The organism is Roseibium sp. QJM3NY_11 (genome assembly GCF_056173175.1).
In genome coordinates this window covers 1,469,961-1,527,631 of sequence record NZ_CM149660.1, presented here as the reverse complement: position 1 = coordinate 1,527,631, position 57,671 = coordinate 1,469,961, and the positions used below count along the sequence as shown (strand labels likewise).

Sequence of the window (57,671 nt, the reverse complement as noted above, 5' to 3'; positions counted from 1 at the left end):
GGAAACGGTCTGGGTGCTGGAAGGCCGGAAGCTCTGAGCGCACCGCGCTCGCACACCCCACGGCGCGGCGTTGCCGCAGCCACATGAAAGAGGACCGTCCATGTACGCGAATTTTCCGGATCTCAAAGACACGTCGGTCTTCATCACCGGCGGCGGTTCCGGCATCGGCGCCGCCCTCACTGACGGCTTTCTGGCCCAGGGGGCCAGAGTCGCCTTCGTTCAGCGCTCCGACGCGTCCGCCTTCTGCGACGACATGGAAGCAAAGCACGGCCGGCGACCGCTGTTCCTGCCCTGCGACATCACCGACATGACCGCGCTCAAGGCAGCCATCGACGCGGCGGCCGAGGCCCATGGAGCCGTTGCGGTGCTGGTCAACAACGCCGCCAACGACAAGCGCCACAAGACCGAGGAGGTCGATGAGGCTTTCTGGGACTGGTCCCAGGCCATCAACCTGAAGGCCTATTTCTTCGCCTGCCAGCACGTGATCGCCGGCATGCGCGCCGCAGGCGGCGGCTCGATCATCAACTTCTCTTCCATCTCCTACATGATGGGCAATGCCGGTTATCCGGCCTACACCACGGCCAATTCCGGCATCAACGGCATGACACGCAGCCTTGCGCGCGAATTCGGCCCCGACAACATCCGCGTCAACGCGCTCGCGCCGGGCTGGGTCCTGACCCAGAAGCAAAAGGACATGTGGGTGACGCCGGAAGGGCTCGCCGTCCATATCGACCGGCAGTGCCTGAAGAGCGAGCTGGCACCCGAGGACATGGTCGACCCGGTTCTGTTCCTTGCCTCCAGGGCCAGCAGGGCAATGACCGGTCAGGCGCTCGTGGTCGACGGCGGTGTCGTGGTGACGGGATGACCGACGCCGGCGGAACCGCCTGGATCGCGGCGGACTGGGGCACCACCAATCTGCGGGTCTGGGCCCTGGACAGCCAAGGCGGCACGCGCGCCCATCGGCACTCGGCCAAAGGCATGGGAACGCTTGAGCGGGAAGACTTTGAGGCGGCACTTCTGGAATTGATCGGCGATCTGCTGCCACAGGGGACACCCACCCCGGTGATCGTCTGCGGCATGGCCGGATCCCGTCAGGGCTGGGCGGAGGCCCCCTATGTGGCGGCCCCCTGCACGCCGCCGTCCCTGGAAAACTCGACCCCGGTCGCGACCGGCGACGCGAGGCTCGACGTGCATATCCTGCCTGGCATCAAGCAGCTTGACCCGGCGGATGTCATGCGCGGCGAAGAAACCCAGATAGCCGGTTTCCTGGCTGAAGAGCCGGACTTCAACGGCCTGCTGTGCCTGCCGGGCACCCATACCAAATGGGCTATCCTGGAGAAGGGCCGCCTCATCTCGTTTCGAACCTGCATCACCGGTGAGTTGTTCGCGCTCCTGTCCGAACGGTCCGTTCTGAGCCACGGTCTGTCGGACCGGGACATGGACATGACCGCCTTCCGGCAGGCGGTCGAAAGAGGTGCCCTGGAACCTGAACAGCTCCTGTCGGATCTCTTCGGCATACGGGCGGCGGGCCTCATTGCCGGGCTGAGCCCGGAGGCCGCCAGGGGACGCCTGTCCGGATTGCTGATTGGAGCGGACCTTGCCGCGGTGCGCGCGGACCTGACCGATCAGCCCGTTGCGATCCTTGGCAATGGCGGTCTCGCCGAAACCTATCGCGCCGCCCTGTCATGCCTCGGCCGCCAGGCCCGTCTGCTCGACGCGGATGCATTGACGCTGCGCGGGCTTGCGCTCGCCTATTCTTCCCATGCAAAGGTATCTTCATGAGCCGCAACCTGATTGCCATCCTGAGGGGCCTGACCCCGGACGAGGCGCTGCCCGTCACCGAATGCCTGATCGACGCCGGCATCACGCGCATCGAGGTCCCGCTCAATTCGCCGGACCCGTTCACGAGCATCGCGGCGATGTCCTCGGCCTTCTCGGATCGGGCACAAATTGGCGCGGGCACCGTTCTGGAACCCGGGCAGGTGGCAAGTGTCAAGAAAGCGGGCGGCACGCTGGTCGTGTCGCCCGACTGCAACCCGGAGGTCATCCGGGCCACCAAGACCGCCGGCATGGCGTCCTTTCCGGGTGTCATGACCCCGACCGAGAGTTTCGCCGCCCTGCGCGCCGGCGCGGACGGCCTCAAGTTCTTTCCCGCCTCCCTGATCGGACCGGCTGGCCTGAAAGCCATGCTCGCGGTCCTGCCGAATGGCACCGGGACCTATGCGGTCGGTGGTGCCGGTCCGGACAATTTCGCGGACTGGATCCAGGCCGGCGTCACCGGTTTCGGCATCGGCACCGCGCTCTACAAACCCGGTTTCACGGTCGCCGAAGTCAGCCGGCGGGCGCAGGACATCGTCGCCGCCTACGATGCGGCGGTTGCGAACAGCAGGTGAAGGTCATGAGCACAGTTTTCGACGACCGCACATGCCGGCTGGGAGAAGGTCCGTTGTGGCATCCCGAACGCCGGCAGCTCTTCTGGTTCGATATTCTGAACCGCCGTCTGCTCAGCCGGGCCAACGGCACGCCCCGCACCTGGCAATTCGGTGAATATGTCTCCGCCGCCGGCTGGGTGAGCCGGACCGAACTCCTGATCGCCAGCCAGAGCAGGCTGTTCCTGTTCGACCTGGAGACGGAAGTCTCCTCCAAGGTCTGCGATCTGGAGGCGGACGATGCGGTCACGCGGTCCAATGACGGCCGCGCCGATCCAAAAGGCGGCTTCTGGATCGGCACCATGGGCATCAACGCCGAAAAGGCCGCGGGCGCCATCTACCGCTTTCACAAGGGCGAGCTGCGCAGGCTTTTTGGCGGTGTGACCATCTCCAATGCCATCTGTTTTTCACCCGATGGCCGGACCGCCTATTTCGCCGACACGGCCACGCAGGTCATTCAAAAGGTGGCGCTCGACCCCGACGGCTGGCCCAGCGGCGCGCCGGAGACCTTCGTTGACCTCGCCGCCGGGGATCTCAATCCCGACGGCGCCGTGGTCGACAGCGACGGGTACCTCTGGAACGCCCAATGGGGCGCCGGCCGCGTCGCGCGCTACGCCCCGGACGGCCGTTTCGTCGAAGAGATCAAACTGCCGGCAAGCCAGATCACCTGCCCGGCCTTCGGCGGAGACGATCTGAAAACCCTGTTCGCGACCTCCGCCGCAGAGGGACTGTCGGGTGCGGTCGACGGCAAGACCTGGCTCAGTGAAGCAGCCGTGCGTGGACAAGTCGAACACCGGGTGGTTCTGTGATCCGCGCCCGGAAGGCCTGACACAGGAACGACCAACCACACCCGACCGGCTCCTGCATCCCTGCCGGCGCGGGCACACCATCAGAATTCATGGCGGCAGCTTTCGGCCCGGACAAGCCCGCCCGTGAACCAGCGAGCGGAACTCATGAAACGCACACTCGGCACCTGCTATTACCCGGAACACTGGCCGCAGGAAATCTGGGAGGCCGATGCCCGGCGCATGGTGGAAACGGGACTGACCTGGGTCCGCATCGGCGAATTCGCCTGGTCGCGGCTGGAACCCTCCCCGGAAGATCTGCAGTTCGACTGGCTCGACCGGGCGATCGAAACCCTCGGCCAGGCCGGCCTCAAGGTCGTGCTCTGCACCCCGACCGCCACGCCGCCGCGCTGGATGATCGACAGGCATCCGGACATGATCGCGGTGGAGTCCAGCGGCCAGCCGCGCAAGTTCGGATCCCGCCGGCATTACTGCTTTTCCCACCAGGGCTACCAGCGCGAGAGCGATCGCATCACATCGCTGATTGCCGAGCGGTACGGCGACAATCCGCATGTGGCCGCCTGGCAGACAGACAATGAATACGGCTGCCACGACACGACACTGTCCTATTCCCAAGCGGCCCGAAAGGCCTTCCGGACGTGGCTCGCCGACCGGTACCGCACCATCGACGCGCTCAACCGCGCCTGGGGCAACGTCTTCTGGTCGATGGACTACGCCTCCTTTGACCAGATCGACCTGCCCAACCTCACCGTGACGGAAGCAAACCCGTCGCACACACTGGCCTTCCGGCGTTTTTCCTCCGACCAGGTGGTGGCCTTCAACAGGCGGCAGGTCGATATCATCCGTGCACACTCGAATGCACCGGTCAGCCACAACTACATGGGCCGGGTCACCGATTTCGATCACTTCAGGGTCGGCGACGATCTCGACATCGCCACCTGGGACAGCTACCCGCTCGGATTTCTGGAAGACAGGGTCGGCGCAACCGACGCCCATAAGCGCGCCTTCACGCGACAGGGCGATCCGGATTTCCAGGCCTTCCACCACGATCTCTACCGGGCCGTCGGCAAAGGCCGCTGGTGGGTGATGGAACAGCAGCCCGGTCCGGTGAACTGGGCACCGTACAATCCCGCGCCTCTTCCCGGCATGATGCGGCTGTGGGCCTGGGAGGCCTATGCCCATGGCGCGGAGGCCGTGTGTTACTTCCGCTGGCGGCAGGCGCCGTTTGCCCAGGAGCAAATGCATGCCGGCATGCTGCGCCCCGACAATGCGGATGCACCTGCCCTGATCGAGGCGCGTCAGGTCGCGGACGAACTGCGCGATGCGCCGGATGTCTCGGCACCGCAAGCGCTTGTCGCCCTGATCTTCGACTATGACGCCGATTTTGCCTGGACCACCCAGCCGCACGGCAAGGACCTGAGCTACTTCCAGCTCGTCTTCGACACCTACAGGGCCCTGCGCAAACTTGGCCTGTCCGTCGACATCCTGCGCGGTGAGACACGGGACTTTTCCGGCTACAAGATCATTGCCGCACCAGGCCTCGTCTACATGCCACAGGACCTGAAAAACGAGCTGGCCGAAGCAGATGCGCATGTTGTTCTGGGACCGCGCACGGCAGCGCGCAACGCCGACATGGTGATCCCGGTGCCGCTGCCGCCGGACATGCCGGGGCTGGAAGTGACGGTTTCGCGCGTGGAAAGCCTGCGTCCCGACATGCCGATGCCGCTGAAGGGCGGCGGTGCCTTCACGGGGTACCGCGAGGAACTGGAGGGCGCCGCCGACATCGTGCTTGAGCTCGATGACGGCCAGCCCGCAGCCCTGCGCTCCGGCCACCTGACCTATGTCGGCGGATGTCCCGACGCCATTGCCCTGAAGCGGATGTATTCAGACCTCTGCCGCGCCGCCGGCATCGCAACGGTGGACCTTGAAGACGGCGTGCGCTGCCGGGACACGGGCGGGCTCAGGATCTGGACCAACTACGGCGCCGAAGCGGCGGACACGCCTGCCGGCCGGATCGAGGGAGCCGGGGTTCTGTTTGAGAAGACGTGAGCTGATTGCCAGCCAAGCCGTCCGGCCAACCGGCCTCGGCCCGACGCGGGACCGGTACGCCTCGAACGACGCACGGCTTGTCCGGATCCGGCTGCCCCATCGCCGGGACGGACGGATGAGACGCCTTGGGCGGGCAGCGCCCCTCAGGTGGCCTCGTTGTCGACCAGTTGCCGGATGATCGCCGCGTAGTTCTCGGCGCCCTGCGCGCCTGTGATCAGGTGGCGCCGCTCGAAGACGACGGCGGGAACGCCCTGGATACCGTTCTCGGTCCAGAAGCCCTGCTCCTCGCGCACGGCCTCGGCAAAACGGGCGTCCTGAAGAACCTGGATGGCTTCCTGCCGGTCCAGCCCGACGGCCCCCGCGATGTCGGCGAGAACCTCTATGTTGCTGACATCCCTGCCGTCTTTGAAATAGGCGTCGAACAGCGCCATTTTCAGCGGGTGCTCCAGGCCCTCCGGCCCGGCCCAGTGCAGCAGTTGATGCGCCTTGAAGGTGTTGACCATGCGCATGTCGTCGGTGAACCTGAAATCGATCCCGAGCCCGGCCCCCAGTCCGGTCAGACGCTCGCGCGCTTCCCGGGACTGCTCCGCAGTCGAGCCGTATTTGCGCATGATGTGCGCGCGCAGGTTCTCGCCGTCTTCCGGCATGTCCGGATTGAGTTCGAACGGATGCCACTTGATTGCGGCGGATACGCCCGTATCCGCGATCGCCTGTTCAAGCTGCTTGAACCCGACGATGCACCAGGGGCAGACAACATCGGAGACGATGTCGATTTGCAACACCTCGTCCATGTCGAGGTCGGTGATGTCCGTCATGGTTTTCCTTTCCGTTTCACAGGGACGCATCGCCTTTGGGCGGCGGGTTCCAGCCCCGGTCCGCGCCCGTGTGCCGGTTGTTGCCGCGGTCGACCCGCATGATTTCCTTCAGCGTTTCGGAGTGTGCCCGCATTGCGTCGATATAGGAATTGTCGACACCGCCGTCATTGAAATTTTCGCGCAGCGCGTCCAGCATCGCAACATCGTGATTGCGGAACTCCCGTGCCCTGACGCGTGCGTGGAAGGGATGGTGCCCCAATTCGACAAAGGCCCGCCGCCCGAGCGCCAGCGCCCCCTCGAAGATTTCCCGTTCCGCATGATGCGCCCCGACATTTTCCAGTTCGTAGACATGGTGGCGATCCCTGGCCCGGGCAAGGATCTTCACATTGGGATAGGTTCTGGCAACGTGCTCGACCATCTGCGTCTGCTTGTCCCGGTCATCGATCGCGGCGATGAACAGATCCGCCTCTTCCAGCCCGGTGGCGTGCAGAAGGTTCGGCCGGGTGGCATCGCCGAAGAAGGTGCGGATACCGATCCGGCTGAGATTTTCGATGGTCTGGGGCTCGTGGTCCAGAATGACCACTTCATAGCCGCTGGTCAAAAGCATGCGCGAGACGATCTGGCCGAACCGTCCCATGCCCGCGACCACCACCCGGCCCCGGCTGTCGATCGTGTCAGGCTGGCGGTCCGACTGTGCCACGACGCGCGGTGCCACAACCTTCTCATGGAAGATGAACAACGCAGGCGTCAGCAGCATCGAGATCGCAACGATCAGGGTCATGGTCTGCAGGAGGCCTTGTTCCAGGACACCGCTGCCGCTTGCGATGCCGAACAGCACGAAGGCGAATTCGCCGGCCTGGGCAAGGCCCAGCGCGAACAGCCAACGATCCGCGCCCTGCAGGCGGAACAGCGTCCCCAGCGCGAACAGCACCGCGAACTTGACCGTCATCAACCCGATGACCAGTCCCAAAATCATGAGCGGTGCGCCGAACAGAAGCTCGAAATCGATCCCGGCGCCAACCGTCAGGAAGAAGAGGCCGAGCAGCAATCCCTTGAAAGGCTCGATGTCGGCCTCCAGCTCATGACGGTATTCGCTGTCCGAGAGGACCACGCCGGCAAGAAATGTTCCCAGCGCCGGCGACAGCCCGACGAAATCCATCAACAGGGCGATGCCGATGACCAGCAGCAGCGCCGTCGCAGTAAAGATCTCCCGCAGGCGCGCTTCCGCGATGAAGCGGAAGACCGGGCGCAACAGGTGCCGCCCCGCAATGATGATGGCCGCGATAACCACCAGGATCACCAGCGCCTGGGCCCAACCCGGCAACGCTGCCAGGGCTTCGCCGCCATGACCGGCGCTCTCACCATTCCCCGCACTGGTCCCCGAACCGTCAATGCCGTCGTGACTGACCCCGATTGCAAGCAGCGGCAGCACCGCCAACATGGGAATGACCGCAATGTCCTGGGTCAGCAGGACGGAAAACGAACTTTGCCCGCCCCGCGTCTTGAGCCAGCTTTTTTCGTTGAGCGTCTGCAGGACGATCGCCGTCGACGACAGGGCCAGTATCATGCCGAGTGCCAGCGCGGACTGCCAGGCAAGTCCGAAGGCAATCCCGATCCCGGCAAACACCGCTGTGGTGACGGTGACCTGCAGGCCACCGAGCCCGATCAACTGTTGCCGCATTTTCCAGAGCATCGCGGGCTGCAGTTCAAGCCCGACCAGAAACAGCATCATGACCACACCGAATTCGGCGAAATGCTGAACCTCGGTCGTCTCCGAACCGACGATGCCGATGAGGGGACCGATCACCACGCCTGCAATAAGATATCCGAGCACCGACCCGAGGCCGAGACGATTGGCGACCGGAACCGCGATGACCGCGGCGCAGAGATAGACAAAGGCTTCGTTGAGCAGCCCCATCAGTGCATCTCCCCACTGGTGATACAGGCGTCCAGAACATCGTTCAGAACGGCGGCGGCGGCGGCCTTGTCCAGATCGAACCGGTCGGCGACCAGCGCCTTGAGCAGGTCGTCATAGGCCTTGCGGTGCTCCTGGAGCCGGTCTTCCTCCAGCGCGCGGCCGGCGCCGAAGAGAGCGAAGGGCGCCAGATAGCGCATGCCGCACAGGTCGGCGGTTTTTTCGAACGGTGCCAGCAGGCTGCGCAGCTCGGCCCGGTTCACGCCGGTCTGCGAATAGTCCGCCGGCCTGGCCCCTGTCGAGACCGCGTTCAGCAGGACCTTTCCCTGCAGGGCCGTCCCGTGAAGGCCATAGGCAAACCCGTGTTCCAGAACGAGATCCTGCCATTCCTTGAGGAGCGCAGGGGCGGAATACCAGTAAAGCGGATGCTGGAAGATGATCACGTCATGCGCCATCAGGCGCCCCTGCTCCCGGTCGATATTGATATCGAAATCCGGGTACTCGCCGTAGAGATCGACCGCGGTCACCCCCTCCACGTTTCGCGCGATTTCATACAGGGGCCGATTGACTTCCGACCGGTCGGGCCGTGGATGCGTGAAGAGAACAAGAACTTCGGCCAAGGGATCCCCCCCGTAGGCTGTGCAGGTCACGAACCGGATGTTCCTCTCAGGGTTTATAGAGATCAACAGGGCATCTTGAAAGCCATCGAAGGCAGCCGGCTTTCCTGCCGGCCGCGTCTTGTGGACGATCCAGGTTCCGGCTTTCAGGAGACGGTGACACGCCGATCGGTTTCACCGGCTTCGGCAATGGCGGTTGCCAGCGACACCAGATGACAGCCGAGATCGCCCTGCGCGCCCAGGCCGGCATCGGCCCTTGTCGCCGCCATGTCCAGATCAGGTCCGGGTCGGCCTGATAGTCCTCGTCGACCATGCCGCGGAAATGCACGATCCGGCCGATGGCGCCCTCCGCTATCAGCTTGCGCGCGTGGGCAATGGCCGGGTTGTGCAGGTAACTGTAGCCGACGATGGTTTTCGCCCGGTCTGTTCAGCCTCTTTCAGCATGTCGCGGGCATCGTCCAGTGTCAGCACCATCGGCTTTTCCAGATGCACATGCTTGCCGGCGGACAGCGCCGCCTTGCCGGCCGGCACATCGCACAGCACTTCCAGTCTCGGAGCCGGCACGTCGCCGAAGACAGCTTTCACCGGCCATAGGCAAGGGCATGGCACTTGCCGATGAAACCGGTGCCGATCAATCCAATGCCGGGACGTGTCATCTGGCTGGTCCTCCCAAGTCGTCCCGAACCTGCAATGACCACGACAACGGATCCGCCATCAGATTTCATCCATGCCGACGGCGCGGCGCTCGGCGACCGACTTCAGAGCGGCCTCGGCAAGCGCCAGCGCCTTCAGGCCGTCCTCCCCGGACGGCGAAGGCACCCTGCCGTTTTCGACAGCATCAATGAAGGCCGCGATCTCGGCTGCGTAGGCATCGAGGTAGCGGGTCATGAAGAAGTCGTGCAGCGGCGGGCGCGTATAGCCATCCTGTGTTGCCAGTTCGATCGATACCGGCCGCAGGTTTTCAGCGGCAACCGCACCGGTGGAACCATGCACTTCGACACGCTGGTCATAGCCGTAAGTCGCGCGGCGCGAGTTTGAAATGGAGCACTGCTTGCCCGATCCCGTGGTCAGCACAACAATGGCGCTGTCATAGTCGCCGAGCTTGCCGATCTCCGGATCGACCAGAACGGAGCCCGTGGCATAGACGGTCGTGATTTCTTCGCCGAGCAGAAACCGCGCCATGTCGAAGTCATGAATGGTCATGTCCCGGAAAATACCGCCGGACGTCTCAATGTAGGACGGCGGCGGCGCGCCCGGATCGCGGGACGTGATCTGCACCATCTCGACATCGCCGATCCGGCCCGCGTCGATGGCATCGCGCACCGCCTTGAAATGCGGATCAAACCGCCGGTTGAAGCCGATCATCAGGAGTGCGCCCAGATCCTCGATCGTCTTCAGGCAGCTCTTCACCCGGTCCAGGGACAGATCGATGGGCTTTTCGCAGAACACCGCCTTGCCGGCGCGCGCGCACTGCTCGATCAGATCCGCATGGGTCGTTGTCGGTGTGCAGATCACCACGGCGTCGACGTCCTCGGACACCGCGATCTCGTCGATCGACCTGACGCTGGCACCATAGCCTGCGGCGAGACTTTCGGCGGCCTCAGGAAAAGCGTCCGCTACCGCGACAAGGGTCGCCCCCTCCGAAGCGGAAACCGCCCTGGCATGTACCTTGCCGATACGTCCGGCGCCCAGCAGCGCAACCTTGATAGCCATGTTTTCCTCCCGGAGGGTGAAGCCACGCATCCTCGGGATCGCGGCTTGCAAAATTAGAATAAAAATTCCAAAATCACTTTAAACGGAATGTGTCAAGCTGAAAAAGAAGAAACGGATGACGGAGACAGATCAGGGCCCCGCAGTCGCAGCCTCACCGCCCGAGACGATCGATGCCTTTTTCGAGCGCCTGGGCAGCACGGCGGAGACCATGCCCAAGCGCCTGAAACAGTTCGCAGACTTCATTGCGACCAACCCGGATCGTATCCCCGTTTCGACCGTGGCGGAACTCGCCGAAGGTGCGGACGTGCAGCCCTCGGCGGTCATGCGGTTTTGCCAGGAGATGGGTTTCTCCGGCTACTCCCAGATGCAGAAACTGTTCCGGTCCGATTATTCCCAGAAATGGCCGGATTACGCCACCCGTCTGGCGAAACTTCGCGATCACGGAACGGAATCCCCCTCCGCGTTGCTTGCCGAGTTTGTCGAGGTCGGCCGGTCCTCGCTGGAAAATCTGCTGACAACGGTGGATCCGGCCGCGCTGCAACAGGCGGTCGATGTGCTCGCCCGGGCCGAGACCATTCACATGATCGGCTTCCGCCGCGCTTTTCCGGTCACCTCATATCTCGCCTATGCCTTTGAAAAGATGGATATTCCTGCAGTTCTTCATTCCGGGCTCGCCAACATCAACATGGAACATCTGATACGCCCGAACGATGCGGTGATCGCGGTGACCTTCGCGCCCTACTCGCAGAGAACCATCGCCATGGCCACCCAGGCGCGCATCAACGGGGCGGACATCGTCGCCATTACCGATGTGGTGACCAGTCCACTGGCCCGGCTGACAGCGATCCAGCTTCTGGTCTCCGAACTGGATGTCGGTGCCTTCCGGGCCCTGTCCGCAAGCCTGTCGCTCGCCATTGCCCTGGCCGTGTCCGTCGGCGCGCAGCGCAATCGAATTTGACGACTTTGAAAAAAATCTGTTGCACAAAAATAAAAATGGAATTTAAATTCCAAAAAATTGCTACGAGCGCTCAAAGCCACCGACGACTCACGAGTGAGCGGGCAGCAACAATGCGCCCGCGGCCCGTGGCGATATCAAGGCCGAAGAACTGCAGGACATGATGGCCGGTGGCCAGGATCTGGCCGCACTGGAAGGCTCCCTGGGCGGCACCGTCTGACCGGCTGTCTTGACTCTGGCTCGCCGGGCCGTGTCGCGCTCGCTTGAATTCAGGCAACCACCTGTTACGCATTTGCGCTGCAAATGCTGCCCCGGGCGACTTCCTGAAACCATGAAACCGCTTGAACGCGATACGCCCTAATACGGACGGAATGTGTACATGAAGAAACTCGATGTCATCACCATCGGCCGGTCTTCGGTCGATCTTTACGGCGCCCAGGTGGGCGGCCGCCTGGAGGACATGGCATCCTTCAACAAGTATATCGGCGGCTCGCCCACCAACATGGCCACCGGGACCGCCCGGCTCGGCCTGAAATCCGGCCTGATCACCCGTGTCGGCAACGAACACATGGGCCGCTTCATCCGGGAGGAACTGGAGCGGCACGGGGTCGACACCCGGGGCGTGGTCACCGACCCGGACAGGCTGACGGCGCTTGTGCTGCTCGGCATTCGTGATCAGGAACAGTTCCCGCTGATCTTCTACCGGGAAAACTGCGCCGACATGGCCCTGAGCGAAGACGACATCGACCCGGCCTTCATCGCCTCGGCGAAAGCCGTGGTTGCCACCGGCACGCATCTGAGCCATCCGCAGACCGAAGCCGCCGTTCTCAAGGCGCTCGACATCGCCCGTCAAAACGGGTCGAGAACCGCGCTCGACATCGACTACCGGCCCAATCTTTGGGGCCTGTCGGGCCATGGCGACGGCGAGAACCGGTTCATCGCCTCCGACAAGGTCACCGCGAAGCTGCAGGCGAGCCTGCATCTGTTCGACCTCATCGTCGGCACGGAAGAAGAATTCCATATTGCCGGCGGCACCACAGATACCCTTCAGGCGCTCCGGAACGTACGCGCTGTTTCGGATGCAACGCTGGTCTGCAAACGCGGCCCGATGGGCGCCGTCGCCTTCGAGGCCGGCATCCCGGACAGTCTCGACGCGGGCGTCTCGGGCCCCGGCTTTCCGATAGAGGTGTTCAACGTGCTTGGCGCCGGCGACGGTTTCATGTCTGGCCTCCTGAAAGGCTGGATCACCGGCGAAGACTGGGTGACCGCCCTGACCTACGCCAATGCCTGCGGCGCCTTCGCCGTGTCGCGCCACGGCTGCACGCCGGCCTATCCGAGCTGGGAGGAGCTGCAGTTCTTCCTGAAACGCGGCGTCCGGAACAGGGCGCTCCGCAAGGATCCGGAGCTGGAACAGATCCACTGGTCCACAAACCGGCACCGGACCCATGGAGGTGACTGGTCGACGATGCGGGTGTTCGCCTTCGATCATCGCATCCAGCTCGAGCAGATAGCCGACGAAGCCGGCGTCCCTCATGAGCGGGTCGGCGCGTTCAAGAACCTGTGTCTCGACGCGGCCCTGAGCGTTTCAGGGGGGCAGCCCGGTTACGGCATTCTGTGCGACAGCCGTCTTGGCCGCGAGGCCCTTTATCAGGCCGCCGGAACCGGCCTCTGGATCGGACATCCGGTTGAGTGGCCCGCCTCCCGGCCGCTCACCCTGGAGCCCGAGATCGGACCGGATTTCGGCGGCCTGGCCGAATGGCCCGCGGAGCATGTCGTCAAGGTGCTGTGCTTCTACCACCCCGATGACACCGCTGCGATGAAGGCGGAGCAGGAAGACGTTCTCAAGCGTCTGTTTGCCGTCTGCCGCCGCAACCGGCTGGAAATGCTGCTGGAGGTCATCCCCTCCAAGGTCGGCGCGGTCGACGACGACACGACCGCACACATCATCAGGCGCATGTATGATATCGGCATCTATCCGGACTGGTGGAAGCTGGAACCGTTGACCACGAGAGCAGCCTGGGCAAACGCCTGCGAAGCCATCACATCAAACGATCCGCACACACGCGGCATCGTCGTGCTCGGGCTGGATGCTCCGGAAGACCAGCTCGCCGAGAGTTTTGCGCAAGCCGCACATTTCAGCCTGGTCAAGGGGTTTGCGGTTGGCCGCACGATCTTCGCCGATGCCGCCCGCAACTGGCTTGCCGGGCGCATCTCGAACGAAGACGCCGTTGCAGACATGACCCGCCGCTTCGAACGGCTGTGCCGTATCTGGGACGATGCCCGCGCACAAACACGTCTCAACTCAGCTCAAGGACAGCAGCAATGAGCACGATCCGCCTCACGGCCGCCCAGGCCATGGTCCGCTATCTGGCCGCGCAGATGACAGAAGACGGCGACCGCTTCATTGACGGCGTCTGGGCCATTTTCGGCCACGGCAATGTCGCCGGTCTCGGCGAAGCGCTGGAACGGGCCGGCAACGCCCTGCCGACCTGGCGCGGCCAGAACGAACAGACCATGGCGCATACGGCCATCGCCTACGCCAAGGCGAAGAAACGGACCCGCGCCATGGCGGTGACCTCATCCATCGGCCCCGGCGCGACCAATATGGTCACCGCCGCCGCACTCGCCCATGTCAACCGCCTGCCGGTACTGCTCATTCCCGGCGATGCCTTTGCGGGCCGTGCGCCGGATCCCGTGCTTCAACAGGTCGAGGATTTCGGCGACGGCACCGTCACGGTCAACGACTGCTTCCGCCCGGTGAGCCGCTATTTTGACCGCATCAGCCGTCCGGAACACCTTCTGACCGCCCTTCCCCGAGCCTTCCAGGTGATGACCGACCCGGCCGATTGCGGCCCCGTCACCCTGTCTTTCTGCCAGGACACCCAGGCGGAAGCCTTCGATTATCCGGAAAGCTTCTTCGAACCGAAGGTCTGGCGCATCCGCCGTCCGGAACCCGACACCCGGGAAGTCGCCGATATCACGGCTCTGATCAGGGCGGCGCAATCGCCCGTGATCGTGTGCGGCGGCGGGGTGATCTATTCGCAGGCGGAACAGACCCTGGCCGATTTCGCTGTCCGCCACGGCGTTCCGGTGATCGAGACCCAGGCGGGCAAATCGGCGCTCGCCCAGTCCCATCCGATGAATTTCGGAGCAGCCGGCGTCGACGGCGCCGAAAGCGCCAACACACTTGCCGGGGCGGCGGATCTGGTGATCGGCGTCGGCACACGCTTCCAGGATTTCACCACCGGATCCTGGTCGCTCTTCAGTCACCCCGGCCGCAAGCTGGTGTCGATCAACGTCCAGAGCTACGACGCCGGCAAACACGGCGCCATCGGACTTGTCGGCGACGCGAAGGCCTCCCTGGAAAAGATCTCCGCGGCCCTTGGCGACCACAAGGCCCCGGCCTTCGATGCAAAGCTGCGGAGCGACTGGCTGGCAAAGGTCGATGCCCATTGCAGCGCGCGGACCGATGTTCCAGACGGTTATCTGCCGCTCGATGCCGAGGTCATCGGCGCGGTCCAGCGGACCGCGTCGGACAACACCATTGCCATGTGCGCGGCCGGCACGATGCCGGGTGCCCTGAAACTGCTGTGGCAGGCGCCCCAGGGCGGCTATCACATGGAATACGGCTTTTCCTGCATGGGCTACGAGATCGCCGGCGCCATCGGCCTGAAACTCGCCCGGCCGGAGCGGGATGTCGTCTGCTTCGTCGGCGACGGCTCTTACATGATGGCCAATTCCGAACTCGCGACCGCCGTCATGCGGCGGGTTCCGTTCACCGTCGTCCTGACAGACAATCGCGGCTTCGGCTGCATCAACCGGCTGCAGATGGGCACCGGAGGAGAGCAGTTCAACAATCTCTACAAGGACTGCAACGTCGAGGCCCAGCCCGAGATCGATTTCGTCGCTCATGCCGCGTCCATGGGCGCCCATGCGGTCAAGGCCAAGGACATCGCCGACCTTGAAGCCCGGATCAGCGCGGCGCGCGACCGGCCAATTCCCACCGTCATCGTTATCGACACCGACCCCATGCACGGGCCGGGCGAAGCCGGAGGCGGCAGCTGGTGGGATGTGGCGGTGCCGGAAGTCTCCGAACGCGCCGACGTCAACAAGGCCCGCAAGAAGTACGAGGCGGCGCTGAAACACCAGAACCTCGTGGATTGACCGTGCCGGGTTCAATGGACTTTATTGCTCCGGAATTTTCCCAGGGCCTCATCCCGTGAAAGGCCGTCCCGATGGACCGGCCGCGTAGTCCCTGACGCCCGGCCTCATCCCGGGACAGCGCGAACGCGCTTCCCCGGGATGAGGCCGGGTTCAGAATTCAATCAAACCAGACGTTCCCAAATACGTTGCAGGATACCAGCCATGATCCTTTACGGCACCAACCCGATTGCCTGGGCCAATGACGACGACCAGACGCTCGGCGCGCATATCCCCACGGAGCAGATCCTGACGGAGGCTTCGGAAATCGGCTTCGACGGCATCGAGAACGGCCACCGCTGGCCGAACGATCCCGAAGACCTGAAGCAGCTTCTCGGCAGCCATGGTCTGAAGTTCATTTCCGGCTGGTATTCCCTGAACCTGCTTGCACACTCCGTCGAGGCGGAAAAGCTGGCGATCCAGCCGCACCTGGACAAGCTGAAGCACAATGGCTGCAAGGTCTGCATTGCCTGCGAAACCTCCAACAGCATTCAGGGGTCGGCCGACGACATCAACACAAGCCCGGTGCTCACCGCCGAAGAGATGACTGCCTTTGGTGCGAAGGTCGAGGAGATCGCCGCCTTCTGCGCGGCGCAGGGCATCGATCTGGTCTATCACCACCACATGGGGACCGTGGTCGAAACGCCCCGGGACATTGATGCCTTCATGACCGCGACCGGACCGGCGACCAGTCTGTTGTTCGATGCGGGGCACTGCTATTTCGGCGCCAGGGGCGGCGACCCGGCCCCGGTTCTTCAAAGACATGCCGGCCGTGTTCGCCACTTCCACGCAAAAAACGTGCGCCCGGCGGTCATGAAGGAAATCCGGGACACCGGAAAGTCGTTCATGGACGGCGTGCGGGCCGGCGTCTTCACGGTGCCGGGGGACGAAGAAGGCGGTGTTGATTTCGGGCCCTTGCTGGAGATCCTCAGGGAAACGGGCTATCAGGGCTGGATCGTCATCGAAGCCGAACAGGACCCGGAAGTCCGCAATCCTTTCCAGTACCAGAGTCTGGGATTGAAAACCCTGAAAGAGATCGCAAGAAAGGTGACTTTGACATGAGCGACCTTCTCCGCAAACCGGCCGGAACCAGCGGCAAGGTTCACGATATCACCATCGACAGTGCGAAGGGGCCGAAGTCGCCCGGCTGGGGCTATGTCGGCTTCGGACTGTATCGGCTGAAGGCGGGTGAAACCGTTGGTGAGGACACGGGCGATCTCGAGGTCATTCTGGTGATGATCGAGGGCAAGGCGAAGATCTCGGCCGCCGGCGAGGATTTCGGCGAGCAGGGCGAACGCATGACCGTGTTTGAAAAACTGCCGCCGCACAGCGTCTATGTACCCAACGCCACCCGCTGGTCGGCAACGGCGACCACCGACTGCACCATCGGCGTCTGCACCGCCCCGGGCACCGGCGGCCACAAGGCCCGCGTCCTGCCGGTTCCCGAGCAGGTGACACGCGGCAAGGGCGCCAACACCCGCTACATCTATCCGATCGCCATGGAAGAAACGGATGTCGCCGACAGCCTGCTGGTCACCGAAGTGTTCACGCCATCGGGCAACTGGTCGTCCTATCCGCCGCACCGGCACGACGAGGACAACTATCCGCAGATGACCTACCTGGAAGAGACTTATTATCACCGTCTCGACCCGGATCAGGGCTATGGCCATCAGCGGGTGTTCACCGAGGATGGCACGCTGGATGAAACCGTTTCCTTCAGCAGCCACGACGTGGTGCTCGTGCCCAAGGGGCACCACCCCTGCGGCGTGCCCTACGGCTATGACATGTACTACATGAACGTCATGGCCGGTCCATTGCGCAAGTGGCGCTTCCAGAACCACCCGGACCACGACTGGATCGCCCAGCGCGATTCCTGACGAAAAAAAGGCGCCCGAAGCGCCTTTTTCCTGTCTTTGTCCTGCTGCCGGTCAGGCAGCGATCAGAATGTGGTTTTCCGCCAGATTCTCGGTGAACTTGATACCGCAGCCCTGGTCTGTCTGGCGCACCACGATGCCGGGCAGATTGGTGCCGTCGTACAGCCTGATCGTCAGCTGGTCTCCAGTGGCCAGGCCCGACATGTTCTGGATCTGCGCACCCGTCGTGCTCACATCCACCAGCATGGCCTTGTGCGGTCTGCCGTCCGGCGTCAGGATGGTGACATCTTCGGAGATGATTTTGCGCTGCGCACTCCGCCTGTCTTCCACGTCATGAGTGACTCCTTGCAGGAACTTCTCCACTTCCTCCGTAAGGGTCGCGCTGGCTGCAGAGACCAGGTCGGACGCGCTGTTCACCGATCCGACTTCCGCTGAAGTCTGCTGCACCGCGCCGGAAACCGTGGAGATGCTCGTCGCGGCATTCCCCGTGCTGTCGCTCGCCGATTTCGCGGACCGGGCGATCTCCTGGTTTGCGGAGCGCTGCTCCTCGATCGCGCCGGCGACGGAGCTTGTCAGTTCCTTGATCTCCGAGACCTTGTTCGCGATATGGTCGATCGATCCGGCCGCATCCTTCACCGAAGTCTGAATTCCGGAAATCCGGCCGGAAATCTCGTCGGTCGCCTTGGATGTCTGCTCGGCGAGCTGCTTGACTTCCGAGGCCACGACAGCAAACCCCTTGCCGGCATCGCCGGCCCGCGCCGCCTCGATGGTGGCGTTCAGAGCGAGAAGGTTGGTCTGTTCCGCGATATCGCGGATCAGATTGACGACACTGCCGATATGTTCGGCGGCATCAGACAGGGTCTTCACGTCCTGATTGGTGGTTTCCGCCGCCTGAACGGCCTCCGCGACGATCTTCGCTGTGGATTCGGTCTGGTTTGCGATTTCCTGAACGGTGGCCGTCATTTCCTCTGTTGCGGCAGCAACAGCGGCGACATTCTCCGAAGCGCTGACGGCCGCACTGCCGGCCTGCCCCGCTTCGATGCTGGCATTGCCGGCGATTTCTTCCAGCGTTGTCGCGGCCCCGCGCATCAGGTTCATCTGATCGGACACCGTCGAAAGCCGTTCGGACATGGTCATCTTGAAATCCGCGATCAGGGTTTCCATGTAGCCCTGCCGCTGACGCTCCTTGTCCCGCTCTATCCTGGCGCCTTCCTCCAGTTGGTTGCGCTGAATGGCGTTTTCCTTGAACACGGCGACGGTCTGGAACATATCGCCGATTTCATCCCCGCGCGCTCCGCCGTCGACATCGACATTGGTATCGCCCGTGGCAAGGCGCTTCATGGAGTCGACAAGTCCGTTGATCGGAACCGTGATGGTTCTGGCAACGAACACGCCGACGACGGCAGCGATTCCAAGCAGCACGAGCCCCGTGATCAGCATGCGGTTCCTGATGTCGACAACCGCCTGGAATGCTTCCGCATAGGACTGCGAGGCCACGATGGCGAACGTGCTGCCGTGATAGTCAAACTTGGCAGCCTCGACATCCAGTTTTTCGGTCCCGTTCAAAGTGTCGTACCCGAATGCCAACCCATCTTCGAAAGCCTTGTCGATCACCGGGCTGTCGAGTTTCGTTACCAGAATATCGGTCTGGCCGGCGATCTTCCCGGAATTGTTCCGCATCAGGCGGTCTTCGCCGATCAGTGCCAGCTCACCTGTTTCACCCAGGCCGCGCACATGGCTCATCATCTCGTTGATCACATCGACGGGCATCTGGAACGCCAGAACACCATAGGTCTTGTCTTTCATGCGTATCGGATGGGCGACGAAGCTCGCCGGGGCGTCGGCACTCGGGCCATAGGGGGCGAAATCCTCGAAGGCCACATCGTCATGAGAAGTGATCGCCATTGCCTTCCGGTACACTTCACCCAGGTCGGTATTGGCCCATTTCCCGCCGCCCGCACTGAAATTGGTGGCATAGTCCAGTTCCTTGAACACCGAATAGATCAGGTTGCCTTCCGTATCGAACAGAAAGACATCGTAGTAACCGCTGTCCTGCTGCATTTTCCGGAACCAGGGATGGTATAGGGCATGAACATCATCGTATGCCGAACCGGTTTCGCTGCGGTCAAGCAGGTGCTTTTCACCGATCGGATGTGGGTTGTCGGTGATATAGGCAGCCTGAAGCGCGGCCTCGGGTTCCTCCCCGGAGGAACCGATCGCGTCCCAGGCAGCCGAGAATTCCTTGACAGCCACGACTGTGCCCGGGCTTTCCGCGGCCAGGATCAGTTCGCTTTCAATCGTGTGCAGATAGAAAAGTGTCTCCTCGACGCTGGTCGTCGCGGCGGTCTTCAATCGATCCCGTGTGAGCTGCTCGACGCCATCCACGGTTGTCAGGTAGCTGGAAAAACCGATCCCCACTCCCACGACGGCGGCAGCGCCGATCACAAGAGTAGGTATTTTCTTTGACAGGCGCATTTTTGAGAACATCTGATTCCGTCTTTCACGAAAGGGAACGGCAGGAGCCGACTTCGCGCAAAACTAGGCATCAGACGAAAATAAAATCTTAATTCAGCCAATAAGATCAACCGCTTAGTTAGTATTGACCATGACTTTTGAATACAACCTATCGTATTTATTGTTATCTATTACAATGGCGCTGAAGAAAGACCTTGCGCCATCATGCATGCGAGCCCCGAACCGTCAGGCAGGTTCGAGGCAGTCCACCAGGGCTCCGCGATTGCAGATCACCCGGCCAGCCAGTCTTGCGCCGGCGCCCACGCTGGCGGCAATATCGCCTGATGTCAGATACTCTGCCAGAAAGCCGGCATTGAAACTGTCGCCGGCTGCGGTGGTGTCGACGATACCGGTCACCGGTTCGGGCTGGAAACTCTGCCGCCCTTCCCGGCCAGCGCAGATGACGTCCGCCGGACCGTTCTTGACGACCACCATGCCGGCTCCCGCCGCCAGATACCGGTCCACGCTGACGTTGGGGGTGCTGTCCCCGAAATGCGTCATCTCGTCATCAAACGACGGCATCACTAAATCACACAGGCCCGCGGCCTGGGTCACGCAGGCGCGCATGGTCTCCGCGTTTTCCCAAAGACGCGGCCTGAGGTTCGGATCGAAGGCAATCCTGGCGCCCCTGCCCCGTGCGGCGCGCAAGGCATCCAGAAAGACGACCCGCTCTGCGGCCGGCAGGATTGCCAGCGTGATCCCGCTGAAATAGACCAGCCCGGTTCCGGCCAGAGCCGCGTCCAGATGCGCCCTGTCGGACGCAAGGCAGCGGGCTGCCGAATGGGAGCGCCAATAGGCAAAGCTGCGCTCGCCGTCCTTCAACTGAATCATGTAAAGGCCGACGGTCCGGTCGTCGCGTTTGTGCACGGATGCGGTGTCTATGCCGGAGCCTTTCAGGAACCCGAGCATCTCCTCGGAGACCTGATCCCGGCCAACGGCCGTGTAGTAGCCGACGGACCAGTTCACCGGCAGGCACTTGCGTGCGTACCAGGCCGTGTTCAGCGTGTCGCCGGCGAATCCCATGGCATATGTGCCGTCCGCCGTCGGTGCCATTTCGACCATACACTCACCAACGGCTAGAAATTTCAAGGACACGGGGCACTCCTGCAGCGGTTGAAAACCGGAAAAATTATAGGCGAAAAATCCCGCGGAAAACCGGGATTTAAATCCATTAGCATAAATCCCGGATCTGAAGAAACCAGACAAAGGGACAACGCCCGGGTCAAAGCGCTTTGACCAGGTTCCGGCCGTCATCAAAAAGGCGGAATGCCGCGTCTCCCGGCAATTTAAATTATTTTGCTATTTGATTCCGGCGCGCATGAAACTCTGCACGAAATGGCGCTGGAACAGGAGAAAAGCGATCAGCAGCGGGCCGGAGGTCATCAGCGTCGCCGCGTTGATCACCGACCACTCGACACCGCTGTCGATCGCGGAAAAGATGCTGAGGCCCACCGTCACCGGCCGGGTCTCGACCGAATTGGTGACGATCAGCGGCCACAGGAAATTGTTCCAGTGGTGACTGACGGACACCAGCCCGTAGGCCAGATAGGTCGGCTTGGCCAGCGGGATATAGACCTTCCAGAGCACGCCCAGAAAGGAAGCTCCCTCGATGCGCGCGGCCTCGTCCAGTTCCCGCGGGATCGTCTTGAAGGTCTGGCGCAGCAGGAAGATCCCGAAGCCGGAGGCAATATACGGCAGTGCCATTGCCGGGATCGTGTCCACCAGATGGAAAAGGCGCATGGTCTGGTAGTTCTCGACCATCAGGATGTCCGGCATCACAAGGAGCTGGAGCAACACGAGCGTGAAGAAAATACCGCGGCCGGGAAACTCGAACCGGGCGAATGCATAGGCGGCCAGAGTGCACAGAAAGAACTGCCCGGCCAGGATCATCGTCACCAGAAGGAACGTGTTCAGGAAATAGCGCGCGAATGGTGCCGCCGCCCAGGCCTTCGCGAAATTGTCCAGCGTCAGGGGAGCCAGCAGCTCGAACCTTGCCTCATAGGCGGCTGGATGAAACGCGGTCCAGACGGCATAAGCGAGCGGCAGCACCCACAACAGCGCCAGCGCCCAGGCGGCAGCCGTGTTCAGCAGCCGGTCGAAATCAAACGGGGCGCGGGTCATTTGTAATGCACCTTGCGATCGAAGAAGAAAAACTGGCCAATGGCAAGGAGCGACAGGAGCACGAGCAGCGCCACGGTCAGCGTGGCGCCATAGGCGGTTTCCCAGAACCGGAAGGCGACTTCGAAAATATAGAAAAGCAGCAGCGCCGACGCATTGTCCGGCCCGCCGTCGGTCAGGATGAAAATATGATCGACCAGCCGGAAGGAATTGATCACCGCGTTGACGCAGACGAACAGCGTCGTCGGCATCAGCAGCGGAAAGGTGATGCGCCGGAAGATCGTCCAGCGGCCGGCCCCCTCGATCTGTGCGGCCTCTTTCAGCGACACCGGGATCGCCTGCAGGGCGGCGAGATAGAAGATCATGAAGAAGCCGGCCTCTTTCCAGACCGTCACGACGATGATCGCGTTCAGCGCGGTATCCGGATTGCCGAGATAATTGGACGCAGGCCAGCCAAACAGGGATCCGGTGATCTGGTCGAACAGACCGAAGCCGGGCGTATAGAAGAACATCCAGATATTGGCGACAGCGATCAGCGGCAGCACGGTCGGCGTGAAATAGGCCATGCGCACGAAGCTGCGCCCGGCCAGCCTGTCATTGACCCAAAGCGCCATCACGATGGCAAGCGCCACGGAAACGGGAATGGTGCCCAGCGCGTACCAGAGATTGTTCCAGAGCACCTTCCAGAACACGGGATCACCAAGCATGCGCTCGTAATTGTCCAGGCCGATGAATTTGGCCTCGCGGCGCCCGCGCGGGGTCGAGAAGAAGCTGTTCAGGAAGGTCGTGACCGCGGGGATATGCGTGAAGGCAAACAGGAACACCAGGGCCGGCAGCAGCAGCAGCCAGCCATGGATCCATTCGCGCTTGAGTGTCGAAGCCTTCATCGTGTCACGTGCCGAATTGCCTGAGAGTTGGAGCTTGTCAAAAGAAAGCAGGGGCGGAGCACCGAACCCGGCGCGCCGCCCCTACCGGAGCCTTAGCGGTATTCGGCCAGGATCTCGTCAGCCTGCGCCTGAGCTTCCTTCAGCGCCGTCGCGGCGTCCTTCTTGCCGGTGATGGCCGCGGCCAGGGCATCGTTGAAAAGGCCCGTGATACGCTGGTTCTGATAGGTGGACAGCTCCGCCTTGGCGAACTCGAGCTGGTCGCGGGCGACCAGGGCCGGAGCGAAGTCGGCGGTGTAGGCCTTCATCGTTTCGGTGTCCCAGGTTTCGGCACGCGGTGCAACATAACCGGTTGCGATGGTCCACTTGGCGGACTGTTCAGGAGCGGAGATCCACTTCACGAACTCGACGGCTGCCTTGCTCTGTTCCTCGGACGCGCCCTTGAACAGGTAGAAGTTGCCGCCGCCGGTCGGAGCGCCGCGCTGTTCCTTTTTCGGCAGCATGGCGACACCGAACTTGAACGGTGCATTCTCACGCACGTTGGTGAGGTTGCCGGTGGAGGTCCACATCATCGCGGTCTGGCCCTCGAAGAAAGCCTTCGGCGTTGCGCCCCATTCGATGATGCCCGGAGCCATGACCTTGTCCCTGGTGCTCAAGTCGACCAGGTACTGCAGGGCCTCAACGACTTTCGGGTCGTCGAAATTGGTCTTGTTGCCGTCCGCATTGGCCAGGATGGCACCGTTCTCGATGGCCAGGCCCTGGAACAGCCAGTAGGGGAAACCGGAGGACGGAATGCGCACGCCCCACTGGGTGACCTTGCCGGTGGCGTCCTCCCGGGTCAGCTTCTTGCCGTAGGCGACCATGTCGTCCCAGGTTGCCGGTGCGACTTCCGGGTCAAGCCCGGCTGCCTCGAAGGCTTCCTTGTTCCAGTAGAGAACCGGTGTGGAACGCTGGAACGGGATGCCGTAGGTCTTGCCGCCGGTCTGGCTGTTTTCCATGAATGCCGGGTAGAAACCGTCGATCCACTTCTTGTCTTCCTCAGTGGTGAGGTAGTCGTCGAAAGGGATGATCAGGTCTTCATCGATCAGGGTGTACATGTCGACGGACAGGATCACCGACAGCTGGGGCGGGTTGCCGCCGCGCGACGCGGTGATCGCCTTGGCGACCGTGTCCTGATAGGAGCCGGCATAGACGGCATCGATGGTCACATCCGGATTGAGGGCGACATACTCCGCCGTCAGATCCTGGATGGTCTCGGCGGCTTTACCGCCGACAGCCACCGGAAAATAGAATTGCAGGTCGACGGCCTGAGCGGAGGCCCAGGTGCTGACCGAGAGAGCCGTCGCCGCGACGGCTTTCAGGAATGTGGACTTCAACATCGGTTTGTTTCCCAAAGTTCGAGCATCCGCACGCATGCGGTTGGTCTGCGCAGGCACGCACAGTCGGTCAGGAACGCAGCAGCGTTCCGAATTCGGCAACAAGATCATCGCGGCGCCGGCCGCTGTCGGCGTCGAAGACGTGCAGCGCGTCCGGATCGAAGCCGAGATCGATCCCCTCTCCGGCGGCAACGGGTTTCGATGCGGGCAGGCGCACCTGGAACGACGTTTCCGCAACGATGCAATCGGCGAGAATATCGGCGCCCAGATATTCGACGGCCCGGATTTCAGCGCTCAGCGGACCACCCTCTTCCCGGCGCATCGCTTCCGGGCGGACACCAAGCTGAAAATCGGGCGCCGTACACACTTTCCTGAAGGCGTTGGCCGGAAAAAGGTTCATCGGCGGCGTGCCGATGAACCGGGCGGCGAAGGGGGTGGCGGGCTTCTCGTAAAGGTCGCGCGGGCTTGCGACCTGCTCGAGCCTGCCCCCGTTCATGAGCACCACCTGATCGGCCATGGTGATGGCTTCCACCTGGTCATGGGTGACATAGACCATGGTGAAACCGAGCTTTTGCTGCAGGTCCCGGATCTCGATCCGCATTTCGTGACGCAGCTTGGCATCCAGGTTGGAGAGCGGCTCGTCCATCAGGCAGATCGGCTTTTCACCGATGATCGCCCGCCCGAGCGCGACACGCTGTTGCTGCCCGCCCGAGAGCTGTCCCGGCTTGCGCTCCAGCAGATGGCTCAACCCCAGAAGATCCGCCACTGCCTTCAGACGGCTGTCCCTGTCCGCCCGGCCGACATTGCGCACCTTGAGGCCGAAGACGATGTTCTCGGCAACGCTCAGGTGCGGGAACAGGGCGTAGGACTGGAACACCATGGACAGGTCGCGCTTGGAGCACGGCCGCCCGGTCACATCTTCCAAACCGATCAGGATCCGGCCGCTGCTGACGCTTTCAAGGCCCGCAATCATGCGCAAGGTCGTGGACTTGCCGCAGCCGGACGGCCCGAGCAGCGCCGTGAACGATCCGGCCGGGATCTCGATCGACAACGCATCGACAGCTGCGGTCTCGCCCCAGAAGCGCGAGACGTCTTCAAGCACGATCGGCTTGCCGGATCCGGGCAGGCACCCGCCGGCTGTCACGCCCCGTCCTCCGTCACGGCCGCGTCTTCGGCGACGAAAACCCCTGTGTCCGTCCCCTTCAAGCTTTCCAGAACACCAGAGGGCACCGCGCGGTCGGTGAAGACCGCGTCGACATCGCTGAGCCGGCCACCGCGCACATGCGCGCTGCGGCCGAACTTGCTGTGGTCCAGGACAAGAAACGATCTGCGGCAATTGGCCAGGATCGACTGCCGGGCGGCGACCTCGTCCTCGTGAAAATCGAGCAGCGTGCCGTCCTCGTCCACTCCGGCAACTCCGAAGATGCCGATATCGACCTTGTAGTTGGCGAAGAACGCCTGTGCGGCCGACCCGAGCACGTCCCGGTCGCCGTGACGCAGGCGCCCGCCGGCAATCGTGACCTGGAAAGACGGATTGACGGACGCGGTGAACGCCACGTTCAGATTGTTGGTGAACACGGCCAGCTTGTCGTGTCCCGTCAACGCCTGCATGACGATTTCCGGCGTCGTTCCAATCGAAAAGGCGAGCGCCTGATTGCTGTCGACATGGCCTGCGACCAGTTTGGCGATCAGTTGCTTTTCCCGAAGGTTGAGAATCTGGCGTGTTGAATAATGGATATTGGCGGCCGGTGCCGGCGGCTCCACGCCGCCATGGGTCCGGCGCAGGATACCGAGCTCGCACAGTCCGTTGACGTCCCGGCGAATCGTCTGGGTCGTCACCTCGAAACGTTCCGCCAGGTCTTCCACCGAGGCGAATCCCGTCTTTTGAACAAGGTCCGCGATTTCGGCCTGACGATTTGAAATATCTATTTGCCCAAGCATGTTCAATTGATCCAGTATCATCTCACTCGCTTCGGTCGCGCCGAAGACCGGGTGTCTTCAGGGACACCGTGCTGGTCCGATATAGTCCGGCTATGGACTTGGTTTAATCATGTTCATATGAACCTTATTAGACGCTCATATGAACATGATATGACAGCCCGCGTTTCTGTCTTCACGGTTCGCGCGTTGCCGGACGGCCGCCCGCTGTCGCCGGGTATAAAATTATTTCCAGTGTCGAAATCGGTTTGTCCGCCGGGCCGGGAGTCCTGCTTGCTTAGCCGGCAAATCCACAAGCCTTTCAACCAGCGGCATTTGCCTTGCCCGGACTTTGTTTTGCCGGCGAACGGCATTCCCGTCTGGCAGGCCATGTATGTGTTATGTAATATAATAACAAATAAACTTCGTCACCTATCTGTCAATCAGCTGTCATGCTGCATTTCTAAGTAACTCCCGGGTTCCCCCTTCACCTTCGGGAGATGACATGAAAACGATCGTTTGCACTTCACTGGCGCTGGCCCTGACCGGCTCCGTCGCTTTCGCCCAGGATGCTCTGCCGCAGCAGAACAACGCCTGGTTCACCGCCGCCCAGGCTGAGCTTGACGCGAAAGCCGCTGTTCAACCGAACACCAACAAGGCCAAGAACGTGATCATCCTGATCTCGGACGGCAACGGTGTCGGAACCAATTACGCCACGCGCCTGTTCGACGGCCAGCAGAACGGCAACTTTGGCGACGAGCACGTTCTGCCCCACGAGAAGTTCCCTTTCCTGGCTCTGGCCAAAACCTACAACGTCAATGCCCAGACCCCGGATTCCGCGGGTACGGGCACAGCCATGCATTCGGGCGTCAAGACGAAGGCCGGCGTGATCGGCGTCGACGAGACCCTGAACCGCGGCGACTGTTCCCAGGTTGAAGGCGCGACCGTCGCCAATGCCTCCGAAATCTACACCGGCATGGGCAAGTCCGTCGGCGTGGTTTCCACCGCCCGCCTGACCCACGCGACCCCGGCATCCGCCTACGCCCACACCGCGGACCGCAACTTCGAAGACAACTCCGGCTTGCCGGACGGCTGCGCGGTTCCGGACATCGCCTCCCAGCTCATCGAGGCCGTGAAGGCCGGCCGTGTCGACGTTGCCCTGGGCGGCGGACGCCGTCACTTTCTGCCGAAGGACGTCAAGGGCGAAGAAGGCAAGGGCGGCAAACGCACCGACGGCAAGAACCTCATCGAGGACGCCAAGGCAGCCGGCATTCAGTACGTTTACGACGACGGTACATTCGGTGCGGCCAGGTTCGATGGCAGCGCCCCTGTTCTGGGCCTCTTCGAAGCGTCCCACATGCAGTACGAAGCCGACCGCTCCGGCGAGCCGAGCCTGGCCGAAATGACCGAAGCTGCCATCAAGGCTCTGCAGGGCAACGAGAACGGCTTCTTTCTGACCGTTGAAGCCGGCCGCGTCGACCATGCCAACCACGCAGGCAACCTGGCCCGCGTCGTCCGCGATGGCGTGGCCTTCGCCGAAGCCGTTGCCAGGGCCGACGAACTGACCGATGACGCCGACACGCTGATCATCGTCACCGCCGACCACGAACACGCGATCGCGTTCTCCGGTTATGCCGGCCGCGGTTCCGACATTCTGGGTCTGTCGATGAAGATCGACCCGGCCGGCACGAAAGCCCTGAACGAGCCGAACATGGCCCAGGACGGCAAGCCTTACACCACCGTTACCTACCTCAACGGCGGCGGCTCCATCCTGACCGAAGACCAGGACTGGACCGGCACGCGCCCGACCGTTTCCCAGGAAGAAGCGACCGACCTGGACTACGTTCAGCAGGCCCTGATCCCGCTGTCCTCCGAAACCCACTCCGGTGAGGACGTCGCGATCTACGCAAAAGGCCCGTTCGCGCATCTCATCGGCGGCACCGTGGAACAGAACTACATTTTCCACGTCATGCATCACGCCGCGACCGCCGAGTAATCGACGTCGTCAAACAAATCCGAAGAGCCCGCCGACGGCGGGCTTTTCTCTATTCTGTCACTTTGCCGTGGTATGGACGTTGCCAGGCCCGAGGCAAGCAATCGGAGGTCCGGCATGGATCGCAGGAACTTTGTTCTTTCCGGAACCGCATTCGGTCTTTGCGCGGGCTTCGGTCTGGCGGGACCGGCGGACGCAGCCGGCAAGCCCATCAGAGTGCGCGAACTCTACAACAAGGACCGGTCCTTTTCGGATCTTGCCAGGTCGCTCGAGGGACAGCGCATCGCCGTGAACGGCTTCATGGCTCCGCCCCTGAAGGCGGAGATGAACTTCTTCGTGCTCACCAAGATGCCGATGGCCGTCTGCCCGTTCTGCGAGACCGAAGCCGAATGGCCCGACGATATCCTGGCGATCTACACCAAGCGGGTCGTCGACGTGATTTCCTACCGGCGGAAGATTGTCACCACGGGCATTCTGGAACTGGGCAGCTTCAAGGATCCGGAGACCGGTTTCGTCAGCCGGGTCCGCCTTTCCGACGCCGTCTACGAACGTGTCTGAAGTCCCGCACCCATGACCATGACCCTGCGCGTTGAAGACCTGGCCGTCCGTGCCCCCAATGGCCGCATCCTGGTGACATGCGACCGGTTTTCCGCCGCCCCCGGCGAAACCATCGGCCTGCGCGGGCCATCCGGCGCGGGCAAGTCGACCTTTCTTTACGCCCTCGCCGGTCTTCAGCCCGGCATGACCGGCCATGTCGACTGGAACGGCACCGACCTCACGCCGCTTGGGGACGGCGATCGCGCCAGGTTCCGCCGTGAGAACATCGGCCTGATCTTCCAGGATTTCCTGCTGTTCGAGGAATTGAGCGCTTTCGGCAACGCCACCCTGGCAACCGCTTTCAACAAGGCAGCCAAACGCCGGTCGATTCGCGACACCGCGAAAAGTTTTCTGGTAAAGCTCGGCGTTCCCGCGGACCGGCGCACAGTGGACAGTTTCTCCGGCGGCGAACGCCAGCGCACCGGGATCGCGCGCGCGCTCGCGCATGACCCCGCCATTATCCTCGCCGACGAACCGACGGCCAGTCTCGACCGGAAGACCGCGGATGCCCTGATCAAGGATCTGGTCACACTGGCGCGCGCCGAAGCAAAGACCCTCATCGCCGTCAGCCATGACCCGCACCTGCTGGAGCGGATGGATCGTGTCATAGAGATTGCCGACGGACGGCTTGAAACGGAGGCCTCTCCTGCCTGACCTGATTTCCGACAGCTGGCAATCGATGCCGCCGCAGGTGCAGGACAGCCTTTGGCTTCTTCTGCTGCTGGCACCGGCTGCCTTGACCGGTCTGTGCGTGCTCTGGGGATTCCGTCCACAGGCGCTCGTCGGCGCGCTGCTGTGGCGGTTCCGCTGGACCAACCTGACTTTCGTGCTGCTGATCGCCGTCTCGGTCGGAATCGGCGTCGGCCTGATCGCCCAGGAACGCGGCCTCAGAAAAGGCACGGCGCGCGCGGCCGACAAGTTCGATCTGATCGTCTCCGCCCCCGGCAGCGAGATCACCATGATGTTCGCCGCCGTCTACCTGCAGCCGAGCGATGTGCCGCTCCTCGGTGGCGGGGCCTTTGACGAGATTGCCGGTCACGACAGCGTCGACCTGGCCGCGCCGATCGCCTTCGGCGACAGCTACCGGGAGTCGCCTGTCGTCGGAACCACGGCGCAATTCGTGGCCCATCTGGCCGGGGACCTGACCGAGGGCCGGATGTTTGCAACCACCGCCGAAGCAATCGCCGGTTCTTCGGTGGATCTTGCGCTCGGCGCAAGCTTTGAGCCGGCCCATGGCGTCGGCGACGCCGCCGAGGCGGAGGCCCATGCGGGTCAGGACCTGACGATTGTCGGCAGAATGCCCCCGACGGGCAGTCCCTGGGACCGGGCCATCCTCGTGCCCGTCGAGTCCGTCTGGGAAGTGCACGGGCTGATGAACGGCCACGGTCCGGAACAGCGCGACCGGATCGGCCCGCCTTTCGACCCGGCCTATTTTCCCGGCACGCCCGCCATTCTCGTGCGAGCCGAGGCGCTGTGGGCGAACTATGCCCTGCGCTCGGAATTCACCAGGGACGACATGATGGCGTTCTTTCCGGGCGCCGTCCTGGCGCAGCTGCACGGCCTCATGGGCGATGTCCGTCAGATGATGTCGGTGATGGCCGTGCTGACGCAGGTGCTGGTCACGGCCGGGGTCCTGACCGGCCTGATCGTGCTGGCCCGGCTGTTCGCCCGGCGCCTGGCCCTGCTGCGCGCCCTTGGCGCTCCGGGCCGGTTCGTGTTCGCCGTCGTCTGGGCCTATGCCGCGGCGCTGATCGCGCTCGGCGCGCTCGCGGGGCTTGCGATTGGCTGGGTCGCGGTGCGTGTCATTTCGAAGGCGGTGACCGCCAGAACGGACATTCTGGTCTCCGCGACCCTCGACTGGCCCGAGTTTCACCTGATAGCCGCCTTTGTCAGTTTCACGGTTCTCCTGGCCTTGCTGCCTGCCTTCATGGCCATGTCACGTCATATCATTACTGATTTGCGCGCCTGATCTCGAACCTTGAAAGGTCTCACCGATGCGTGCCTTCCTCCTTCTTCTGTCGCTCCTGTTCCTGATGCCTCAGCCGGTTGTTGCCTCCGACACCCATGGCGCCACCAAGGAACACGACCATGAGGAGCAGCACGCGGATGAAGACGGCGATCACAAGGCCAGCGCGCACGGCGTCACGGCGCTGCATGCCTGGATCCGGGCCACCTCCGGCGAGGACGCCCTGCTATACGTCGAAATTGAAAACGGGTCTGATCAGGACATCCGGATCGTCGGCGGCGAAACCGCGATCGCCGACAGCGTCGAGTTGGTCGGCTTCCGGATGAAGGACGGCGAAGCCGGCTATGCGCCGCTGCAACCGGTTCCGGTGAAACCCGGCAAGGAGCTCATGCTGGAACCGAACGGCCTCGCCCTGCGCCTCAACGGCCTGACACGATCCTTCGGCAAGGGAGAAGAATTCGAAATCGAGATCGAATTCGATGTCGGCCATGTCGAGCTGCATGCCCAGGTCGAAGCCGCCGACGCCACCCGGCACAGCCATGCCGGTCACCAGCACTAGGCTCGGGACAAGTGCCGGTCTCCAGCCGGAACTTCACGCCTTCCCCTGAAGCATACCCTTCCCCTGGCGCCTACCGGTGAAGAAACGACCGTCCCTCGCCGTCGAAGAGATGCAGTTTCTCGGGAGCCGCGGTCAGGCGGATCGGCGTGCCTCTGGAAATCGCATGAATGCCCGGCAACTTGGCGATGAGCGACGTGGCGCCGTTCTGGGCCTTTAGATAAAGTACGGTGGTCTCGCCCAGCGCTTCGACCATCTCCACCGTGGCGGCCACCAGAAACCGGTCGCTTTCCGTGATTGTCAAATCTTCCGGCCGGACGCCCAGTTTCACATTGCTGTCGGCGTCTGAAGCCCCGGAGGCGACGGGCACGACGGCCTCGCCGCCATCGGTCGTGCACACCGTCGTCGTCTCGCCGGCCGTGGTCACCGTCGCCTCGAGCAGGTTCATGGCGGGTGAACCGATGAACTGGGCGACAAACGTGTTGGCAGGTCGCTCGTAAAGCTCGAGCGGTGCACCGAATTGCTCGACATTGCCGCCATGCAGAACCACGATCCGGGTGGCGAGCGTCATCGCCTCCACCTGGTCGTGGGTGACATAGACCATCGTGCTGTCCGGCATGCTCTCCTTGAGCTGCGCGATCTCGATCCTTGTCGCGACGCGCAGCGCCGCATCCAGGTTGGACAGCGGTTCGTCGAACAGGAACACCTTGGGATCGCGGACGATCGAGCGGCCGATGGCGACCCGCTGGCGCTGGCCGCCGGACAGGGCCTTGGGCAGACGATCGAGGTATTCCGTCAGTTGCAGCCGGTCCGCGGCGGCCCGCACCGCGGTGTCGATCTCGGCCCTGGACTTGCCGGCGAGCTTCAACGCGAACGCCATGTTGTCGTAGACGGTCATGTGCGGGTAGAGCGCATAGGACTGGAACACCATGGCAATGCCGCGCTGCGCCGGCGGCACGTTGTTGACCACCATGCCGTCGATTTCAAGCTCGCCGCCGGTGATCCGTTCCAGACCGGCGATCATGCGCAGAAGCGTCGATTTTCCGCAGCCGGACGGCCCGACGAACACGATCAGCTCACCTTGCTGGATCTCCAGGTCGATGTTGCGCAGGACCTCGACGGTTCCGTAGGACTTGCTGACATTCTTCAAAGACAAGGATGTCATGCGGACTGCTCCCAAATAGTGGTTTTTTTCATGTTATTTCACCGATCCCGCGAGCAGTCCCCGCACCAGATACCGCTGCATTGCGAAGAACACCGCCAGCGGCACGGCAATGGAGACGAAGGCGGCTGTCGCGAGGATCTCCCAGTTGCCGCCGCGCGTGCCCAGCAATTCCACGATCTGGTTGGTCATCACCGTGGTAGACCCCGTGGCGTCGATCAGGAACACCTTGGCCACCAGCAGGTCGTTCCAGGTCCACAGGAACTGGAAGATCGCGAAAGAGGCCAGCGCCGGGAAACTGAGCGGAAGGATGATCCGGGTGAAGATCTGGAAATCCGTTGCCCCGTCGACCTTGGCATTCTCGATGATGTCACGGGGCAGGCCGACCATGTAGTTGCGGAGCAGATAGACCGCCAGCGGCATGCCGAAGGCGGTGTGCGCCAGCCAGACCCCCATGTAGCCCTTGCCGATACCGATGGCCAGATGCAGCCGCAGCAGCGGGATCAGCGCCAGTTGCAGCGGCACCACGAGAAAGCCGACCACGGCCGCGATCAGCAACGCCCTGCCCGGAAATTCCATCCACGCCAGCGCATAGGCGGCAAAGGCCGCCACCACGATCGGAATGATCGTCGCCGGGATCGTGACCGTCAGCGTGTTGAAGAACGCCTTGGCCATGTTGTCCTGGCCGGTGCCGGAGAAAAGGATGGTCAGGTAATTGTCGACCGTGAATTCGGGTGGCACGGTCGCGGTGATGAAGATCCGCTGACCCCGGCCGGATATCTGCTTGTCGTTGCCACGCCAGACATAGCTGCCGTCGGCCTGAAGGGTCACGCTTTCGCCGTCTTTCATCTCGGCGGTTTCGCCCGGCTGGAAGGCAGCCACGGCCTTGGACGAGACGCCCCAGGCCCGGATCTCGCGCGCAGCGCCCTCGAAGATGTTGCCGGTCACCACGAACATGTCGCCGTCGGCAACCCTGTTTTCATCCGGATCGCCGGTGCGGTAGACCTCGTTCTGCTCGGAGGGAAACAACGCAGCCCACCAGCCCGAGCTGGAAATCTGGTCCGCCGTGCGGAAGGACGAAACGAACAGCCCGACCGTCGGAAACAGCCACAGCAGAACCAGCAGCGCGACGGAGATGTGAACCGCCCAGGTCAGGCTGCATTTCTTGCCCGCGATGTTAGCCGCCATATCTCGAACTCCCTACGCTCTGCGTTGTTCTCCGGCGAGTCGGATGCAGGCGAAAAAGCCACAGACCGTCGCTGGAGCTACGGTCAAGGGGTTCTCGCCTGAAGACGGCCGCCGGAGAGCAACCCCGCGGGCCGGTTGAAACAGGCACCCTAGCGCGTTGAATGTCTGGCCCCATGGGCCGCATCGCACTGCGCCATTCGCCTTCTCTGCTGCCTGTTTGAACCGGCGCAGAGCATAGCGAGTTCGAGATATGGCGGCTCACCATCACCTCATCTCCTTGCGGGCGTTGTAGACGTTCCACACCAGAATCGGCGTGACCAGGAACATGATGACGATCGCGCTTGCCGAGCCGATGCCCCAGTCATTGGCCCGGAAAAGCTTGTCATACATGTAGTTGGCCAGCACCTGCGTTTCCCACTGGCCGTTGGTCATGGCGAAGACGATATCGAAGATCTTGAGCACCGTCAGCGTGATCGTGGTCCACACGACCACGATCGTTCCGATGATCTGGGGAACCTTGATCTTGAAGAAAACCTGGAACGGGTTGGCGCCGTCGACGATGGCCGCCTCCACCGTTTCTTCCGGAATGCCGCGCAGCGCGGCGGACAGGATCACCATGGCAAAGCCGGTCTGGATCCAGACCAGCACGACCATCAGAAAGAAGTTGTTGTAGAAGGGCAGCGTCAGCCAGGTCTGCGCCTTGCCGTAGGGTAGGTCCGCGAGCCAGACGCCCGCAGCCGATCCGATGGTGATCCAGATCAGCCAGAGCCCACCCGCGACCGCCAGCAGTTGAAGCGGGATCAGCCACAGCGCGCGGTTCCTGCCCCCGGCGACAAAATTCCGGACCAGGATCCAGACCACATAGGCGACCACACAGGCGAACCCGGCAAGCAGGATTGTCGGCAGTATCTGCAGAAAGAAGACCGAGCCGGCGCCGCCGTCGAATTTCAGCCAGACCGCGTTCAGGACACCGATCTGGTTCTGCTCTTCCGGACGCGCGTCATAGATCAGCTTGAAGATGACCGAGGCGCCGACGAAGGAGATCGCCATCGGCATGAAGATGAGTGACTTGGCCAGATTGCCCCAGCGGATCCGGTCGGTCAGCTGCGCCACCAGAAGCCCGAAGGCTGTCGAGGCCGCCGGCACGACGATCAGCCAGAGCATGTTGTTGCGCACCGCCTCCCAGAACTTCGCCTCGTTCATCATCTGGCGATAGTTGGCCAGTCCGACGAACGCCCCGCCCTGGTCCCGGTCGGTGAGCGACAGGCGCAGGGTCTCGAAGACCGGATAAGCGAGATAGAGCGTCAGGGCGAACAGGGCGGGAAACAGGAACAGCCACGGGCGAACCATGTTGGCCCGGTTGATGTTGCGTCCGGCATTTGCTCCCTTCGCCGGGAAAATCACGGCGTCCAGGATGACATTGGAAAAATAGAAGTAACCGAGGCAGCCACCGACGCCCAGGGTGATCGTCACGAGCCCCAACAGGGCCGGATTGTCCGTAAACATGGCCGTTCCATCCCATTCAAGGCGTGTCGCGATTTGGCGGTATCCTTGCTTCGGGAAGGCGCCCGGGACAGCGTTTGCTTTGCAAATGCGTGCGGGCGATTTCCTGAAGTCAATTCAGCGCGACATGCTCTGGAGCTGTATCGCTCCAATTATTGGGAGCCCCCGGAACGCCGGGAGCTCCGGTCTGGTCGATTTGGCGAGGCTTGAGGGGAGCCGCCGATCAGACTGAAAACGGCCGGCCCCGCGAGGGAGGCCGGCCGCCGGAGTTCTACTTGAGAGCGTCCCAGCTTTTCTGGATTTCCCCGGCCACGGCCTTGGCATCCTTGCCGCCGGCATAGTCGACCATTCCGGTCCAGAAGGTACCCGCACCGACCGCACCCGGCATCAGGTCGGATCCGTCGAAGCGGAAGGTGCTGGCGTTGACGAGGATTTCCCCCTGGCCGCGCAACGTATCGTCCTTGTAGGCCGCGGGGTTCACGCCCTTGTGCGGCGTCAGGAAGCCGGTCTGCGCCATCATGACTTCATGGGCGATCGGCAGCTGGAAGAAATTCATCAGTTCCGTCGTGGCGTCGGACGGCGTGGTGATCGCCATCAGCGTGCCGCCGCCGAGAACCGGATTGCCGAGATCTTTGCCGGCATAGGCCGGAAGGTAAAAGAAGTCGACATCGGTGCCGAACTCGACCCCGTCCGGGAAGAAGGCCGGCACAAAGGACGCCTGGCGGTGCAGGTAGCACTGGGGCGGCGAGGAGAACAGGCCCTTCGGGCTGTCGCGGAAGTCGGTGGACGCCACCGCACCGGCACCGCCGGCGACCTTGGCGTCATCGCGCGCGAACCAGCCGAATTCCTCGATCGCGCCGATGACACGCGGATCGTCGAACGGGATCTCGTTGCGGGTCCACTGGTCGTAGACATCCGCCGGCTGGGTGCGCAGCATCATGTCTTCCACCCAGTCGGTGGCCGGCCAGCCGGTGGCCGCGCCCGACCCCAGCCCGATGCACCATGGCGTTTCGCCGTCGGCCACGATCTCTTCGGTCAGAGCCTTGAGCTCCTCCATCGTGCCGGGCACCTCGTAACCCGCGTCCTCGAAATTCTCCGGAACGAACCAGACCAGGCTCTTGACGTTCACATTGTAGAAAAAGCCGAACAGCGCATCATTGCCGTCCTTGTCCGTGTAGGTGCCAAGGTCGACCCAGCTGTCGCCGGCACCGTAATTGCCGGCAACCCAGTCTCCCATGCCATCGGGCATCGGCTGAAGCAGGCCGCGCGCGGCCATGTCGGCGGCAAGGCCCGGCTGCGGAAACACGGCGATGTTCGGCGCGGCGCCGGCTTCGGCGTCGATGACGATCTGCTGTTCGAAGGAGTCGGAACCGGTGTAGATGACCTCGGCGCCGGTCGCTTCGGTGAAATAGGCCAGAACATTGCGGAAGAAGCCGTCTTCGGGCTGCAGCCAGGGGCCGGCGACCGTGACGGTCTGCCCGCTCAGATCCGGGGCGTTTTCAGCCCAGGCATTGTAGCTGTCCCAGTTGAACGGACCTTCGCCCGGAGCGAATTTCAGCTCCGCGGCGCCAGCGGCATTCATGCCGAAGCCGACGCAAAGCGCCAGGCCAGCGGCGCAGGCCATCAAACGAGATCTCATGTCAATCCTCCCAGATTGTCCCTATCCTGAGATAGTCTTTTTAAAGTGGCACACCTCACCGGCTGGCAGCAACACTCCCGATGAGGAAGATCGACAATCCAGCCAGAACCAGTCATTCAAACCGCTTTGGATTTCTTCCTAAACATGTCGGCAGGTTCTGGCCTTGTCAAGCACGCAACGCACCATTTAATATTGCATTTCAATAACAGCCTATCGGGAGGGGCGCCTTCAAAGCGTTTTGGGCAGTATGAGCAATGGCGTGAACCTGAAAGAACTGTCGCAACGGCTGGAGCTGTCGCAAACCACCGTCAGCCGCGCCCTGAACGGCTATCCGGAAGTCAGCGAGGAAACCCGCAGGCGCGTGACCGAGATGGCCGCCAGGCTGGGCTATGCGCCCAACAGCCAGGCACGGCGCCTTGCAACCGGCCGTGCCATGGCCATTGGCCATGTCATCCCGCGTTCGATCCACGAGATGATGAACCCGATCTTTCTGGAATTCATTGCCGGCGCCGGCGAGACCTATTCCATGCACGGCTACGACATGATCATTTCCGTGGTCGAAGACGCCCTCGAGGAGGACGCCTACCGGCAGATCGCCACGCGCAAGAAGGCCGACGGCGTCATCATTCACGGGCCCGCGCACGATGAACACCGCCACAAGCTGCTGAAGGAAATCGGCCTGCCCTTCGTGGTTCACGGCCGCATACCGGGCGCCGAGACGGAAACGTCCTGGATCGACATGAACAACCGCCGCGCTTTCGAAAGGGCAAGCAACCTGCTGCTCGATCTCGGCCACACGCGGATTGCCCTGCTCAATGGGCTGGAACACATGGACTTTGCGCGACGGCGCCGCTCTGGGTTCGAAAACGCGCTCGCCGCCAGAGGACTTGCCGCAGACCCGCAGTTGATGCGCAGCGCGGACATGACCGAACCCTTCGGCTGCGACAATGCCATGGACATGCTCAACGGCGGCAATCCACCGACCGCGTTTCTGGTCTCGTCGATGATTTCAGCGATCGGCGTTGCCCGGGCCGTCGGTCAATGCGGCTTGACGGTCGGCAAGGACATTTCGATCATCACCCACGACGATGCCCTGTCCTTCCTGCCCAACAGCGGCGAAGTGCCGATCTTCACCTGCACCCGGTCCTCGGTGCGCTATGCCGGACAGAAGGCGGCGGAGCTTCTGCTCAACATGATCGCCAATCCCGGCACCGAACCGACCGCGCTGCACATGGACGCCGAGCTGATCATCGGCCAATCCACCGGCCCGGCCCCGTCCGGGCCGGCATAAGTCAGCCCCGTCAAACCTGGTTCAGGCCGCAACCTTCAAGCAGGGCCGTCATTTTGGAAAGGCCGTTCAGCCGATGGGTCCTGGCGATCTCGGCCGCGATCTCTTCTTCGCCCGCATTGATCGCTTCGCAGAGCTTGCGGTGATCCGACGCGTCCGCTGCAGGCGCCTTGTTCAGGCGCAACAGGAATGTGCTGGCCCGGAAGATCTGGTCCAACAACCCGGAGATCGCCGCCTCCAGCCGGACGTTGCCGCTCACCTCCGCGATCCACCGATGGAACCGGTCGTCGAGCACCGCCCATGTTTCCATGTCCCCGGCCTCTAGGGCTTCATCCAGATCCTTGAGCAATTCGGCCACACTGCAGAACATTCCGGGTTGGCCGTTCCTGGATGCCGCCGAGCGGGCCGCCAGCCCCTCCAGCGCCGACAGGATCTGATAGATTTCACAGATATCCTTGCGTGCGATGGGCAGCACCTTGGCGCCGCGCCGCGGCACGAGATCGACCAGCCCGTCGGCTTCAAGACGGATCAAGGCCTCGCGCACCGGTGTCCGGCTCATGCCCAGACGGCTGGCGATATCCGGCTCCGGAGCCTGAAATCCTGGCGGCAGCTCGCCCCTCAGGATTTCGGACTTGAGACGTTGATAGGCGTTGTTCACGCGTGTGGAATTATTTTTCGATGACATCTCGGGATGCACCCAGTCTCCATGACGTTGAAAATAAGGGCCTGCGGTGTTCCGCACGCTCAGGGTCGCACACCCACAAACAAGGACGAAATGACATCGAACATGGCGAAACGCCGCGGGCACGCACCTCTGGAGCAAGTGGCCGCCCCATCGGAACATCCTGAAATCGATCAGGTTTTCGCGTCCCATTGGCAGCAGGTTTGTCCCGCGCACCGACACTGCGAGATGTTTCTATTTCCATGTCCTCCGGATTGGGCCGGATTGCTCCGCCTCAAATCATTGCATGCTTGTTCTTGCGGCCCTTCCCCGTGGCCAAGCGGCACCAGTTCGCTCGCGGCGGGGACGTTAGCACCGGTGCGGCGGGGGCTGTTTTCGCTGTCAAACTGATGCCTTCTCAATAAAATTTTTGATTGAATTTTATCAAATATGACTTCCTCCTCGGCCATCGCAGCAGTTTTCAAAAAGCTAAATATCTATTTTCAAAAGACTATTTGTCATTTTGCCACCCCTGAAAAAATATCGTCAAAAATGACGGTGACATAGCGGAATGCTGAATTCCGACCGATCCGGGCATCTTCCCGCAACGCCGAAAACTCTACTTGCAATTGGTTCTTAAAAGCACTATTGTTGCAACTCGTTCGCAAGAGCATTCTCAAGAAGGTTTGAAAACGCCTGCCATGATCCACAAATTCTCCCTGTCCCGCCGCAAAGGCCTGTTGTCCACCCTGACCGCGGCGCTTGTCGCCGTGGCAACGGTCTTTGCACTGCCCGCAACAGCATCGGCAGCCGACAAGCTCAACGTTGTCGCGACCACCGGCATGATCGCCGATGCCGCCAGACGGATCGGTGGCGACGCCGTCGAGGTCAGGGCACTGATGGGCCCGGGCGTCGACCCCCATGCCTATCGTCAGACCCGCACGGACATCGTTGCCATGACCAAGGCGGATCTCATACTGCGGCACGGCCTGTTCCTCGAAGCACAGATGGAAGAGTTCTTCGGGAAGCTTGGCCTGACACGTCCGGTCGTCGCCGTCGCCGGGGCCTTGCCCGAAGATCTTTTGATTGCTCATGATGACTATGCCGACAAGTTCGACCCGCATGTCTGGATGGATCCCGACCGCTGGCAGCATGTGGTCATCACCATCCGCGATACATTGATCGAGGCCATGCCGACGCGTCAGCGCGATCTTGAGGCGAACACCGCAGCTTATCTGCAGGAAATCGAAGCCCTCGGCACTTTCGCCGACCAAGCTCTTGCGACTGTTCCCGATGACGGGCGTGTGCTGATCACGGCCCATGATGCCTTCAATTATTTCGGCGACGCCTACGGTTTCGAGGTCATCGGCATCCAGGGAATTTCGACCCAGAGCGAAGCCGGCCTGCATCGGGTGGCCGAACTTGTCGATCTTCTGGTTGACCGCAAGGTCAAAGCCGTGTTCGTAGAGTCGTCCGTCTCCGACCGTAGCATCCGCGCCCTGATCGAAGGGGCCGCCTCGAAGGGGCAGGAGGTCACGATCGGCGGATCGCTTTTTTCCGATGCCATGGGTGAACCGGGCAGCTACGAGGGCACGTATCTGGGAATGATCGATCACAACGCCACCACGATCACGCGCGCCCTCGGTGGCGACGCCCCTGAAAAGGGCCGCCTTGGCCAGCTGTCGGAAACGATGTGATGTCCATGAGCGCTCGAACAAATCTTGAACTTGCGGCCGACAACGGCGCACTTCGGGAAGGCGCGGACACTGCCCTGTCGGACAGCGCGCTCCTGGTCAAGGGCCTGACGGTCTCCTACGGCACCAAACCGGCCGTATTCTCCGTGGACGCGGCCGTGCCCAGGTCCGCCATGACCGCCATCATCGGCCCCAACGGGGCTGGAAAGTCGACCTTTCTGAAGGCTGTGCTCGGCATCGTGCCGCGCATTTCAGGCACCGTGTTCGTCGCCGGCCAACCGCTTGAAACCATGCGCCGGTCCATCGCCTACGTCCCACAGCGGGCGTCGGTGGACTGGGATTTTCCAACGCGCGTGCGCGACGTCGTCACAATGGGCCAGTTCCGGCAGCTCGGACTGCTCGGCCGGTTGCGCCAGAGTCACCGGCAAAAGACGGCGGAATGCCTGGAACGGGTCGGCATGTCCGCGTTCGCCGATCGTCAGATCGGACAATTGTCCGGCGGGCAGCAGCAACGGGTCTTCCTCGCGCGTGCACTGGCACAGAATGCGGATCTCTACCTTCTGGACGAGCCCTTTGCGGGCGTCGACGCCGCTACCGAGAAGGCCATCATCGACGTGCTGAAGGGCCTGAAGGCGGAGGGCAAGACCGTGGTCTGCGTGCACCACGACCTGGCCACCGTATCGGACTATTTCGACCACGTTCTCCTGTTGAACGTCCGCAAGATCGCGGAAGGGCCCGTGGCAACGACGTTCACCGGCCCTGTCCTGCAGGACACCTACGGCGGACGGCTGGCCACGGCCCATGTCGATCAGCTCAAACTGGACTGAGCCATGCTTGCTGCATTCCTGTCCGCACTGACCTTTCAGGCGGGTTACAACGCCTCGCTGGTGTCCGTCGGCGCGACCCTGCTCGGCGTGGCCGGCGGCTGCGCCGGCAGTTTCATGTTCCTGCGCAAACGCACGCTCGTCAGCGATGCCGTCGCCCATGCAACGCTTCCCGGCGTCTGCATCGCCTTCATGGTGATGGTGGCCCTGGGCGGCGACGGCCGCAATCTGCCCGGCCTGCTGCTCGGATCCGCGGCAACCGCCGGACTGGGCCTTCTGACCGTCGACTGGATCACCCGCAGAACCCGGCTCAGCGAGGACGCCGCCATCGGCGCGGTCCTGTCGGTCTTTTTTGGCCTCGGCGTGGTGCTCCTGACTGTCATCCAGACCCTTTCGCGGGGCAAGCAGGCCGGCCTGGAAGGCTTCCTGCTCGGGTCCACCTCAGGCATGCTGTTCCAGGACGCGGTCATCATCGCGCTTGGCGGCGCGCTCTCCACCGCGATCGTCCTGCTGCTGCGGCGCCCGATGACGCTGGTTGCCTTCGATGCGGAATACGCAGGCGCGACCGGCGTTCCGGTCCGGCTGGTCGACCTGGCCATGATGACCGTGGTCATGATGGTGACCGTGATCGGCCTCAAGCTGGTCGGTCTGATCCTGATCGTGTCCTCACTGATCATCCCGTCCGTTTCCGCACGGTTCTGGACAGACCGGTCCGACCGGCTCCTGATCATCGCCGCCGCCGTCGGCGGCGCCGCCGGCTATCTTGGCACCGCCCTGTCCGCTGCCGCGCCCAATGTGCCGACGGGTCCGATCATCGTTCTGGTGAACTTTGCCTTCTTCCTGATCTCCTTGCTGCTTTCCCCCAGGCGCGGCGTGCTGGCGGCCTATTTGCGGTACCGGAAATTTCAGGTGGACGTGCATGTGCATCAGGGCCTGGCGGCACTGGCGCGGGGAGAGACCATCCACGAACGGCTGACCCAGAAGGTGATGCGCCGGGCGGGCTATCTGCGGGACGATCTGGTTGCGACCGACATGGGAAGGGCCGCCGCCGCCAAGACGGTTCTGGATGAAGCCCGCTGGGCAAAAGCCCGGCAGATCTTTCACGACGAAGCGGTTTTCGCCAGCTACGATGGACTGACCCCGATCGAAGCGGTCCTGACCGCCGACCAGATCAACGATATCGACACCGCACTGGGCGCACCGGCCCCGGTTCAGGAGTAAGGGAAAGACATGGGCGCCGAATTTGTTCAACTCAGCCTGACCCCCATCCTGATCGGTGTTCTGGCCGCGATTTCCTGCGCCATCCCCGGCAACTTTCTGCTTCTGCGCAAGCAGGCGCTGATCGGTGACGCCATTTCGCACGTGGTGCTGCCGGGCATCGTTGTCGCCTTCCTCCTGACGGGCACCATCTCGACCTGGCCGATGATGCTCGGCGCGGCGGGCGCCGCCGTGGTCGCGGTCATCATGATCGAGGCCATACGCCGTCTCGGGCGCATTGAAACCGGCGCCGCCATGGGCGTCACCTTCACCACGCTCTTTGCCGCCGGCGTGCTGCTTCTGGAACAAACGGACACCAGTTCGGTCCATCTGGATGTGGAACATGCGCTTTACGGCAATCTGGAAAGCCTGATCTGGCTGTCCGCCGAAGGATGGAACGCGCTGCTGGACCCGGCCGCGCTGGCCGATCTGCCGCCGGAACTGCAGCGCATGGCCATGGTCACCGTGATCATCTGCGTTCTGACCGCTGTCTTCTGGCGGGCACTCAAGATCTCCACCTTCGACGAAGGCTACGCGCGCACGCTCGGCGTCCCGGTGAAGGCGATCGGTTTCGGTCTCGTGATCGTGTCGGCTGTGGCGGCGGTCGCCGCTTTCGACGCCGTCGGCTCGATCATTGTCATTGCCATGTTCATCTGTCCGCCCGCCGCCGCCCGCCTGATGACCAACCGGCTCGAGCGCCAGATCCTCTGGAGCATTGCGTTCGGTGCAGGCTCGGCGGTTGCCGGCTATGTCCTCGCGGGCTACGGCCCCCTCTGGCTCGGCGGCTCAAACGCGGTCAGCGCCGCCGGCATGATCGCCACCGTCTCCGGTCTCGTGCTGGCACTTGCCTGCCTCTACGCACCCGCGCGATCAAGAATGACAGCACCCGGATCATAGACGCTCTGCAAAGCAGTCATTCTTCGGAAAAATGAGCTGATTCAGATAGTTATCACGACATCATTTGGCAAGATCACTCGTTTCTCCGATTTACGATTTCATGAAAGCATCCGCTGATCCCAGGCTCGACAAACAACGATCCATCTGCCCTCAACCCAGGCGAATGACGCGAGAAACGTCTCGCAGCGCGATGCGTGCGACGCGCGAGCGCAGAGCTTTCTGTTGGAAAACAACGGCTTCCGCCTTAGATCAAGAACAGGCAGGACAGATAGCAGTGAACCGGGACGTGACCGGGCGCCGTGACTGCATTCGAGTATAGATGTTTTATACCTTGTAATAAATGACAGTAAAAATGGAAAATATAAATATTTCCTGCAATTGAGCCAATTCCTGAAAGTATAAACGATATTTATCTTCCGCAACTTACTTTTGATTAACTCTAAAAATTTACCTTGAGAGCACGCAACAAACAGGTGCCGAATGAACAGTTTCCTTGCTCCGGCCAGGCTGACGCACAGGAGCCGGACACGGCTCGCCGTGTTTCTGACGGGCGTTTCGCTGTTCGGGTTTCATGTTTCCGGCGCACCTGTATCTGCTCAGTCTCTCCAGGAAGCCATGGCCGCGGCCTATGCGGTCAACCCGGCCCTCAAAGCCGAACGGTCGAAATACGAGGCAACCAACCAGGGCATCTGGACGGCCAGGTCCGAGTTTCTGCCGACGATCACCGGCAATTATCTCGGCGAGCACAATGCCTACAAGACCCGCAGCGGCACCAGCGACCGTGCCTTCTTCCACGAACTCGGCGTTGCCATGTCGCAAACGCTGTTCCAGGGCCTTGCTGGCGTCAACCGGTTGAACCAGGCCCATGAACAAGCGACTTCCGGGCGCAACCAGTTGATCGGCGCCGAGCAGACACTCATGTTCAACACGGCCGACGCCTATCTGCGCGTCGTTCGGGACCGCGCCATCCTCAACCGCCTGAAGGCCTATACAAGCGTCGTTCAACGCGAGGTCAATGCCGCCCGGGCCCGCTACAGGTCCGGCGACGCCACCCGCACCGACATCGAGCAGGCGCTGGCCCGCCTCGCGGAGGCACAGGGCAATTCCGATCAGGCTGTGGGGGACCTTGAAGCCTCCGAAGCGCTCTATGCCCGTCTGACCGGGCAACAACCGGCAAGCCTCGGCTGGCCCGGGATTCCCGACGCGATCGAACCCGCCGGGCTCGATGACGCGCTCGCCATCGCCTATCAGAACAACCCGTCCATCAGGGCCGCGACAGCGGACGCCCGTGCGGCACGCTATGCTGCCCGCGCGGCGGCAGGCGACATGCTGCCCCGCGTCACCCTCGAAAGCGAATGGCAGAACGGCTACCGCGGCAATCTCGGCAACCGGGACGAAGAGGATTTCCGCGTCGGGGTGCGCGTCAGTGCGCCGATCTTCACAGGCGGGCGGAACATCGCCTCCGTCAGGCAGGCCAGGCACACCGCGGCCCAGGTCGAATACGAACTCGACGACACTCAGCAGATCATCCGCGAAAACGTGACCCGTGCAATCAAGCAGCGGACCGCCTCGCGGCTGCGGGCCAAGGCCGGCAAACGCGCCATCAACGCCAATCGCCGGGCGGTCAAGGGACTGCAGGTGGAATTCGACAGCGGCCAGAGATCCCTGCTGGACGTGCTGGACGGTGAACGGGAATTGCTCTTGAGCCAGGTTGACCATGTGCGCGCACGCTACGACGCCCGCATCGCGGACTTCTTTCTCCTGGCCAACATCGGCCGTCTCGCGCCCCAGCATTTTTCGATCATCGAGGAACGGCCGGCGCCGGTGCCGCGTATCCTGCCGGTGTTCAGCACCTGGGACCTGCGTCTCGGGCCGACAGAAAACGATGCGGCGCAGGAAGGCATGGTCGCGGTGGCCGTAAACGAACCGGTCCTGCTCGGCACCCGTCCGTCGCTGCCGCTGAAGTGACATCGTCCGCCCGCTGGAACGCGGCACGCCGCCTCCTTGTGGCCGCCGCCTTCAATTCCGCGTCCGGTCAGTACTGGATGCTTTCCATCTCTGAAAAGTCTATCCGGGCGCCATCGGCAAGTTCGATGTACCCACCGGCATCCTGGGACAGGGTGATTTCGCCGCCAAGCGCATCGACATTCTCGATCGTGCCCTCGGTCATGGTGACCGACCAGTCCGTGCCGTAGGAGCCCAGATCCGTTCCGTCCGGCGCCTTGCTCAGATCGACGATATCGATCCAGTTGAGGCCTGCACCGCCCTGCATCGTGTCGTTGCCGTCGCCAAGCATATAGGCGAACAGGTCCGATCCGTCTCCGCCATCCATGTGGTCGGTGCCGATACCGCCGCGCAGCACGTCGTCGCCGGCGCCGCCGTAAAGATGATCGTTGCCGCCCTGCCCGAGGAGACTGTCGTCTCCGCCGCGGCCGAACTGCGCATCCCTTCCACCGTCGCCTGTCATGACGTCCGCACCGTCAGTGCCGTAGTCTCCGGCCGTGTCGGTCCCCGCATCGATGACATCCAGTGTGAGGGTCTGCGTGTCTGTGAGGCCTCCCCTGTCCGTTGCCGTGACATCCAGGGTGATGCTGTCCTCGTTTTCATGGTCGATCACCGCATCGTCCTTGAGCTTCAGAACGAAGTCTCCGTTGCGGGCGATCACCTCGAAGCGGTCGTCGGAAACCGTGAAACTGTGCACGTCCCCAAGATCCGGGTCGGTAACATCGATCATTCCCACTTCGGCGCCCGTGTCTCCTTCGTCAATCGTCGCATCTGCGTCATGGACGGACAGGGTCTGGTCGAAAATGAGATCGTTGTAATCCCTGTCACCGCCTCGGGCGACATCCTCGAAGCCGATGGTGATACCGCTCTCCGCGGTGTAATCGTAGCCGTCCGGATTGAGAGTTCCGTCGCCGGAGAAAAACACATTCGCATCCCGGCCAGCGAGCAGGGTTCCGTCGCTCAGGACAGCCTGCCAGTTTCCGTCGCCGTCCTTGCGGAACGACACCTGATCGCCATCCGCGAGGCCGCCATTGATGCTGGCACCGTCGGGGATCAGGAAATAGCCGACATCGGCGGCCTGAACACCTTCCAGGAACACGGTTGTCGTGTCTCCGGGCGACAGCCCGTCAGGGTCCACCCAGACGATCTGGCCACCCGCCGGATCGCCATTGGCATCCCTGTGATAGACGCCGAACACATTGGAGTGGCCGGCATTTTCCTCCAGGAACGTCATGGTCACCGCCACACCCGGCCCCAGGACGGGATCGAATCCCAGCACAGGGGCTTCGTTGATGTCCGCGATGTCGATCGTGAAGAGGCCGTTCGAGGCCGATCCGTCAGACGACGTCGCCGTCACCTCGACATCCACACTTGGCAGGGTCTCATGGTCGAAGCTGACACCGTCGGCGACGGTGATCACACCCGTCTCCGGATCGATTTCGAAGCGGTTGTCCGTGATCGAATATGTCACGCTGTCCGCCGGGTCCGGGTCGACGGCAATGGCGGCGATGCCGGTGGCCACGCCGCCGGAGCCGTTTTCCGCGACGGTGTTGGGCGATGTATCCGCATCTCTCAGCGGTCCGACCGGAGCATTGATGTCATCGACGTCGATGACGTCGATGATCACCGTTTCCGTGTCGGACAACCCGCCGCTGTCGGTGGCCGTGACCTCCACGCTGACCTGGGTTTCGGTCTCGTAATCGAAGGCCTGATCGCTTTTGAGCTTCAGCAGATAGGCGCCATCGGAGGCAATCACCTCGAACCGGTCATCCGACACGGTGAAGCTATGGCTGTCTCCGGCGTCCGGATCGATGACCGACAGGGGCGCGATCTCGGCACCGTAGAATTCCTCGACCACCGCCGTGCGATGGTCGGAGACGATGGAGACGCTGTCGATCAACGCACCGCCATTGTTGTCGGAACCGATTTCAACAAAGGACAGGGTGTTGGAACCATCGCCGGAAGCACCGACGATGTCGTAGGAGAAGGTCTGCCAGCCGCTGCCTGTCGTGGCCGGATCGATCGTGTCGATCAACTCGCCGTTCCAATAGACCTCGGCAACGCTCTGGCCGGTGCTGCCACGGGACTTCATGTCGAAGCTCAGATGGTAGACCTGACCGTCCAGCTGACCGTCGATTTTCTGGGAGGCCCAGCCGTTCGTGAGAGCCGCCAGATCCAGATGGTGATCGCCGTCGCTCGCGCCGAAACCCATGTGGCCGGCCTGATGCACATCGACATTGTCGTAGGTCCAGCCTTCGATGGTATTCGGGTTCTGGTACCAGCCGGACCCGTCCGTGCCGCCCAGTGATCCGTCATAGACCTCGAAGCTGCCGTTGACCGCAAACTGCGTCGCACCGGTTTCAAGATGCACCGTCAGGTCGGGCGGCTCGTTGACATCGGTGATTTCAATCGTGAAAGGAGCAGTCGAGACAGACCCGTCGGACAACGTCGCCGTCACCTCGATATCCACGGACGGCAGAGTTTCATGGTCGAAGCTGACACCGTCCGCGACGGTGATGACACCGGTATCGGGATCGATCTCGAACCGGTCGTCGGTGATCGAATACGTGACCGTGTCAGCGGCATCCGGATCGTCCGCGAATGCCGTCACACCGACATATTCGCCGCCAGAGCCATTCTCCGCGACACTGTTTACCGCCGTATCGTTGTCGGTGACGGGGCCGACCGGGCCGACATTCTCGTCGATGTCCAGAACATCGATCACGACGGTTTCCGTATCCGACAGGCCGCCGCTGTCGGTCACGGTCACATCGACCGAAACCTGGGTTTCGGTTTCGTAATCGAACGCCCGGTCGTCCCTGAGTTTCAGAACATATTTGCCTTCCGACACGACGACTTCGAACCGGTCATCGGACAAGGTGAAGGAATGTGTATCGCCGACATCCGGATCGAAGACCTTGAGCGGCGCGATCTCCGCGCCATGGAACTCCTCGACAACCGCAATCCGGCTGTCGGAGACAATCGAGACATTGTCGATGAAGGTGCCAAAGGAGGAATTGCCGCCGCCGACCTCGACGAAGGTGAGCGTGTCTGTGCCGTCACCGGCCCCTCCGACGATGTTGTAACTGTAGCTTTGCCAGCTCGCGCCGGCTTCCGCGGGATCGACGGTACCGATCAGCTCGCCGTTCCAGTAGACCTCGGCAACTGTTTCGCCAATGCCGCCGCGCGCCGTGGCATCGAAGCTGAACGTATAGACCTGACCTTCCAGCATGCCGTCGATCTGCTGCGCGGCCGTTCCGTTCTGGTTGGCGGACAGGTCCAGGCGATGATCGCCGTCGCTTGTGCCCGCGTCCCAGCGGGCCGATTGCTGAATGTCGACATTCTCGTGAGACCAGCCTTCGATCGACGCCGGGTTCTCGTAGTATCCCTCCGGGTCCGTGCCGGACAACATGCCCTCGAACGTCTCGAAGCTGCCGTTGACGACAAACTGCAGCGCCCCGTTCTCCAGACAGACCACAAGATCCGGCGGTTCGTTGGCATCCGTGATGCCGATGGAAAACGTCTCCTGCGAGGTGGTGCCGTCGGTGGAAGTTGCCGTCACCAGGACATCGATGGCCGGTTCGGTTTCAGCATCGAAATGCGCCCCGTCGGCCACGGTGATCACGCCGGTCTCCGGATCGATCTCGAACCTGTCGTCGCCGGACATCTCGTAGGTCACCGTGTCGGTCGCATCGGGATCCTCGGCAAAAGCCGAAATGCCGACCACATCGCCGGCAGAGGCATCTTCACTGACTGCATTGCCCGTCGCATCGACATCCGTGACCGGTCCGATGGGGGCTTCGTTCTCATCACCGACCGTGACCCGGAACGTGCCTGTCGACGTCGAGCCGTCCGTCGAGGTCGCCGTGACCTCGATGTTGATGAACGGCGTCGTCTCGTGGTCGAGCACCGCGCCGTCGGCAACGGTGATCACACCCGTGTCCGGGTCGATCTCGAACCGGTCGTCGGTGATCGAGTAGCTGACCGTATCGGTCCCGTCCGGGTCTTCGGCGAAGGCCGTCACCCCGACAACGGTTCCGCCGGAGGCGTTTTCCTGGACAGAATTGGTGACCGTGTCGGTGTCCGTGACCGGTCCGATGGGGACCTCGTTCTCGTCGCCGACCGTGACCCGGAACGTGCCTGTCGACGTTGAGCCGTCCGTTGAAGTCGCCGTGACCTCGATGTTGATGAACGGCGTCGTCTCGTGGTCGAGCACCGCGCCGTCGGCAACGGTGATCACACCCGTGTCCGGATCGATCTCGAAGCGGTCGTCGGTGATCGAGTAGCTGACCGTATCCGTCCCGTCCGGGTCTTCGGCGAAGGCCGTCACCCCGACAACGGTTCCGCCGGAAGCGTTTTCAGCGACGACGTTCTGCACAGTGTCCACATCGGTAACCGGCCCGACATCCTCGCCGTCGCCCCCGCCGCCGTCTCCACCGCCATCGTCTCCGCCGTCATCGTCATCCGGCTGCACACCGCCACCGGTACCGTCGCCGACCCCGGAGCCTGCGGCGCGGACACCGTTGCCGCCCAGATCGAACTGCGACAGTTCCGCGCCCAGACCGCGCGCCTGGGGAACCGCACCATCACCGATCCCGGCATCGTCGTTCTGAAGACCGTCGGACGTCTCGACCACGTCGGTGCCACCTCCGGGCAGGCGTACGCCACCGGAACCGCCACCGCCGCCACCCATGCCGAACCCGCCGGCGGCCACACCGTCCGGACCGGTGCCGTCACCACCCCGGCCGCCGGCATCCGCGTCGGCGGAATCGGAACCTTCATTTTCCAGCGGAACCGCCTGGAACAGGTTGGCAACCGTCGCTTCGCCGGTATCTTCCGGCTCGATCGAGAGGGAGTAGTCATTGCCGCCATCCGGACGATACGGGTCGCCGGCTTGCGCTTCAAGGCGTCCCGGTGCGGGTCCGTTTCCGCCTGCGTTCTTCACGGCATCGCCTCCGGAGGGTGTTGCCCCCTGCTTCTGGGCGTTCGCTGAACTGCCGGTATCGGCCATGACTTGCACGTGCTCCGTTAGAAATTAACCTCATCACACGCAGCGTTACCTTAATAAAGTCAGACCTCAATTCGAGAATTACATGTACAGTTTTAGATAAATTCACATTTCCAATGTTCTTGGTAAACGCTTTTGAAACAATTCCGCGTCCTAATAAAGAGCTGGAGGCGCTTACCATGGCATCTTTTCTCATTGAGACTTTTTCCAATACAAAACTTCCGCAGCTGGACTTTACCTCCTCAGTGACTGGTGAGCGGGTAAAAACCCCCGGGCTGCCGCGCTCTGTGATGACCGCCTCCATACTGATCAACATCCTCGGACTGGCCATGCCGCTCACGATCCTGCAGGTCTACGACAGGATCCTTCCCAACAAGGCCACCGACACGCTGGTCATCCTCATTGCGGGCCTCGGCTTCGTTCTCGTCATCGATGCCGTCCTGAAGACCATCCGGTCCTATCTGACCGGCTGGCTCGCCGCCTCCTTCACCCATCAGGCGCATGTGGAGGCCACCCGGCGCCTGTTGAACTCCAGAACCGATCCGGGCTCCGACACGACGGTTTCCAGACATCTGGACTCGTTCCGGTCGCTGCAGTCGCTCGGCGACCAATACGGCGGTCAGGCCAGGTTGCTGTCGATCGACCTGCCGGCCAGCCTCATCTTTCTCGCCGTCCTGTTCCTGATCGGCGGCCCCATCGGGTTTGTGCCTCTTGCCCTTCTGGCCCTGTTCGCGCTGCGCACCGCAAAGCTCAATACACGCCTCGACCGGTTGATCGAGAAGCGGGCGGAACAGGACCAAAGGAAATACGATTTTATCTTCGAGGTCCTTTCCGGGCTCAACACGATCAAAGCCATGGCCTTTGAACCGGTCATCCTGCGCCGGTTCGAACGTTTGCAAACCGGGATCTCCCGTCTCGGCTACGACCATATAGACCTCGACAACCACGCACGCAGTGCTTCCGGCCTCTTCACGGTGCTGACCACCGTCTGTGTGGTCTCCACCGGCGCCCTGATGGTCATGGGCGGTTTCATCAGCGTGGGCGCGATCGCGGCTTGCACGCTTCTGGCCGGCCAGGTCGTTCAGCCGCTTCTGCGCGGCATAAACCACTGGACCGACCTGCAACGCGTCAATCACGACTTTCGCGAGGCGAGCACTCTTTTCGATCTGCCCCGCGAGGAGCGCACGGACGATCCCTATCTGAACGTTGTCGGCAATATCAGACTGCAGAACGCAACCTTCCAGCCGCACGGCGATGCCATTGTCACCGTTCACAATCTGTCGCTTGCGATCAACGCCGGCGAAACAGTCGCCTTCGAAGGCAGTGACGGCAGTGGACGGACGACGCTTGCCCGCATTGTCTCCGGCGATATTGCACCGACCTCCGGCCAGATCCTGATCGACGGCCACGATCTCTACGGACCCGACCACCGCCACCTGCGCCGCCACATCGCCTATGTCGGCAATGACGCGCAGATGTTTTCGGGAACGATCCTGCAGAACCTGACCCTGTTCGGCTCCCGGTCGACACCGCAGAAGGCGCGCATGGCGGCGGACCTGATCGGATTGGAAAAGGACATCCACCTGCTTCCGCTCGGCTATGACACGCCGCTCGGCAACGCGATCGAGGAAAACCTGACCGGATCCATGCTCCAGCGCATCGCGATCGCAAGGGCGCTGGCAGGCGAGCCCAGGATACTGATCCTCAACGACGCCAACGGCGCGCTCGACCACAAGAGCGAGGCCCAGCTGGTCGAGGCCCTCAAGCGGCTCAAGGGACAGCTGACCACCCTGATCGTCAGTCACCGCCCGTCCTTCCGCGCCATCGCCGACAAGCAGTTCCATGTTGAGGAGGGGCGTGTCAGCACGGTGCGCGCGCCGGCCGGCAAACCCCGTTACCAGATCCGCCAGCGCCGCCCCGCCGGCGACGGCACCCGGCAAGTTTAGGAGCGCGACATGTCCCTGGCCGCGTTTGAAAACTCCGATACGATGTTTCAGACCGTCAATCCGGCGCAAAGCCGGATGAATCTGGAGACCCGCGTCCAACAGCATTCCGAGAACACGGCCGAACGGGCCTCGGCCGCGGAAGCCTGCCTTCTGCCCCTGCTTGAAGCGCTCGACTGGGACGGCATGGAGCGGCATCTGTTTGAAGCCCTGCCTCACCAGGAAGGCATTCGCGGTATTTTCGATCTGCGCGCGGTGCTCACGCGCCTGAATTTCCGGACAGCACCCTCCCGTCGCACGTCCGGACAGCTTTCAGGCGAACAGTTTCCCTGCGTTGTCCAGCTCGGCAGCGATACGCTGGTCGGGCTGGGCCGGACCCGTGACGGCCGCTTCCAGGCTTTCAGCGGCGAGATGCGCCGGACAGTCGCCCTCGCTCCCGGCGACCTGAAGGACGCGGATATCTACCTGATCGAACAGGAGGAGGAGACGACCGGCGCCGGGTTCCGGCATTGGTCGTCCCGGCTGTTTCACCAGTTTCGCGGCACGCTCGTGTCGATCATGGCCGTCGGCTTCCTGTCCAATATCCTCGCCCTCGGACTGCCGCTCTTTGTCATGAATGTCTATGACAAGGCGATCGGTGCGAAATCCGTCGCGGTGCTTGTCACCCTGCTGATCGGCATGGCCGTTGTCCTGTGCATGGACTGGATGGTCAAGGGCACCAAGTCGAGACTGCAGGCCTATCTCGGAGTCCGCCTCGATGCCGTGGTTGCCAACTCCACCTTCCGGCACTTTCTCCATCTGCCGCTGCCGCTGATTGCCTCCGCGCCGATCGGCACCCAGATCACCCGGCTGAAGCAGTTCGACGGCGTCCGCGACGTCTTCCACGGCAATCTCGCCAATGCCCTGATCGATCTGCCCTTCTCCGCGCTGTTCGTGTTCGTTCTCGCGCTCATCGGCGGGCCGCTTGCCCTGCTGCCGGCGGGGCTGCTGCTGCTGTATGTTCTGGCCGCGCTGATCATCGTTCCGCGCATGAAGATGGCAATCAACCTGGCGGGTGACGCCAAGTCCCGGATGCAGAACATCACCGTGGAGATCCTGTCCAAGCGCGACGCCATCCGCGCGCTGTCCGCGGACGATATCTGGATCGAGAAATACCGCGCCATCTCGGCGGATTTTGCCCTGAAAAACCTGAAGACCAGGCAATTGTCCCAGGTCATGCAGGTGATTTCGCAAATGCTGATGACCCTGTGCGGCATCGGCGTTCTCGGGATCGGCGCCATTCTGGTGATGAACCAGCAGCTCACCCAGGGTGCCCTGATCGCGGTCATGGCCCTGTCCTGGCGCGCGCTCAGCCCCATGCACCAGGCCTTTCTGAGCCTCTCCCAACTGGGTCAGGCACAACAGACCATCGAGCGCATCAACGGCCTTTTGAAAATCGATATGGAACGGCAACCCGGCAAGCTGCCAAGCCTCTACCGCCAGTTCCACGGCGCCGTCCGCCTGTCCAATGTCGTGTTGCGCTATCCCTCGCGGCAGGAGCCTGCCCTGCGCAATTTTTCCCTGCAACTGGATCAGGGATCGGTCACCGCGATCACGGGTCCCAGCGGCTGCGGCAAGACTTCACTGGTGCGGGCGGTGCTCGGCCTGTACCGGCCGCAGATGGGCGCCGTGCTGGTGGACGATCTCGATATCCGTCAGCTCGATCCGGGCGAATGGCGCAATGCCATCGGTCACGCGCCGGAGCACTACGACTTCTTCTACGGGACGGTCGCCCAGAATTTCCGCATGGCCAATCCGCAGGCAGACAACGACCAGGTGCGCATGGCCTTCGAGGAATTCGGTCTCGAATCCTATGGCGATCTGCTGCCGCAAGGCGTGGAAACCCGTCTGACAGGGCATCTCATTTCCCTGCTGCCGGACAACGTCAAGCAGCGCCTGCTGCTGGCGAGAGCCTTTGTACGCCCTGCCCCGATCTATATTCTCGACGACCCCGCCGGCAATCTGGATTTCGTCGGCGACAAGCTCCTGATGAAGAAAATCGAACAGGTACGCGGCAAGTCGACCGTCTTGCTGACCACCTACCGGCCGAGCCACATGCGCATGGCGGACAATCTCGTCTACATGCAGAACGGCATGGTGGCGATGGCCGGTTCCCCGACAGAAATTCTCGAGGACGTGCTGAAACAGCAGTCCCGATAGCCGACCGGACCGCCGCCGGCCGGCGGCCGGCGGCACCCGACAAACGCCGAGGACACTCCAATGGCCACCAGAGACGATCCGGATACACTTCGCACTGCCGTTTACGGCCGCGTCGGTCTGCCGTTGGAACTGGAAGACGGCGTTCCGCCGGCATTCTATTCCCGCCTTCTGACCGGACTTGTGATCGCAACGCTCGTTCTTCTCGTCTGGGCGGCGATCGGCCAGATCCGCGAGGTTGCCAGCACGATCGGAGAAATCACCCCGGCCGGGCAGATCCTCACGGTCGAACACCTCGAAGGCGGCATCGTGAACGAGATTCTGGTGGAGGAAGGCGAACTGGTGAGAGCCGGCGATCCCATCGCCAGGCTGGAGAAACAGGACACGACGTCCGAACTCGCCCGGATCGAGAGCCGGCTCACCTATCTCGAACTGGAGGAACAGCGCCTCCTGGCCCAGGAGTACAGCAACGCCAACACCGTCGGTCTGCGCCTTGATCCTGCGGTCGAGGGATTGAGCACCCAGCAGCGGGCGGCCCTGACCGCGAACCGCAAGGTGGTCTCCGACGAACAGGACGCCTTCACTGCCCGCGTCGCGCAAAAACGCGCCGAAGTGGTCAGCCTGGAGGCGCAGATGGAGCTTCAGAAATCCCAGGTCGACCTTGAGAAGGAGAAATTCCAGATCCAGGAAGGTCTGCTGCGGGACGGCTACACATCCCGGCGCCGCTATCTGGAAGCCAAGGGCGAATACCAGCGCTCCCAGGTGGCGCTGGAACAGCTCATCGGCAATCTGGCCCAGGCCCGCGAGATGCTGATCGAGGCCCGGGCAAGCCTTGCCCAGGCCGGCGCCGAAGTGAACCGGGTCGTCGCGGACGAACGGGCAAGGATCGCCCAGGAACGGGCGGAACTGAAACAGGAAATCAGCAAGCTGAAGGACCGGCAGGACCGGCTCTTCGTCAAGGCGCCGGTCGAAGGCTATGTCAAGACGCTCGGGCAGTCAGGCCGGGGGGCCGTGGTCGGACCGGGCGACATGATCGCCGAAATCGTTCCGCTGTCCGAAAACCTCGTGGCAGAGGTGAAGGTCAATCCCAGGGACATCGGCCATATCAACGCCGGGGACACGGCAGACATCACCATCACCAGTTACGACCCCAACATCTACGGCACCCTGTCGGCCGAGGTCGAGACGATTTCGGCGTCCAGTTTTCAGGACGAATATGGCGAGTACTATTTCAAGGCCACCCTGGCCTTCCCGGGCCAGACGATCGGGTCGGGATCGAACGAGCGGCCGGTGCGCCCCGGCATGCAGGTCAACGCGCAGGTTGTCACCGGCTCCAAGTCGATCCTGATGTATCTGCTCAATCCGGTCACCCGCGCCGCACGCACGGTCTTCACCGAACGCTGACGGCCGGGAACGGCATCGGACAAAAAAGCCCCGGGGAGACCCCGGGGCTGTTGCGTTCAAACCGGCCCCGGCACAGGGCCGGAGAAGCCGGTGGCCGTCTCCTCAGTGAGTTGCCGGCGTCACCATCGCGTAGATCGTGTCGTGGACATTCAGCACGCCGATAGGCGTGCCTTCCTGATTGACCACATTGGCTTCACCGTGCCCGGTGTCGGCGAAGGTTCTCGCGGCCTCCTCCAGCATGATTCCGCTGGAAATCGTGGGGCCGTCTTCGAGGGTCTTGGTCTTGTCCATGACCGTGTCCACGATGATCACCCGGCCGCGGTTCACTTCCTTGACGAAGTCGGCGATGTAGGAATCCGCCGGCTGAAGCACGATTTCCTGTCCCGTTCCCTGCTGGATGACCGCACCGTCCCGCAGGATGGAGATCTTGTCGCCGAGGCGCAGGGCTTCATCCAGGTCGTGGGTGATGAAGACGATGGTCTTGTGCAGCTCTTCCTGCAGGTCCAGAAGCACAGACTGCATGTCCATGCGGATCAGCGGATCGAGCGCGGAGAAGGCCTCGTCCATGAGCAGGATATCGGCGTCGTTGGTCAGCGCGCGCGCCAGACCGACACGCTGCTGCATGCCGCCCGACAGCTGGTTCGGATAATGATCCTCGAAGCCTTCCAGCCCGACCCGGGCGATCCAGCGCGATGCCCGCGCTTCGGCTTCCTTGATCGGAACACCCTGGATCTCCAGACCGTAGACGGCATTCTTGATCACCGTGCGGTGCGGCAGCAACGCGAACTTCTGGAACACCATCGCCGTCTTGTGGCGGCGGAATTGCCGAAGTTCGCTCTGGGACATCTTGCAGACGTCCTCGTCGCCATAAAGAACCTCGCCCGCGGTCGGGTCGATCAGCCGGTTGATGTGCCGGATCAGGGTCGATTTACCGGACCCGGACAGTCCCATCACCACCTGGATCTTGCCGCCCGGCATGGAGATGTTGATGTCGTTGAGCCCGAGAACATGATTGAACTTTTCGTTCAGCTCGGCCTTGGACATGCCGTCCTTGACCTTCTGGACCATGTCCTCGCCGTTCGGACCGAAGATTTTATAGAGACCCTTGATCTCGATGCCGGTTGCCTCACCCATGGATCACCTCCGAGTGTTTCTGCAGACGCTTGCCGTAGGCCTGGGTCGCGCGGTCGAAAATGATGGCGATTGCAACGATGGCAAGTCCGTTCATGACGCCCATGGTGAAATACTGGTTGGCGATGGCGTTGAGCACCGGCTGGCCGAGGCCTTTCACGCCGATCAGCGCAGCCACGACAACCATGGCCAGAGCCATCATGATGGTCTGGTTGATGCCGGCCATGATGGTCGGCAGGGCCAGTGGCAACTGCACGTTCAGCAGCTTCTGGCGGGCACTCGACCCGAATGCGTCGGCGGCCTCCAGGACATCGAGGTCGACAAGCCGGATGCCAAGATTGGTCAGGCGGATCATCGGCGGAATGGCGTAGATGACGATCGCGATCAGGCCGGGCACCTTGCCCAGGCCGAAGATCATCACCACCGGAATGAGATAGACGAAAGCCGGCATGGTCTGCATCAGGTCGAGGACCGGATTGACGATCCCCTGGAACCTGTCGGAGCGTGCCATCAGAATGCCGATCGGAATACCCAGAAGAATCGCGAGCGTGGTGCACACGGTCACCATCGCGATGGTG

At 62.5% G+C, this 57,671-nt stretch carries 46 protein-coding genes and 1 pseudogene (2 of these 47 cut by a window edge); 26 read left to right on the top strand and 21 right to left on the bottom strand.

Annotation, left to right across the window (positions count from 1 at the left end):
• From AC0VX3_RS06955 to AC0VX3_RS06930, 6 genes are all read left to right on the top strand, one after another.
• A protein-coding gene (locus AC0VX3_RS06955) for a GH36 C-terminal domain-containing protein (RefSeq protein ID WP_475524089.1) crosses the window boundary here: on the top strand, positions 1–37 show its 3' end. The gene continues 161 nt to the left of window position 1, outside the view; only the last 37 of its 198 coding nucleotides appear in the window; its start codon lies off the left edge, out of view; it ends in the stop codon at positions 35–37.
• 63 nt (positions 38–100) lie between these two features.
• Entirely contained in the window at positions 101–865 is a 765-nt protein-coding gene (locus tag AC0VX3_RS06950) for an SDR family NAD(P)-dependent oxidoreductase (protein WP_475524088.1), read from the top strand.
• A complete protein-coding gene (locus AC0VX3_RS06945) occupies positions 862–1,782 on the top strand; it encodes a 2-dehydro-3-deoxygalactonokinase (RefSeq protein WP_475524087.1) in 921 nt (306 codons plus the stop codon). The genes AC0VX3_RS06950 and AC0VX3_RS06945 overlap by 4 nt, the downstream gene beginning before the upstream one ends.
• Positions 1,779–2,393 (top strand): 2-dehydro-3-deoxy-6-phosphogalactonate aldolase, encoded by a 615-nt coding sequence (locus AC0VX3_RS06940; RefSeq protein WP_475524086.1) that lies wholly within the window; start codon positions 1,779–1,781, stop codon positions 2,391–2,393. Before AC0VX3_RS06945 ends, AC0VX3_RS06940 begins: the two co-directional genes overlap by 4 nt.
• Positions 2,394–2,398: 5 nt before the next feature.
• Entirely contained in the window at positions 2,399–3,238 is an 840-nt protein-coding gene (locus AC0VX3_RS06935) for an SMP-30/gluconolactonase/LRE family protein (RefSeq protein WP_475524085.1), read from the top strand.
• A 144-nt stretch (positions 3,239–3,382) separates the two neighbouring features.
• Complete coding sequence (locus AC0VX3_RS06930) at positions 3,383–5,284, top strand: beta-galactosidase (RefSeq protein WP_475524084.1); 1,902 nt, start codon at positions 3,383–3,385, stop codon at positions 5,282–5,284.
• Between the two features lie 143 nt (positions 5,285–5,427).
• Here AC0VX3_RS06930 and AC0VX3_RS06925 read toward each other — a convergent pair whose 3' ends face one another.
• The 6 genes from AC0VX3_RS06925 to iolG all read right to left on the bottom strand — a co-directional run bounded on the left by AC0VX3_RS06925 (position 5,428) and on the right by iolG (position 10,344).
• Positions 5,428–6,099 carry a DsbA family oxidoreductase gene (locus AC0VX3_RS06925; RefSeq protein ID WP_475524083.1) on the bottom strand — a complete coding sequence of 224 codons (672 nt, stop codon included), beginning with the start codon at positions 6,097–6,099 and terminating at the stop codon, positions 5,428–5,430.
• Positions 6,100–6,115: 16 nt separating this feature from the next.
• Positions 6,116–8,017: a monovalent cation:proton antiporter-2 (CPA2) family protein gene (locus tag AC0VX3_RS06920; protein WP_475524082.1), complete on the bottom strand. Its 1,902-nt coding sequence runs from the start codon at positions 8,015–8,017 to the stop codon at positions 6,116–6,118.
• Positions 8,017–8,634 carry an NAD(P)H-dependent oxidoreductase gene (locus AC0VX3_RS06915; RefSeq protein WP_475524081.1) on the bottom strand — a complete coding sequence of 206 codons (618 nt, stop codon included), beginning with the start codon at positions 8,632–8,634 and terminating at the stop codon, positions 8,017–8,019. The genes AC0VX3_RS06920 and AC0VX3_RS06915 overlap by 1 nt, the downstream gene beginning before the upstream one ends.
• A gap of 143 nt (positions 8,635–8,777) precedes the next feature.
• Complete coding sequence (locus AC0VX3_RS06910) at positions 8,778–8,900, bottom strand: hypothetical protein (RefSeq protein WP_475524080.1); 123 nt, start codon at positions 8,898–8,900, stop codon at positions 8,778–8,780.
• 85 nt (positions 8,901–8,985) lie between these two features.
• Complete coding sequence (locus AC0VX3_RS06905; RefSeq protein ID WP_475524079.1) at positions 8,986–9,216, bottom strand: Gfo/Idh/MocA family oxidoreductase; 231 nt, start codon at positions 9,214–9,216, stop codon at positions 8,986–8,988.
• Positions 9,217–9,345: 129 nt separating this feature from the next.
• Positions 9,346–10,344: an inositol 2-dehydrogenase gene (gene iolG, locus AC0VX3_RS06900; RefSeq protein WP_342892881.1), complete on the bottom strand. Its 999-nt coding sequence runs from the start codon at positions 10,342–10,344 to the stop codon at positions 9,346–9,348.
• 115 nt (positions 10,345–10,459) lie between these two features.
• Between iolG and AC0VX3_RS06895 the strand changes: the two genes are divergently transcribed.
• The 6 genes and pseudogenes from AC0VX3_RS06895 (at position 10,460) to iolB (ending at position 17,376) form a co-directional block, all read left to right on the top strand.
• Positions 10,460–11,302, top strand: a complete 843-nt coding sequence (locus AC0VX3_RS06895; RefSeq protein WP_475524078.1) for a MurR/RpiR family transcriptional regulator — start codon at positions 10,460–10,462, stop codon at positions 11,300–11,302.
• A 118-nt stretch (positions 11,303–11,420) separates the two neighbouring features.
• A pseudogene (locus AC0VX3_RS06890) lies at positions 11,421–11,519 on the top strand (sugar ABC transporter ATP-binding protein); the annotation flags it as partial.
• Positions 11,520–11,678: 159 nt separating this feature from the next.
• Positions 11,679–13,625 carry a bifunctional 5-dehydro-2-deoxygluconokinase/5-dehydro-2-deoxyphosphogluconate aldolase gene (locus tag AC0VX3_RS06885; protein WP_475524077.1) on the top strand — a complete coding sequence of 649 codons (1,947 nt, stop codon included), beginning with the start codon at positions 11,679–11,681 and terminating at the stop codon, positions 13,623–13,625.
• On the top strand, positions 13,622–15,463 hold the full coding sequence (gene iolD / locus AC0VX3_RS06880; RefSeq protein ID WP_475524076.1) for a 3D-(3,5/4)-trihydroxycyclohexane-1,2-dione acylhydrolase (decyclizing): 1,842 nt from the start codon (positions 13,622–13,624) through the stop codon (positions 15,461–15,463). Before AC0VX3_RS06885 ends, iolD begins: the two co-directional genes overlap by 4 nt.
• 201 nt (positions 15,464–15,664) lie before the next feature.
• On the top strand, positions 15,665–16,561 hold the full coding sequence (gene iolE, locus AC0VX3_RS06875; RefSeq protein ID WP_475524075.1) for a myo-inosose-2 dehydratase: 897 nt from the start codon (positions 15,665–15,667) through the stop codon (positions 16,559–16,561).
• Positions 16,558–17,376, top strand: coding sequence for a 5-deoxy-glucuronate isomerase (gene iolB, locus AC0VX3_RS06870; RefSeq protein WP_475524074.1), 819 nt, complete (start codon positions 16,558–16,560; stop codon positions 17,374–17,376). The genes iolE and iolB overlap by 4 nt, the downstream gene beginning before the upstream one ends.
• Before the next feature lie 51 nt (positions 17,377–17,427).
• On the opposite strand, the gene AC0VX3_RS06865 is transcribed toward iolB, so the two are convergent.
• From AC0VX3_RS06865 to AC0VX3_RS06835, 7 genes are all read right to left on the bottom strand, one after another.
• The gene (locus tag AC0VX3_RS06865; protein WP_475524073.1) at positions 17,428–19,860 is read right to left on the bottom strand and encodes a methyl-accepting chemotaxis protein; all 2,433 of its coding nucleotides are present in this window, start codon (positions 19,858–19,860) and stop codon (positions 17,428–17,430) included.
• A 213-nt stretch (positions 19,861–20,073) separates the two neighbouring features.
• Positions 20,074–20,982 carry a sugar kinase gene (locus AC0VX3_RS06860; protein ID WP_475524072.1) on the bottom strand — a complete coding sequence of 303 codons (909 nt, stop codon included), beginning with the start codon at positions 20,980–20,982 and terminating at the stop codon, positions 20,074–20,076.
• A 204-nt stretch (positions 20,983–21,186) separates the two neighbouring features.
• Entirely contained in the window at positions 21,187–22,008 is an 822-nt protein-coding gene (locus tag AC0VX3_RS06855) for a carbohydrate ABC transporter permease (RefSeq protein ID WP_475524071.1), read from the bottom strand.
• The gene (locus tag AC0VX3_RS06850; protein WP_348151639.1) at positions 22,005–22,892 is read right to left on the bottom strand and encodes a carbohydrate ABC transporter permease; all 888 of its coding nucleotides are present in this window, start codon (positions 22,890–22,892) and stop codon (positions 22,005–22,007) included. Before AC0VX3_RS06850 ends, AC0VX3_RS06855 begins: the two co-directional genes overlap by 4 nt.
• Positions 22,893–22,984: 92 nt before the next feature.
• Positions 22,985–24,268 carry an ABC transporter substrate-binding protein gene (locus AC0VX3_RS06845; protein WP_475524070.1) on the bottom strand — a complete coding sequence of 428 codons (1,284 nt, stop codon included), beginning with the start codon at positions 24,266–24,268 and terminating at the stop codon, positions 22,985–22,987.
• A 67-nt stretch (positions 24,269–24,335) separates the two neighbouring features.
• Complete coding sequence (locus tag AC0VX3_RS06840) at positions 24,336–25,409, bottom strand: ABC transporter ATP-binding protein (RefSeq protein ID WP_475524069.1); 1,074 nt, start codon at positions 25,407–25,409, stop codon at positions 24,336–24,338.
• Positions 25,406–26,206: a DeoR/GlpR family DNA-binding transcription regulator gene (locus AC0VX3_RS06835; RefSeq protein ID WP_342892893.1), complete on the bottom strand. Its 801-nt coding sequence runs from the start codon at positions 26,204–26,206 to the stop codon at positions 25,406–25,408. Before AC0VX3_RS06835 ends, AC0VX3_RS06840 begins: the two co-directional genes overlap by 4 nt.
• A gap of 481 nt (positions 26,207–26,687) precedes the next feature.
• Between AC0VX3_RS06835 and AC0VX3_RS06830 the strand changes: the two genes are divergently transcribed.
• From AC0VX3_RS06830 to AC0VX3_RS06810, 5 genes are all read left to right on the top strand, one after another.
• Positions 26,688–28,178, top strand: coding sequence for an alkaline phosphatase (locus AC0VX3_RS06830; RefSeq protein ID WP_475524068.1), 1,491 nt, complete (start codon positions 26,688–26,690; stop codon positions 28,176–28,178).
• A 114-nt stretch (positions 28,179–28,292) separates the two neighbouring features.
• The gene (locus AC0VX3_RS06825; protein WP_475524067.1) at positions 28,293–28,733 is read left to right on the top strand and encodes a hypothetical protein; all 441 of its coding nucleotides are present in this window, start codon (positions 28,293–28,295) and stop codon (positions 28,731–28,733) included.
• A gap of 12 nt (positions 28,734–28,745) precedes the next feature.
• On the top strand, positions 28,746–29,426 hold the full coding sequence (locus tag AC0VX3_RS06820) for an ABC transporter ATP-binding protein (RefSeq protein ID WP_475524066.1): 681 nt from the start codon (positions 28,746–28,748) through the stop codon (positions 29,424–29,426).
• Entirely contained in the window at positions 29,401–30,741 is a 1,341-nt protein-coding gene (locus AC0VX3_RS06815; RefSeq protein ID WP_475524065.1) for an ABC transporter permease, read from the top strand. Before AC0VX3_RS06820 ends, AC0VX3_RS06815 begins: the two co-directional genes overlap by 26 nt.
• Positions 30,742–30,766: 25 nt before the next feature.
• Positions 30,767–31,297 carry a copper chaperone PCu(A)C gene (locus AC0VX3_RS06810; protein WP_348151660.1) on the top strand — a complete coding sequence of 177 codons (531 nt, stop codon included), beginning with the start codon at positions 30,767–30,769 and terminating at the stop codon, positions 31,295–31,297.
• A gap of 70 nt (positions 31,298–31,367) precedes the next feature.
• On the opposite strand, the gene AC0VX3_RS06805 is transcribed toward AC0VX3_RS06810, so the two are convergent.
• The 4 genes from AC0VX3_RS06805 to AC0VX3_RS06790 all read right to left on the bottom strand — a co-directional run bounded on the left by AC0VX3_RS06805 (position 31,368) and on the right by AC0VX3_RS06790 (position 36,786).
• Entirely contained in the window at positions 31,368–32,459 is a 1,092-nt protein-coding gene (locus tag AC0VX3_RS06805; protein ID WP_475524064.1) for an ABC transporter ATP-binding protein, read from the bottom strand.
• Positions 32,460–32,492: 33 nt separating this feature from the next.
• Positions 32,493–33,644, bottom strand: a complete 1,152-nt coding sequence (locus tag AC0VX3_RS06800; protein WP_475524063.1) for a carbohydrate ABC transporter permease — start codon at positions 33,642–33,644, stop codon at positions 32,493–32,495.
• 264 nt (positions 33,645–33,908) lie between these two features.
• The gene (locus AC0VX3_RS06795; protein ID WP_475524062.1) at positions 33,909–35,150 is read right to left on the bottom strand and encodes a carbohydrate ABC transporter permease; all 1,242 of its coding nucleotides are present in this window, start codon (positions 35,148–35,150) and stop codon (positions 33,909–33,911) included.
• A gap of 268 nt (positions 35,151–35,418) precedes the next feature.
• Positions 35,419–36,786: an ABC transporter substrate-binding protein gene (locus AC0VX3_RS06790; RefSeq protein WP_475524061.1), complete on the bottom strand. Its 1,368-nt coding sequence runs from the start codon at positions 36,784–36,786 to the stop codon at positions 35,419–35,421.
• A gap of 259 nt (positions 36,787–37,045) precedes the next feature.
• Here AC0VX3_RS06790 and AC0VX3_RS06785 point away from each other — a divergent pair, with 259 nt between their 5' ends.
• Positions 37,046–38,077 carry a LacI family DNA-binding transcriptional regulator gene (locus AC0VX3_RS06785; protein ID WP_475524060.1) on the top strand — a complete coding sequence of 344 codons (1,032 nt, stop codon included), beginning with the start codon at positions 37,046–37,048 and terminating at the stop codon, positions 38,075–38,077.
• 10 nt (positions 38,078–38,087) lie between these two features.
• Here the strand turns inward: AC0VX3_RS06785 and AC0VX3_RS06780 are convergent, their stop codons facing one another.
• Positions 38,088–38,759: a GntR family transcriptional regulator gene (locus AC0VX3_RS06780; protein WP_475524059.1), complete on the bottom strand. Its 672-nt coding sequence runs from the start codon at positions 38,757–38,759 to the stop codon at positions 38,088–38,090.
• A gap of 677 nt (positions 38,760–39,436) precedes the next feature.
• On the opposite strand from AC0VX3_RS06780, the gene AC0VX3_RS06775 reads away from it, so the two are divergent.
• The 5 genes from AC0VX3_RS06775 (at position 39,437) to AC0VX3_RS06755 (ending at position 45,375) form a co-directional block, all read left to right on the top strand.
• The gene (locus AC0VX3_RS06775; protein WP_475524058.1) at positions 39,437–40,432 is read left to right on the top strand and encodes a metal ABC transporter solute-binding protein, Zn/Mn family; all 996 of its coding nucleotides are present in this window, start codon (positions 39,437–39,439) and stop codon (positions 40,430–40,432) included.
• A gap of 5 nt (positions 40,433–40,437) precedes the next feature.
• Complete coding sequence (locus AC0VX3_RS06770; RefSeq protein ID WP_475524057.1) at positions 40,438–41,256, top strand: metal ABC transporter ATP-binding protein; 819 nt, start codon at positions 40,438–40,440, stop codon at positions 41,254–41,256.
• A 3-nt stretch (positions 41,257–41,259) separates the two neighbouring features.
• Positions 41,260–42,474 (top strand): metal ABC transporter permease, encoded by a 1,215-nt coding sequence (locus AC0VX3_RS06765; RefSeq protein ID WP_348151676.1) that lies wholly within the window; start codon positions 41,260–41,262, stop codon positions 42,472–42,474.
• A 9-nt stretch (positions 42,475–42,483) separates the two neighbouring features.
• Positions 42,484–43,407, top strand: coding sequence for a metal ABC transporter permease (locus AC0VX3_RS06760; protein WP_475524056.1), 924 nt, complete (start codon positions 42,484–42,486; stop codon positions 43,405–43,407).
• Between the two features lie 480 nt (positions 43,408–43,887).
• Positions 43,888–45,375 carry a TolC family outer membrane protein gene (locus AC0VX3_RS06755; RefSeq protein ID WP_475524055.1) on the top strand — a complete coding sequence of 496 codons (1,488 nt, stop codon included), beginning with the start codon at positions 43,888–43,890 and terminating at the stop codon, positions 45,373–45,375.
• A gap of 67 nt (positions 45,376–45,442) precedes the next feature.
• On the opposite strand, the gene AC0VX3_RS06750 is transcribed toward AC0VX3_RS06755, so the two are convergent.
• On the bottom strand, positions 45,443–50,422 hold the full coding sequence (locus AC0VX3_RS06750) for a cadherin domain-containing protein (RefSeq protein WP_475524054.1): 4,980 nt from the start codon (positions 50,420–50,422) through the stop codon (positions 45,443–45,445).
• 287 nt (positions 50,423–50,709) lie between these two features.
• Here AC0VX3_RS06750 and AC0VX3_RS06745 point away from each other — a divergent pair, with 287 nt between their 5' ends.
• Genes AC0VX3_RS06745 through AC0VX3_RS06735 form a run of 3 tightly spaced genes read left to right on the top strand, consistent with a single transcriptional unit; the run spans position 50,710 to position 55,962 of the window.
• Positions 50,710–52,365 carry a peptidase domain-containing ABC transporter gene (locus AC0VX3_RS06745; protein ID WP_475524053.1) on the top strand — a complete coding sequence of 552 codons (1,656 nt, stop codon included), beginning with the start codon at positions 50,710–50,712 and terminating at the stop codon, positions 52,363–52,365.
• A 9-nt stretch (positions 52,366–52,374) separates the two neighbouring features.
• On the top strand, positions 52,375–54,561 hold the full coding sequence (locus tag AC0VX3_RS06740; protein ID WP_475524052.1) for a peptidase domain-containing ABC transporter: 2,187 nt from the start codon (positions 52,375–52,377) through the stop codon (positions 54,559–54,561).
• Between the two features lie 60 nt (positions 54,562–54,621).
• Complete coding sequence (locus AC0VX3_RS06735) at positions 54,622–55,962, top strand: HlyD family type I secretion periplasmic adaptor subunit (protein WP_342892913.1); 1,341 nt, start codon at positions 54,622–54,624, stop codon at positions 55,960–55,962.
• Between the two features lie 102 nt (positions 55,963–56,064).
• Here AC0VX3_RS06735 and AC0VX3_RS06730 read toward each other — a convergent pair whose 3' ends face one another.
• Positions 56,065–57,096, bottom strand: coding sequence for a quaternary amine ABC transporter ATP-binding protein (locus tag AC0VX3_RS06730; RefSeq protein ID WP_475524051.1), 1,032 nt, complete (start codon positions 57,094–57,096; stop codon positions 56,065–56,067).
• On the bottom strand, positions 57,089–57,671 hold the 3' portion of the coding sequence (locus tag AC0VX3_RS06725) for an ABC transporter permease (protein WP_342892915.1). Its footprint extends 302 nt past the window's final position; 583 of the gene's 885 nt are visible here — the last part of the coding sequence; the start codon falls outside the window, past its right edge — the gene reads right to left on this strand; its stop codon occupies positions 57,089–57,091. Before AC0VX3_RS06725 ends, AC0VX3_RS06730 begins: the two co-directional genes overlap by 8 nt.

What these genes read in the sequence shown, in the direction of transcription:
- AC0VX3_RS06745 (WP_475524053.1), top strand. Translation starts at nt 50,710, where the DNA reads ATGACCGCCTCCATACTGATCAACATCCTCGGACTGGCCATGCCGCTC.
- AC0VX3_RS06770 (WP_475524057.1), top strand. Translation starts at nt 40,438, where the DNA reads ATGAGCGCTCGAACAAATCTTGAACTTGCGGCCGACAACGGCGCACTT.
- iolB (WP_475524074.1), top strand. Translation starts at nt 16,558, where the DNA reads ATGAGCGACCTTCTCCGCAAACCGGCCGGAACCAGCGGCAAGGTTCAC.
- AC0VX3_RS06830 (WP_475524068.1), top strand. Translation starts at nt 26,688, where the DNA reads ATGAAAACGATCGTTTGCACTTCACTGGCGCTGGCCCTGACCGGCTCC.
- AC0VX3_RS06795 (WP_475524062.1), bottom strand. Translation starts at nt 35,150, where the DNA reads ATGTTTACGGACAATCCGGCCCTGTTGGGGCTCGTGACGATCACCCTG.
- AC0VX3_RS06765 (WP_348151676.1), top strand. Translation starts at nt 41,260, where the DNA reads ATGCTTGCTGCATTCCTGTCCGCACTGACCTTTCAGGCGGGTTACAAC.
- AC0VX3_RS06805 (WP_475524064.1), bottom strand. Translation starts at nt 32,459, where the DNA reads ATGACATCCTTGTCTTTGAAGAATGTCAGCAAGTCCTACGGAACCGTC.
- AC0VX3_RS06855 (WP_475524071.1), bottom strand. Translation starts at nt 22,008, where the DNA reads ATGACCCGCGCCCCGTTTGATTTCGACCGGCTGCTGAACACGGCTGCC.
- AC0VX3_RS06790 (WP_475524061.1), bottom strand. Translation starts at nt 36,786, where the DNA reads ATGAGATCTCGTTTGATGGCCTGCGCCGCTGGCCTGGCGCTTTGCGTC.
- iolD (WP_475524076.1), top strand. Translation starts at nt 13,622, where the DNA reads ATGAGCACGATCCGCCTCACGGCCGCCCAGGCCATGGTCCGCTATCTG.
- AC0VX3_RS06775 (WP_475524058.1), top strand. Translation starts at nt 39,437, where the DNA reads ATGATCCACAAATTCTCCCTGTCCCGCCGCAAAGGCCTGTTGTCCACC.
- AC0VX3_RS06825 (WP_475524067.1), top strand. Translation starts at nt 28,293, where the DNA reads ATGGATCGCAGGAACTTTGTTCTTTCCGGAACCGCATTCGGTCTTTGC.
- AC0VX3_RS06800 (WP_475524063.1), bottom strand. Translation starts at nt 33,644, where the DNA reads ATGGCGGCTAACATCGCGGGCAAGAAATGCAGCCTGACCTGGGCGGTT.
- AC0VX3_RS06735 (WP_342892913.1), top strand. Translation starts at nt 54,622, where the DNA reads ATGGCCACCAGAGACGATCCGGATACACTTCGCACTGCCGTTTACGGC.
- iolG (WP_342892881.1), bottom strand. Translation starts at nt 10,344, where the DNA reads ATGGCTATCAAGGTTGCGCTGCTGGGCGCCGGACGTATCGGCAAGGTA.
- AC0VX3_RS06780 (WP_475524059.1), bottom strand. Translation starts at nt 38,759, where the DNA reads ATGTCATCGAAAAATAATTCCACACGCGTGAACAACGCCTATCAACGT.
- AC0VX3_RS06865 (WP_475524073.1), bottom strand. Translation starts at nt 19,860, where the DNA reads ATGTTCTCAAAAATGCGCCTGTCAAAGAAAATACCTACTCTTGTGATC.
- AC0VX3_RS06835 (WP_342892893.1), bottom strand. Translation starts at nt 26,206, where the DNA reads ATGCTTGGGCAAATAGATATTTCAAATCGTCAGGCCGAAATCGCGGAC.
- AC0VX3_RS06750 (WP_475524054.1), bottom strand. Translation starts at nt 50,422, where the DNA reads ATGGCCGATACCGGCAGTTCAGCGAACGCCCAGAAGCAGGGGGCAACA.
- AC0VX3_RS06850 (WP_348151639.1), bottom strand. Translation starts at nt 22,892, where the DNA reads ATGAAGGCTTCGACACTCAAGCGCGAATGGATCCATGGCTGGCTGCTG.
- AC0VX3_RS06920 (WP_475524082.1), bottom strand. Translation starts at nt 8,017, where the DNA reads ATGGGGCTGCTCAACGAAGCCTTTGTCTATCTCTGCGCCGCGGTCATC.
- iolE (WP_475524075.1), top strand. Translation starts at nt 15,665, where the DNA reads ATGATCCTTTACGGCACCAACCCGATTGCCTGGGCCAATGACGACGAC.
- AC0VX3_RS06760 (WP_475524056.1), top strand. Translation starts at nt 42,484, where the DNA reads ATGGGCGCCGAATTTGTTCAACTCAGCCTGACCCCCATCCTGATCGGT.
- AC0VX3_RS06895 (WP_475524078.1), top strand. Translation starts at nt 10,460, where the DNA reads ATGACGGAGACAGATCAGGGCCCCGCAGTCGCAGCCTCACCGCCCGAG.
- AC0VX3_RS06910 (WP_475524080.1), bottom strand. Translation starts at nt 8,900, where the DNA reads ATGGCGGCGACAAGGGCCGATGCCGGCCTGGGCGCGCAGGGCGATCTC.
- AC0VX3_RS06925 (WP_475524083.1), bottom strand. Translation starts at nt 6,099, where the DNA reads ATGACGGACATCACCGACCTCGACATGGACGAGGTGTTGCAAATCGAC.
- AC0VX3_RS06810 (WP_348151660.1), top strand. Translation starts at nt 30,767, where the DNA reads ATGCGTGCCTTCCTCCTTCTTCTGTCGCTCCTGTTCCTGATGCCTCAG.
- AC0VX3_RS06820 (WP_475524066.1), top strand. Translation starts at nt 28,746, where the DNA reads ATGACCATGACCCTGCGCGTTGAAGACCTGGCCGTCCGTGCCCCCAAT.
- AC0VX3_RS06940 (WP_475524086.1), top strand. Translation starts at nt 1,779, where the DNA reads ATGAGCCGCAACCTGATTGCCATCCTGAGGGGCCTGACCCCGGACGAG.
- AC0VX3_RS06930 (WP_475524084.1), top strand. Translation starts at nt 3,383, where the DNA reads ATGAAACGCACACTCGGCACCTGCTATTACCCGGAACACTGGCCGCAG.
- AC0VX3_RS06730 (WP_475524051.1), bottom strand. Translation starts at nt 57,096, where the DNA reads ATGGGTGAGGCAACCGGCATCGAGATCAAGGGTCTCTATAAAATCTTC.
- AC0VX3_RS06935 (WP_475524085.1), top strand. Translation starts at nt 2,399, where the DNA reads ATGAGCACAGTTTTCGACGACCGCACATGCCGGCTGGGAGAAGGTCCG.
- AC0VX3_RS06945 (WP_475524087.1), top strand. Translation starts at nt 862, where the DNA reads ATGACCGACGCCGGCGGAACCGCCTGGATCGCGGCGGACTGGGGCACC.
- AC0VX3_RS06950 (WP_475524088.1), top strand. Translation starts at nt 101, where the DNA reads ATGTACGCGAATTTTCCGGATCTCAAAGACACGTCGGTCTTCATCACC.
- AC0VX3_RS06845 (WP_475524070.1), bottom strand. Translation starts at nt 24,268, where the DNA reads ATGTTGAAGTCCACATTCCTGAAAGCCGTCGCGGCGACGGCTCTCTCG.
- AC0VX3_RS06755 (WP_475524055.1), top strand. Translation starts at nt 43,888, where the DNA reads ATGAACAGTTTCCTTGCTCCGGCCAGGCTGACGCACAGGAGCCGGACA.
- AC0VX3_RS06740 (WP_475524052.1), top strand. Translation starts at nt 52,375, where the DNA reads ATGTCCCTGGCCGCGTTTGAAAACTCCGATACGATGTTTCAGACCGTC.
- AC0VX3_RS06885 (WP_475524077.1), top strand. Translation starts at nt 11,679, where the DNA reads ATGAAGAAACTCGATGTCATCACCATCGGCCGGTCTTCGGTCGATCTT.